Genomic DNA, 57,671 nt, shown 5'->3' on the forward strand with positions numbered 1-57,671 from the left:
CTGGCGCGCTGTGCGGTGGATCAAGGGCCGGCGACATGGGTGTCATGCGGCCCCTGAAACGCAAAAAGCCCAACCGGTGAAGGCTGGGCTTTTCGATACTGCTGATGTTCTGGCTCCCCGACCTGGACTCGAACCAGGGACCTGCGGATTAACAGTCCGTCGCTCTACCAACTGAGCTATCAGGGAAAAGAGGCCGCATTTTATAGGGCAAACTTTCAGATGTCCAGACTTCGCCAGCGAAAAGTGCATTTTTCCCTCGCTCGCCGGCGCGTTGCCGTTCAGCCGGGATTTTCCTGGGGGCTATAGTCAACGACCAGCACCCGTCCCAGCCATGGCTTGAGCAGCTCGACAAAGTCCAGGTGAGCCGCATGGGTCAGATAGACGTCGCGCGCGCCGGCCCCGGCAAAGGTGAGGGTAAAGCAATCGGTAAAACCATCGTCGAGGCCTTCCGGGCTGACGTTCGGCCCCCACTCGAATTGCAGGATGCCGGGAATGCGGTGTTTCAGCTGGGAAAATTCATACACAAGCTCGGCATGCTTGGCGGAAGTGATGCCGTCAAGGAAGTCGCACAGGACGATATGGCGCAAGGCGGAGGTACAAGTCATGGGAAAGTGCTCCTGAAGTGATGCATTCAGGATAGCGCAAAACGCGATCACGCACCGGCCAGTCCTGCTGGCAGGGGCGGAAAACAAAAAAGGCCATGTTTTTCAACATGGCCTTCCGAATTCTGGCTCCCCGACCTGGACTCGAACCAGGGACCTGCGGATTAACAGTCCGTCGCTCTACCAACTGAGCTATCAGGGAAAAGAGGCCGTATTATATAGGGCGAATCTTGCGCTGTCTACATTTCCATAGGGAAATTCCTATCCCGGCCATGGCGCCCAGGCCCGCGGCGCAAAACAAAAAAGGCCACGTTTTTCAACGTAGCCTTCCGAATTCTGGCTCCCCGACCTGGACTCGAACCAGGGACCTGCGGATTAACAGTCCGTCGCTCTACCAACTGAGCTATCAGGGAAAAGAGGCAATATTATATGTCACTTGTTCCATATTTGCAAGACTTATACTGCATCATCACAAACACGGCCATCGCCGACTTTCTACTGCCATCAGCGCCGCACTTGCATGCAGCGCCGAAGAAGCAAGATCTTAAAGCACTTTGGCGATCGCGTCAATAACGATGTCGATATTGCGCGAATTCAATGCTGCCACGCAGATACGGCCCGTGTCGACGGCGTAGATCGACTGCTCGCGCAGCGACGCCACCTGCTCCTTGGTGAGACCGGAGTACGAGAACATGCCGATTTGCTGGCGCACGAATTCGAAGTCGTGGCCTGGCGCCTTGGCTTTCAGTTTTTCCACGAAGGCATTGCGCATTTCGCGGATGCGCACGCGCATGCCGGCCAGCTCTTCTTCCCACAGCTGGCGCAGTTCCGGCGTGGCCAGGACGGTGGCGACCACCTTGCCGCCATGGACTGGCGGGTTCGAGTAGTTGGTGCGCACGACGCGCTTCAGTTGCGACAGCAAACGGGCCGCTTCATCGGCACTGGCGGCGACGACGCTCAGGGCGCCCACACGCGCTCGCCGTACAGCGAGAACGATTTCGAGAACGAGTTCGACACCAGCAGCGGGCCGCCCGCGTCGGCAAAGCGGCGCACCACGGCGCCATCTTCGGCGATGCCGTTGGCGAAGCCTTGATAAGCCATGTCCAGGAACGGCACCAGGCCGCGCGCGGTGACGACACTGATGATCTGGTCCCACTGGACCACGCTCAGGTCGGCGCCGGTCGGATTGTGGCAGCAGGCGTGCAGCACGACGATGGAGCCGGCTGGCATGGCGTTCAGGCTGGCCAGCATACCGTCAAAGTTCACGCCATGGGTGGCGGCATCGTAATACGTGTAGTTATTCACAACGAAACCGGCGTTTTCGAACAGCGCGCGGTGGTTTTCCCAGCTCGGGTCGCTGATGTAGACCTGGGCACCCGGCGCGAAGCGCTGCAGGAAGTCGGCACCGATCTTCAGTGCGCCCGTGCCGCCGATGGCTTGCACGGTGATGGCGCGGCGCTCTTGAATTACGGCGCTGTCGGCGCCAAATACCAGTTCTTGCACCGCCTTGTCGTAGGCAGCCAGGCCTTCGATCGGCAGATAGGTGCGTGGGGCAGCCTGTTCGATCAGGATGGCTTCCGCCTTGCGTACGCAAGCTAACAGAGGCACCTTGCCGTTGTCGTCATAATAGACGCCAACGCCCAGATTGATTTTGGCGGGATTCTGGTCCGCGTTAAATGCTTCGGTGATGCCCAGGATCGGGTCGCGTGGGGCCATCTCGATGGCGCTAAACAGACTGGCAGAAACAGTTGGGTTCGTCATGATAAGATTGGATTCGATTGGAAGCAGGTTCACAGCGGAGTTGTAGACAGCGCCCCAAAATACAACGCCAGGGCCGCCAGCAGAGCACTATTCTAACAAAGGTCTGATTCACATGCCCGAATTATCTACCGCCAGCGAGGCGGAAAGCGCAATTATCTCTTTCCCGGACTCCCCCTTCAAGCTGCACCAGCCCTTCCCTCCGGCCGGCGATCAGCCCACGGCAATCGACCAGCTGTCAGAGGGGATTGCCGACGGGCTGGCCTTCCAGACCCTGCTGGGCGTGACCGGTTCGGGCAAGACTTACACCATGGCCAACGTCATCGCGCGCATGGGCCGGCCCGCCATCGTCTTTGCACCGAACAAGACCCTGGCGGCGCAGCTGTACAGCGAGTTCCGCGACTTTTTCCCGCAAAACGCCGTCGAATACTTCGTCAGCTACTACGATTACTACCAGCCCGAAGCCTACGTGCCGCAGCGCGACCTGTTCATCGAAAAGGATTCGTCGATCAACGAACATATCGAGCAGATGCGCCTGTCGTGCACCAAGTCGCTGATGGAGCGGCGCGACGTCATCATCGTCGCCACCGTCTCGGCCATCTACGGTATCGGCAATCCGAACGAATACCACCAGATGATCCTGACCCTGCGCGTCAAGGATCGGGTTGCGCAGCGCGACGTCATCGCGCGCCTGATCCAGATGCAGTACACGCGCAACGAGGTCGATTTCGGCCGCGGCACCTTCCGCGTGCGCGGCGACACCATCGACATCTTCCCCGCCGAACATGCGGAGCTGGCCGTGCGCCTGGAAATGTTCGACGACGAGATCGAATCAATCCAGCTGTTCGACCCGCTGACGGGCCGCGTACGGCAGAAAATCCCCCGCTTCACCGTGTATCCGGGTTCGCACTACGTGACGCCCCGCTCCACCGTGCTGCGCGCCGTGGAAACCATCAAGGACGAGCTGCGCGAGCGCCTCGAGTTTTTCCGCAAGGAAAATAAACTGATCGAAGAGCAGCGGCTGGAGCAGCGCACGCGCTTCGACCTGGAAATGATGGCGGAAATCGGTTTCACCAAGGGTATCGAGAACTATTCGCGCCATTTGAGCGGCGCGCTGCCGGGCGAACCGCCGCCAACGCTGGTCGATTATCTGCCGCCCGACGCCCTGATGTTCCTCGACGAGTCGCACGTGCTGACGGGCCAGCTGAGCGCCATGTACAACGGCGACCGCTCGCGCAAGACGAACCTGGTCGACTACGGCTTCCGCCTGCCCGTCCGCGCTCGACAACCGGCCCTTGAAATTCGAGGAATTCGAGCAGAAGATGCGCCAGACCGTATTCGTCTCGGCCACCCCGGCAGACTACGAAAAGAACCACTCCGACCAGGTGGTCGAACAGGTGGTGCGCCCGACCGGCCTGGTCGACCCGCAAATCATCGTGCGCCCCGCCAGCAGCCAGGTGGACGACCTGATGTCGGAAATCGTCGAGCGCATCAAGAAGGACGAGCGCGTGCTGGTGACGACTTTGACCAAGCGCATGTCGGAGCAATTGACGGAATACCTGGGCGACCATGGCATCAAGGTGCGCTATCTGCACAGCGATATCGAGACGGTGGAGCGCGTGGAAATCCTGCGCGACCTTCGCCTGGGCACCTTCGACGTGCTGGTGGGGATCAACCTGCTGCGCGAGGGCCTGGACTTGCCCGGAAGTGTCGCTGGTCGCCATCCTCGACGCGGACAAGGAAGGCTTTTTGCGCTCCGAGCGCAGCCTGATCCAGACCATCGGCCGCGCCGCGCGCAACCTGAATGGCACGGCGATCCTGTACGGCGACCGCATCACGGACTCCATGCGCCGCGCCATCGATGAAACGGAACGCCGCCGCGCCAAGCAGATCGCCTTCAATACGGCCAACAACATCGTGCCGATCGGCGTGAAAAAATCGATCCGCGAAATGATCGACGGCGTCTACAGCCCGCAGGAAGCGCGCGAAACGCTGCAAGTGGCGCAGGAAGCGGCGAAGTTCGAAGCCATGAGCGAAAAGCAGGTGAGCAAGGAAATCAAGCGCCTGGAAAAGCTGATGGTAGACCACGCCAAGAACCTGGAGTTCGAAAAGGCGGCGCAGGTGCGCGACCAGCTGCATGTCCTCAAGCAGCAGCTGTTCGGCGCACCGGGCACCGACAACGTGGCGTCGATCCTGGGCAAATAAACGGCCGGGCGCTTCGCCCAGCACCAGCCAGCTGCCGACGCCATCCCACTGAGTCCCTGCAGCTCGACGATTTCGCGTGCGCCGGCATTCAAAGGACATGGGGCTTTCGTCCACGCGCCGCACTTCCTGTTGACGATGGCCTGAGGCCGGATAGGACAGCTTGACAAAATCACCGTCCGGGCGCGTTTTCCGGTACCTCGGGGAGCGCCGGCTGCATACTTTGCGAAAGCTGTTTACAGCACTGTTGCAAATTTGCATACTAGTGCCATCTTACTCCTGAGAAACATAAACAGATGAGCACCGTCCCTGCGCAGCACCGCCTGGCTTTCCGCCCGCGCCGTCAAGGCTGGGCCGTCGCAGCCGTTGCCGTCTTGCACCTGGCCTTGCTCTGGGCGGTCATGCGGCCAGTCCACAGGAGCGTGGAGCACGATGAGCGCGTCTGGCTGCAGCTGATGCCGCCATTGCCAGCGCCACGGGGATTCGTTGCGCCTGTCGAGCCTGAGCCTGCGCCGCCACGCCCGCAGGCGCTTCCTGCCGATCCGGCAATAGCCACATCGCCACCCAAGGCAACGCCTGCCACCACGCCGCCAGAACAGCTGCCAGACGCGGCCAAGGCTGGCGCCCTCACCCTGGCGCAACGGGCCCTGCAAGCGGCCGGCGCCATCGACCGCCAGCTGCGCGCCGAGCATCCGCAGGAATTTGTAGCGCCGCCCGATACGGCGCAGACGCGCCTGGCGAAAGGCTTTGCGGAAGCGCATGCGGCGGTCAAGCCGAAGTGGTTCGAAGCGGCCCGCATCGAATTGTGGAGCGCGCCGAACGACCCCAAGCGCATTTACCGCATCATCACGGCGACCGGAGAATATTGCATCTACATGCCGGACAAGGGCAACATGACGCTGAACCTCAGCGCACGGTCCGGCTATGCCGGTTTTGGCGAAGGGACTGCGGCACCTTGTCCGATACGGTTCTAGGGCGCAGGAAGCGAGGCGCCGTCCCGTCATGCCAAAATAACAGCCCCGGAACCTGGCGCCGCCAGCGGTGCCACTTGCGCTTCCAGAAACAGGCCGGCACTGCCTGGCAGCAGAGCGCAGACCGGCGTCAAGCAGCCTCAGCAACTATCCACATGAGACCGCATTTCACATCATTATCATGATGCAATAGTGCGTATTTAGCAACAAGTGTAAAAATATAGTTTTTGACGCAGTTGGCGCCACGGCGTAGTGTCGGTCGTCCCGACAACCACGTAATGAGGAGCCTCCCATGGCAAATCCACTGTGCTTAATGATGCCGGTACTACCCGGCACCAATCCGACCGCCATCGCCGCAACATTGGTGGAATACCAGGCGAAGATCAATGCCGCCCTCACCGATATCGGTACCGTGCACTTTGCCCGCTTCACCCTGTTCGACCGCTCCCAGCCCAATCTGCTGCCCAACCTTCAATCGACGGGTACTTCCGATACCCTGATCATCGGCGTGATCACCGAGTATGACGGCAGCTTCAACGACTACATCGAAGATTTCGTGGACCAGCTGGGCGACGTATTCGACGCATTGCTGCAGTTTGTCGTGGGTGGCAAGGCGCTGATGCCCGTTGCCACGCACGTGACCGCATTTGAAGCCTTCATCACGGCCAACGACGCCGCGCAGCACGTGCCCAACAATGGCCTGTATAGCGCCTATCCGCAGACCGTCCAGAAAATCCTCGCCTCGGTCTGAACCGAACACCACGCCGGGGCTGCGCAAGCGGCCCCACCACCCTGCCAGCCACCACCCCAGCCCCCCGGAGACAGCATGGCCGATCCCACCATCGATTACGACGACGTGCAAGGCACGATCCTGCGCGGCTACCGCGTCAACCTGGCGCGCCATTTCATCTTCAGCATCACGGATGCGGCGCAGGCACGGCGCACCATCACGGCCCTGCTCGACGGCAGCGACGGCCTGCCATCCATTACCACCGCGCGCCATATCCACCCCAAGCCGCCCTGCTTCCTGAACCTCAGCTTTACCGCTCCCGGCCTGTCGGCACTGGGCGTTGCCGCGACCGACCTGGCCACCTTTGACCAGGCATTTCAACGGGGCGCCGCCGACCCGGCCAGCGTGAAAGCCGTGGGCGACGTGGGCGACAGCGCCCCCGAACACTGGCTCGGCAACCTGGGGCCGGCTACCCAGCATAGCCAGGTGCATGCGCTGCTGAGCCTGTGGGTCAGCGAATCGGCGGAGGTGCTGCAGGCGACCTCGGTCAAGCTACGCCGCGCCTTTGCCGCCGGCTGGCGTGAACTGTATGCGCATGATGGCGTGGCCCTGCCAGGCAACCGCGTGCATTTCGGCTACCGCGACAGCATCGCCCAGCCGGACGTCGATGGCGCCCCGCAACGCAAGCGCGAGCATGACCCTGATCCGCTCAACAGCGTCATGACGGGGGAATTCCTGCTCGGCTATCAGAATGAGAACGGCGGCACCTACCAGGTGCAGCCGCCGCAACTGTCCACCAATGGCAGCTATGCCGCCTTCCGCATACTGGAGCAGGACGTGCCCCTGTTCGACAGCATCCTGAGCCAGGGCGCGGCCAGTTCCGGGCTCAGCACCGAAATGGTGGCCGCCAAGATGTGCGGGCGCTGGCGCAATGGCAATCCGCTCGTGCTCAGGCCGGACGAGGCCGGCCCCGTGCTGCCGGACGCCAGCCTGAACCGCTTTCACTATGTCGATGGGCAACCGGAACTGGATGACACGCTGGGCCTGAAATGCCCGATCGGCGCGCATATCCGCCGCAACAATCCGCGCGACGAAGCCGTCGTGGGCGCCTCCGCCCGCCACCACCGCATCGTGCGGCGCGCCATGCCCTACGGTAGCGAATATGATCCGGCCACCCCCATCGCAGAGCAGCGCGGCCTGGTCGGCTATTTCATCAATGCCAGCCTGCGCAATCAGTTCGAATTCCTGATGAAGCAATGGAACAATGATGATACTTTCGTCAAATCGGCCGTCGGTCCAGCCGGTCCCGAGGCGGGCAATGCCACGCTCAACATCAGCGGCCAGGACGTATTTCTGGGTGTCAACGACCCGGCCGTCAGTTCCTTCACCTTGCCCGGCGTGGGCCCCAAGGGCAGCGGCAACACGGAACTGCAGCATTTCTCGCGCAGCGTCATCACGCGTGGCGGCGTGTATTGCTTTTTCCCCAGCATCACGGGACTGCGCTATCTGGCGAGCCTGGGCTAAGGTGCGGCTGCAAGCGAAACGGCCGCGCGCGAACGGCCAGGTTCGCTTGCACTGATACGGTCATTGCACTATCGTTGCAGCACGCGCGTGTTGCCAACCTGAAAATGTGATGGACGCCGGGGATCGGACACGGGGAACGACAGCTTGCCGGCATTGCCGCCAGCGCCTTGCCCCCGGCGTGCCAGGTGCGCTCGCGCACGCAGCGCGACAATTGTATGGCGCAGCGCGCCACGCCTCGCTTATGATGGGCCAACTCAACCCCTATCATAGCGCTACCGCCCATGCAAACCCTCACGCTGCACCAGAAAGTGTTCCTGCTCCTCTTGAGCATCGTCACCATCGGCTTCGGCTGGATACTGGCGCCGTATGCGGGCGCCATCTTCTGGGGCGTCATCCTGGCGATCCTGTTCGCGCCCGTGTACCGCTGGCTGCTGGCCAAAACCAAGGGGCGCGCCGCCCTCGCGTCGCTGCTGACCTTGCTGCTGATCATCGTCATCGTGATCCTGCCGCTGTCGCTCATTTCCGTGTCGCTCGTGAACCAGGCAGCCAGCGTCGTGGAAATGGTACGTTCGGGCGAGATCACGGTCGGCATGTTCTTCAATAAAATCATGGCGGTGCTGCCGCAATGGCTGATCAACCTGCTCGACCGCTTCAACCTGACCAGCCTGGCCAGCCTGCAGGACAAGCTGGCCGAGGGCGCAACACAGGTGAGCCAGGTGGTGGCAGTAAAAGCCATCAATGTGGGCCTGTACACCTTCGAATTTCTGACCAGCCTGTGCATCATGCTGTATCTGCTGTTTTTCCTTATGCGCGATGGCTCCGCCCTGTCGGCCCGCATCAAGAACGCCGTACCGCTGAGCCGCAAGTACAAGCAGCGCCTGTTCACCAATTTCACCACGGTGATCCGCGCCACCGTGAAGGGCAACATCCTCGTGGCGATCGCCCAGGGCGCCCTCGGCGGCCTGGCGTTCTGGTTCCTCGACGTGCCCGCGCCCCTGCTGTGGGCCGTGCTGATGGCCTTCCTGTCGCTGCTGCCGGCCGTCGGCGCCGCCCTCGTCTGGGCGCCGGTGGCCGCCTACTTCCTGGCCACGGGCGCCATCTGGCAAGGCGCGGGCCTGGCCGCCTTCGGCGTCTTCGTCATCGGCCTGGTCGACAACGTGCTGCGCCCCATTTTAGTGGGCAAGGATACCAAGATGCCCGACTACGTGGTGCTGCTGTCGACCGTGGGCGGCATGGCCCTGTTCGGCCTGAACGGCTTTGTCATCGGCCCCGTGGTGGCGGCCCTGTTCATCGCCTCGTGGGACCTGTTCGTCTCGGCCAAAGAGTTCCAGGCCGAGGATTGAGGCCTGGCACTGGGGAGCGGGCAATGCCACGCCCGACATCAGCATGACCCGGGGCGCTTGCATTGATACGGTCATTGCACTATCGTTGCTGCACGCGCGTGTTGCCAACCCTTTCGCAATGACAGGAGATCCCATCGTGTCGCTGATCCTCTACGGCCATCCCTTTTCCTCGTACACGCAAAAGGTGCTCATCGCCCTGTACGAAAACGCCATACCTTTCGACTTCCGCTGCCTGGCGCCGAACATGCCCCGGCACCTTCAGGAATGGCTGGAGCGCTGGCCGCTGCGCAAGTTTCCCCTGCTGGTGGATGGCGAGCGCAACGTCGCCGAGACCAGCATCATCATCGAATACCTGCAACTGGCCCATCCCGGCCCGCTGCGCCTGCTGCCGGACGAGCCCATGCAGGCGCTGGACGTACGTTTTCTCGACCGCTATTTCGACCTGCACGTCATGACGCCCGTGCAGCATGCCGTCGGCGCCGCCCTGACCGGCGACCCGGCAAAGACCCGTGAAGGCCGCGCGTTTGCCGGCGAAAAGCTGGACCTCGCCTACGCCTGGCTGGAAAACCACCTGGCCGGCAGGACGTGGGCCGCCGGCGACCACTTCAGCCTGGCCGACTGCGCCGCTGCCCCATCGCTGTTCTATGCGGACTGGACGCAGCCGATTCCCGCCACCTTGCCCCTGCTGCGCGCCTACCGCGCCCGCCTGCTGGCCCGTCCATCGTTTGCCCGCGCGGTAGAAGAGGCACGCCCGTACCGCCACCTCTTCCCGCTGGGCGCGCCGCAGCGCGATTGAGGCAGATCAAGCAAACACAGGCCTGAAAAAACTGCGTTCATAGCTGACGATGCAGCGCGTCTCTTCTGCATAGCGGAAAGCGGCCTGGCATTCGGCGTCCTGCATCGAGTCGCTGCGGTACTGCTCGTACAGGGCCAGGCTGGGAAACGAGAACATGGCCAGCGCCACGTTGCTGGCCCCCTCGGATGGCAAAAAATAGCCGTGGTGCTGGCCGCCGAAGCGCTCGACCAGCGGTATCCACAGCTTGCCGTAGGCTTCGAATTCCCGCAATTTGTACGGGTCGATGATGTAGCGCAAATAACAGGTGATCATGCGGTTTCCTCGTGAATGTTCAACTCCATCAGCATGCCGGATTCCCAGGAGCCGATGGCGGCCAATGGCGAGCCGGGCAAAAAATCCAGCGCGCAGGGATACATCAAAGCGTGTTGTGTCAGCACGTCGAGGCCCGGCCAGCAATAAAACAGCAGCTTGCCCTTGCCGATGCGTCCCAGCGCGCTGCCGTCGGGTAGCCAGCGCAGGGCGTCGCCCGTGCCGCCGCCCGCCTCCACCGGCACAGTGGCCAGACAGCGGCCATCGGCCAGCGCATACATCGACAGATACTGCGTGCCGCCCGCGTGGTGCAGCACGGCCAGAAATTCGCCGTCCGGCGACGGCGCACATGACATCATGCCCGGCAGCGACAGCGCCACCGTCCCTCCTCCCGCCTGCAGGGGCCAGTCCCACACGCTGCAGTAGTCGGGCGGCTGCACCTGCCCTTCGTCCACCGACTTGACGCCGTGCTGAACCAGCAAACGCCGCCCGCCATCGATGGCGTCGATCGTGTGCATGGCGCGCAGCATCTGGCCCGGGTGCTCCTGCATGAAAAGCACCTCGCCCGTCTGCGCGTCGCGCACCCGCAGGCGGCCATCCCAGCCGCCGTCGGCAAGATACCGGCCGCACGGCGACCACGCGGGGCCGCAGCCTTCGCCATCCTTCTTGTTCTGGAAGTTCAGCAGCAACTGGCCCGCCTCGGCATCCACCACGGCCAGCTGGCCCGTCGTGCTCTTGATGGCCAGCCGGCCGCCGTCGGGCGAGAAGGCCATGCCCGACATGTGCGCGATGAATTTGCCGCGCCACAGTTTCTGGCGTGCCGCCACGTCCCACAGGACCAGGTCGCGCCCCAGCACGGCCAGGCGCGCGCCATCGGGCGAGAAATGCACGCCGTAGCTGCAGCCGAGCTTCAGGGGCTTGCGCGCTGCCGTCATGGGCGCGCCAGGCGGTACACCACGCTGTCGAGGTCGTAGTGGCGTTCCATGCCCACGTATTGCATGCCCAGGCGTGTCATGACCTTGATCGAGGCGGCGTTGTCCGGGTGCGCCACGGCCACTACTTCGGGCGCGCCGACCACATTGAAGGCATGCGCGACGATGGCGGCCGCCGCTTCGCTGGCGTAGCCCTGGCCCCAGCTGGTCCGCACCAGGCGCCAGCCGATTTCAAGGGGGTTGGCCCTGTCGCCGGAGAGGTGCTGCAGGCAGGCCATGCCCACCAGTTCACCGTCATCGAGGCGGATCAGCGCCCACCACGAATAGCCCCATTCGGCCCAGCGGCCCATGGTGCGCGCGATGGCCGCGCGCGTCACCTCTTCCGACTCGGGCTGGCCCGCGTTCAGGTAAGTCATCACCTCGGGATCGGTGTTGAGCGTGCGCATGCGCTCGTAGTGGCTCTCGTTGATCGGTTCCAGGCGCAGGCGCGCCGTCGTCAGTATGGTCATGGCATTTCCTTGGACGAAAAAAAAGACGATACACGATCGTCTTTTTTTTGCAAGCGCGCACGCAATTACTTGCCTGCTTCGCCCTTCTTGATCCACGCCGCCAGCTGGTGCGGACGCAGGCCGTCGTAGTCTTCGAACGGCTGATGGATCCACGGATTGTGCGGCAGTTCGTCGAGGAAGTAGTCGGGACGCACGACGGAGCAGCCTTTCAGCCAGATCACGGCCGATTTGACTTCGGTCACGTCAGGGAAGTTTTCCTTCAGGTGGCGCGTGACCTTGTCCAGCGTGACGCCCGAATCGGCCAGGTCGTCGACCAGCAGGATGCGGCCGGCCAGCGGGCCCTTGGTCATGGTCATGTACTTGGCGATATCGAGGGTCGCCGCGCACCGTGCCCGCGTCTTCGCGGTAGGAGCTGGTCGACAGGATGGCCAGCGGCAAATCGAAAATGCGCGAGAATACGTCGCCGGGACGCACGCCGCCGCGCGCCAGGCACAATACCTGGTCAAATTTCCAGCCCGATTCGTAGACCTTGAGCGCCAGGCGCTCGATCAGGCGGTGGTATTCTTCCCAGTTGACCCAGAGATGTTGATCGTTCGATTGTGGGGTAGTCATGATAGTGGAATCTTATTATTAGCGTGATTAAAAAAATCCGCCTTGCGGCGGATTGTGTCCAGCAGCTTACTCGAATGGGTGGCGCAGCACGATCGTTTCTTCACGATCCGGACCGGTCGAAACCATGTCCACCGGTACGCCGACCAGTTCTTCGATGCGCTTGATGTAGGCGCGCGCCGTTGCCGGCAGGGCCGCCAGCGATTTCGCGCCGACCGTGCTTTCCGTCCAGCCCGGCATCTCTTCGTACACCGGTACGCAACGGGCGGGCTTCTTCAGCACCCGATGGGAAGATGTCGGTGGCGACGCCGTCGATGGTGTAGCCGGTGCACAGTTTCAGCGTTTCGATACCGTCCAGCACGTCCAGCTTGGTCAGGCACATGCCCGTCACGCCGTTGATCTGCACGGAGCGGCGCAGCAAGGCGGCGTCGAACCAGCCGCAGCGGCGGGCACGGCCCGTCACGGTGCCGAATTCATGGCCGACTTGTGCCAGGTGGTGGCCGACGCCCGCATCCGTTGGCAGTTCCGAAGGGAACGGGCCGGAACCGACGCGCGTCGTGTAAGCCTTGGTGATGCCCATGATGTAGTGCAGCATGCCAGGACCGACACCCGAACCGGCGGCGGCATTGCCGGCCACGCAGTTCGACGAGGTGACGAACGGATAGGTGCCGTGGTCGACGTCGAGCAGGGAACCCTGCGCGCCTTCGAACAGCAGGTTCGCGCCGGCCTTGTGCGCCTTGTACAGCGCGCTCGATACGTCGGTGACCATCGGACGCAGACGCGGCACATAGGCCAGCGCGTCGTCGAGGGTCTTCTGATAGTCGACTTTCGGCGCCTTCAGGTAGTTTTCCAGCACGAAGTTGTGGTAATCGAGGTTTTCGGCCAGCTTTTCGGCAAAGCGCTTCTCGTTCAGCAGGTCGGCGATACGGATCGCGCGGCGCGCCACCTTGTCTTCGTAGGCCGGGCCGATGCCCTTGCCGGTGGTGCCGATCTTCGCATCGCCACGCTTGGCTTCACGCGCCAGGTCGATCGCGGTGTGGTAAGGCAGGATCACGGGCGCCGCGTCCGACACTTTCAGGCGCGAGGCGACCTCGACGCCGACCGCTTCGAGCTTGTCGATTTCGCGCAGCACGTCCGGCACGGAAACGACCACGCCGTTACCGATGTAGCAGGCAACGCCTGGACGCATGATGCCCGACGGGATCAGCTGCAGCGCGGTTTTAACGCCGCCGATGACCAGCGTGTGGCCTGCATTGTGGCCGCTGGAAGCGCACCACGCCTTGGGCGTGATCGGTCAACCAATCGACGATCTTGCCTTTACCTTCATCGCCCCATTGGGTGCCGATGACAACAACGTTCTTTGCCATAATTTTCTTTGACATCACTCAACCTAAGTTTTTAAGAATCCAGCTACTACCATTATCGGCAAGTACCAGCACGCGATCGCACTCGAACTCGTCTTGTTCATTACTGTGACCCGGCATGCTCTGGATCACGACCTCGCCCGCCTTGCGCAACTCGGCGATTTTTTCCTTCAATTCTGGCGCACTGCCCCACGGCGCGCGGATCGAATGCTTCCGTTCCGCGGTCGGCAACAGGCGCGCCAGTTCGCGCAAATCGAGCGAGAAGCCGGTCGCGGGACGTGCCCGGCCGAACGCTTCGCCGACGTGGTCATAACGGCCGCCGCGCGCAACCGCGTTCGGCAAGCCAGGTACATACAGCGCAAACATCGCGCCACTTTCATATTGGTAGCCGCGCAGGTCGGCCAGGTCGATCGCCACTTCGGCGCGGCCCAGGGCCGATCCTGCCAGCGCGGCCAGTTCGGCCAGCGCTTTCAGCACGCCCGGCAGCGGCGGCAGCACTTCGCGCGCACGCGCCAGCACGTCGATGTCGCCGTACAGGTTCGGCAAGGCCAGCAGCGCATCGCGCGTGACGGCATCGTAGGATGCGGTCAGGGCGCGCAGGCCAGGCGCATCTTTCGCGCGCAGCAAGGTGTACAGCGCAGCTTCGTCGCGCACGGCGGCGGCGTCTTGCGCAATGATAGCGCGCAACAGGCCGACGTGCGACAAATCCAGGCGCACGCTGTCGAAACCGGCCAGTGCCAGCGAAGCGAGCGCCAGTTCCTGGATCTCGGCATCCGCTTCCAGGCCGGCGTGGCCATAGATTTCGGCGCCGATCTGCAGCGGTTCGCGGGTGGCGTGCAGGCCCGACGGACGGGTATGCAGCACGCTGCCGGCATAGCACAGGCGGGTGACGGTGGCACGGTTGAGCAGGTGCGCGTCGATGCGCGCCACTTGCGTCGTCATGTCGGCGCGCAGGCCGAGCATGCGGCCCGACAGCTGGTCGACCAGTTTGAACGTGCGCAGGTCGGTATCCTTGCCAGCGCCGGTCATCAGCGATTCCAGATACTCGAGCAGCGGCGGCATCACCAGTTCATATCCGTACAGACGGAAATTATCCAGCATGAGGCGGCGCAGCTCTTCGATCTTGCGCGCTTCCGACGGCAGAACATCGGCAATATTTTCGGGCAAAAGCCAATTCGGCATGAGGGAGCGAGATACGGAAGAAAGTTGAAAAAATGCATCATGCGAGGCAGCGGCGGGCGCGCCAGGCAAGAGGCCGAACCTGATATTTTACGCGAAAACACGGGCCTTTAGGGATAAGTTGTCCGAATCGCTGCCGCACAGCCCTAAAAACACCGCATTTTACGCCTTCCCGCAACAGCTTGGCAGGCACAAAAAAAACGGGGCCGGCATCGATGCCGGCCCCGCTGCTGCCGCCCCCGTCCTTGCGGCCGGGTGCAGTGCGATGCTGCCTTACTTCTTGGACGGAGCGGCCGTGCCGTTACCCTTGAAGTACTTGAAGAATTCCGAGCTCGGATCGACCACCATCACGTCGCCCTTGTCCTTGAAGGTGGCGCGGTAGGCTTCCAGGCTGCGGTAGAACTTGTAGAACTCCGGATTCTTGCCAAACGCTTCCGCATAGATCTGCGACGCCTTGGCATCGCCCTCGCCGCGGATCTTCTCGGCTTCGCGGTAGGCTTCGGCCAGGATCACCGTGCGCTGCTTGTCGGCATCGGCGCGGATTTTCTCGGAGTCGGCCGAACCGGTCGAACGCAGTTCATTCGCCACACGCACGCGCTCGGACTTCATGCGCTCGTACACGGAGTTGTTGATCTGCTCGACATAGTCGACGCGTTTCAGGCGCACGTCGACGATGCCCACGCCGATGGCCTCGGCCTCGGCCGCCACCTTGGCCTTGATCGCCTGCATCACCTTGCCACGCTCGCCCGAGATCACTTCGCGCACCGTGCGCTTGGTGATTTCATCGTTCAGCGCGGCCTTGACGATTTGCGACATGCGGTTGCGGGCGCGGCTTTCATCGCCGCCGAAGCTGCGGAAATAGGTCTTCGGATTGACGATGCGCCACTTCACATACGCGTCGACGAGGATGTTCTTCTTCTCGGCCGTGATGAAGCGTTCCGGCTCCGGCGTGTCCAGGGTCAGGATGCGCTTGTCCAGGTAGATGACGTTCTGGAACGGCGGCGGCAGCTTGAAATACAGGCCCGGCGCGCTGATGACTTCCTTGACTTCACCGAGGGCGAAGACGACCGCGTATTTACGCTGATCGACGACGAACACGGTCGAGGACAAGAGCATGATCGCGATAAAGCCCGCGATCAGGGCGGCGACGATACGGTTCATTAGCGGCTCTCCCGTTCACGCGAAGAGCGGCTGTCGCGACGCGAATTGACTTCTACTGTCTGCATGGCTTCCTGTGGCATTACGGTATTGGCTGCGGGTGCGGCCGCTGCGGCGCGCGCTGCCGCGGCCGAGGCGTCCGACGCCGCCTGCTGGGCGATCAACTTGTCGAGCGGCAGGTACAGCAGATTGCTGCCCGTCTTCGCGTCGACCATGACCTTGCTGGCGCTGCTGAACACTTGCTGCATCGTTTCCAGGTACATGCGGTCGCGCGTGACGGCCGGCGCCTTCTGGTATTCGACCAGCACCTGCTTGAAGCGCGACGCATTACCTTCGGAGTTCTCAGTCACCATGGCCCGGTAGGCCTCGGCTTCCTGCAGCAGGCGGAATGCTGAGCCGCGTGCTTTTGGAATGACGTCATTGGCGTAGGCCTGGCCTTCATTCTTCTGGCGCTCACGGTCCTGGCCTGCCTTGACGGCATCGTCGAAGGCGGCTTGCACCTGCTCCGGCGGCTGCACGGCCTGCATCGTCACGTTGTTGATCAACACGCCAGCCTTATACACCATCAAGAATCTGCTGCATCAATTTCTGCGTGTCAAAGGCCACTTTTTCGCGACCTTCATACAGCACGAAGTCCATCTTGCTGCGGCCGACCACTTCGCGGATCGCCGTCTCGGCGACCTGGCGCAGGGTGTCTTCCTGGTCGCGCACGCTGAACAGCCATTCCACCGGATCTTTCAAGGTGTACTGCACCGCGAACTGGATGTCGATGATGTTTTCATCGTCCGTCAGCATCAGCGACTCGCTGGCCTGCTTGTTGCGCAGCGACTGGCGGTAACCCACTTCCACCGTGCGCACCTGCGACACGTTGACGGTTTCATCGGTCTGGAACGGATACGGCCAGCGCCAGTTGAGACCGGCCGGCGCCGTGCGCGTGTATTGGCCAAACGTCAGCACCACGCCGCTCTGGCCCTCTTGCACGATAAACGCGCCGCTGGCGAGCCAGATGAAGACGGCGATCACGCCGACCACGCCGGCGGTGATGCCGGCGCCCTTCATGTCGGGACGCGGGCCGCTGCCGCCACCGTTGTTATTGCCGCCGTTGTCGGGACGGTTCTTCTGTCCGAAAAACGCGTTCAGGCGCTGATTGAAATCGCGCCACAGCTGATCGAGGTCCGGCGGACCTTCGCCGGGCTTTTTGCCTTCTTGGGCTTTCTTGCCGTCGTCCTTGCGATTGCCCCAGCGGGGATCGTTCAGGGACAACTTCAAGCCTGTTTTTTTGAGTAGGGAGACAAGCATAACTATCGTGTTCCGACTTGGGAGTGGGTGGAAATCCTATCGTCCTCGCCAGGCTCTTCGTCCTGGTCCGGGGCGGCGCCATCGTGCTGGTCGTACTGACCGTCAAACTGATCTTCCTGTGCTTCATCGTTCTGGTACAGATGGGCCGAACCGGGCGCCTTCCTGGCCATCTCGACGATCGCATCGCGCAGCAGGTCGAGCCCGCTACCCTTCTGCGCACTGACGAACACGCGACTGATCGTAGCATATTCGTCGCGCTCCACCGAAGGCTCCAGCCCGGCCGCATCGATCTTGTTCCACACGAGGATTTGCGGAATATGATCGGCGCCGATCTCTTTCAAGACCAGGTTGACCTGCTCGATCTGCTCCATGCGCACCGGCGACGCGGCGTCGACGACGTGCAGCAGCAGATCGGCATGGATGGTTTCTTCGAGCGTGGCGCGGAAAGCAGCCACCAGCTGATGCGGCAATTCGCGCACGAAGCCGACCGTGTCGGAGATCACCACATTGCCCACTTCCTGGCCCAGGTAAACCCGGCGCGAGGTGGTGTCCAGGGTGGCGAACAGCTGGTCGGCGACGTACACGCCGGCCTTGGTCACGGCATTGAACAGGGTCGACTTGCCGGCATTGGTATAGCCGACGAGGGACACGGAGAATGTGTGATTGCGGCCGCGCGCGCGGCGCTGCGTTTCGCGCTGCTTGTGCAGCTTTTCCAGGCGCGCGCGCAAGGACTTGACGCGCTCGCCGATCAGCCGGCGTCGGTCTCGAGCTGCGTCTCGCCGGGACCGCGCAAGCCGATACCGCCCTTTTGCCGTTCCAGGTGGGTCCAGCCGCGGATCAGGCGCGTGGCCAGATGCTGCAGCTGGGCCAGCTCGACCTGCAGCTTGCCCTCGTGGCTCTTGGCGCGCTGCGCGAAGATGTCGAGGATCAGGCTGGTACGGTCGAGCACGCGCACATTCAGGCGCTTTTCCAGATTGCGCTGCTGGGCGGGCGAGAGGGCGTGATTGAAGATGACGATTTCCAGGCCATCGTTGACGACGGCGTCGCCAATTTCATCGGCCTTGCCGCTGCCGACGAAATACGCGGAATCGGGACTGGAACGCTTGGCCGTGATGGTGGAAATCGGATCCGCACCAGCCGAACGCGACAACAGCATAAGTTCCTCCATGCTGGCGGCGAAGTCGCTGTGACCGAAGTCAACCCCGACTAGTGCCGCGCGCATGATGGCATCTGATGAGTTGCGGCGGACGCCGACGCCGATGCAAACGCATCAGCGCCGCTGGCGCGGACGGGGGCGATGGAGGGTGAAAGGCGCTGGGCCGTCAAGCTCAACGCTTTACTCCGCTTCAGATTCAATATTGAGATTGACGGCACGGGCCGGCACCACTGTCGAGATGGCATGCTTGTACACCATCTGCGTGACCGTATTGCGCAGCAATACGACATATTGATCGAACGATTCGATATGGCCCTGCAATTTAATGCCATTGACCAGGTAGATCGAGACAGGAACATGCTCTTTGCGTAATGCATTGAGGAATGGGTCTTGTAACAGTTGCCCTTTGTTGCTCATAACAGCTCCGTTGTTTATGTTGTTGTGTAAGAATTGGAGGCGACTCGCTTGATTTCAAGTGCTCTCACACCTTTCAAAGAAAGAAAGATGCGTCATAGCTACTGTAACCTGTTTTCGCGATCGCTGTCGCGCATGGCGCATTAACACTTTATTATTTCCGTGCAAAAGCCATTGAATTGGCTGTCGGCGCGCCGCATTATCTCTGCGGCGCCTTAATATGCACTTAATTTTACTTGCTTGGCGTGCGTGCAAACGGATTTTTACCCGTACGCAGTTCGATGCGCAGCGGCGTGCCGACCAGGGCAAACGTATCGCGGAAATGCTTTTCCAGATAACGCTTGTACGGATCGCCAACGGCGTCGAGCGCATTGCCGTGAATAACGATCACAGGCGGGTTCATGCCGCCCTGGTGGGCATAGCGCAGCTTCGGACGGATCGAGCCCTTGCGGCGCGGTTCCTGCTTCTCCACGGCCTCGATCAGGGCGCGCGTCAGCTTCGGCGTCGACAGGTCGCACATGGCGGCCGCGTAGGCGGCGTTGAGCGATTTCATCAGTGGACCGATGTTGGTGCCCTTCAGCGCCGAAATGAAATGCATCTGCGCGAACGACAGGAAATCGAGCTTGCGGTCGATATCGATCTTGATTTCATCGCGCTGGTGCGATTGCAAGCCATCCCATTTGTTCACGGCCACGACCAGCGCGCGGCCCGATTCCAGGATGAAGCCGGCGATATGCGCATCCTGCTCGGAAATATCCTGCTGCGCGTCGAGCATCAGCACGACCACGTTGGCTTCGGAAATCGACTGCAGCGTTTTCACCACCGAGAATTTCTCGATCGCTTCAAACACCTTGCCGCGGCGGCGGATACCGGCCGTGTCGATCAAGGTGTATTGCTGGCCATCGCGCTCGAACGGAATCTCGATCGAGTCGCGCGTCGTGCCCGGCATGTCGAAGGCGATCACGCGCTCTTCGCCCAGCAAGGTGTTGATCAAGGTCGACTTGCCCACGTTCGGACGGCCGACGAGGGCGATCTTGATGCCGCGGTCGGTCTTTTCCAGCTCTTCGGGCTCGTCCGGACGCTGCGCGAACGCCAGGTCCAGCATCACTTCGACGAGGTCGTTGACGCCGTCGCCGTGCGCCGACGAGATCGCATACGGATCGCCCATGCCCAATTCATAGAATTCGGACACGACGGCCGTGTAGCGCATGCCTTCGCTTTTGTTGACCACCAGCAAGACCGGGCGACCGCTCTTGCGCAGGAAGTCGACGATGGTCTTGTCATGCGGGGTCAGGCCTTGGCGGCCATCCACGATGAACACCACCACGTCGGCCTCGGCCACGGCCTGCTTGGTCTGCAGTGCCATCTGGTGCATGATGCCTTCCTTGGCGACGGGTTCGAAACCACCCGTATCGATGACCAGGAAGGGACGTTCGCCGACACGGCCTTCGCCATAGTGACGATCGCGCGTCAACCCAGGCAAATCCGCCACCAGCGCATCGCGCGAGCGGGTCAGACGATTGAATAAAGTCGATTTCCCAACATTGGGTCGACCTACTAGTGCAATAACCGGCTTCATTGTATTACTCGACCGCGAGAGCGGTCACTGTCCCTGATTGGGTTTGAAAAATCAAATTCGAACCGGCAACAACAGGAGCCGAAACAATCGGGCTACCGTCGGTACTGACACGACCTATTAATGCGCCATCTTCCCGTGACAGGAAGTGGATATAACCTTGATAGTCGCCGACGGCGACGCTGCGGCCGTAGGAGGCCGGCGTCGACAGGCGGCGGCGCGCCAGCGCCTCATTCTTCCAGGCGCTCTGGCCGCCTTCGCGGCTGAACGCCACCACGGCGCCCTGGGCGTCGGCGACGAACACGAAACGCTGGTCGACGGCCACGCCCACATCGGACGAGACCGGCTTGGTCCAGCGCGGCACGCCCGTGGCGGCATCGAAGCAGCCCGCCTTGCCCTGGTAGGTGACGGCGCACACTTCGCCTTCGAACACCACCGGCGCGCCGGCGATATCGGAGACGCGCTCCAGCTCGGTAGCGCCGCGCGGTTCGCTGACGACGATCTCCCAGCGTACCACACCGGTGGCCGCCGTCAGTGCCAGCAGCTTGCCGCCCGGCTGGGCCACGTAGATATTCGCGCCGCCCAGCACCATGCCCGGCGCATTGCGCAAGGTCAATGCTGCTGGCGGCGCGCGCGCTGCACCGTCCACTTGCGTTCGCCCGTCTTGGCGTCGAAGCCGACGATGCGGTTGTCCACGCTGCGCACCACGACCACGCCCTGCCCCACGACGGGCGACGTCAATACTTCGCTGGAGGCCTGTGCCTTCCACAACTGCTTGCCATCGGCGTCAAACGCCAGCACGGCGCCCTTGGCGGCGCCCACGGCCACCACGCTGCCATCGCTGCCGGCGCTCGACGTGATGTCGCTGCCGGCCTTGATGCGCCACGTTTCACGGCCGCTGGCCGCATCCAGGCGCGCCAGCGCGCCATCGGCGTTGACCACGTACAGGCTGTTGCCGGCCAGCGCAGGCGTAAACGCGTACACGCCGGCCTTGCCGATCGAATACTTCCAGGCGTCGCGCACGGCAATGCTCGATTTTAACTCGACCAGCTTGGCCGGTTCGACTTTCGGATCTTTCGAGGCGAACGGATTCCAGGACGAGCAACCGGCCATCAGGGCCAACAGACTTGCAGCTACCAGCTTTTCAGTGACACGCATAAGTGTTATCCAACCTTTTTCTTGTACTTGTAAGGGCACGGCAGGCGGCGCACAACGCCGCGCGGCCGCACCATCAGTGTTCCTGTCAGGCGGCGGCCTTGTCAGCCTTGGCCTTGTCTTCCGGCACCGTACCGCCGATCGCTTCCAGTTTGACCTGGATCAATTGACGGCCTGGATTGTTCTTGTCCGTCGCGGCTATCGCGGCCAGGTAGGCCGTGCGCGCATCGGCCAGCTTGTTTTGCGCTACCAGAATGTCGCCCTTGCGGTCGGCCACGGCGCCGGCAAATTGCGCCACGGTGGCCGTCGCCAGCACTTTCAACGCTTCATCGTAGGCTTTTTCGTCCAGCAAGACACCGGCCAGGCGCAGCTTGGCGATGGCCTTGTACTCTTCCGTGCCGTGCTCGGCCACCCATTGCAGCTGGGTCTTCGCCGTTTTCAGGTCATTCGCGTCGAACGCCACCTTGGCCGCGGCCAGGGCGCTCATCTGCGCATATGCCGTGCCGCTGAAGCGCGATTGCATGTCGCCAGCCGCGCGCATCACCTTGGCCGTGTCCTTGGCGGCGATGGCGTTTTGCAGTTCGTCGTACAGCTGGCCCGCCTGCGCCGCCTGCGTGCGCTGGTAGTACTGCCAGCCAGCCCAGCCGCTGTAGCCGGCCAGCGCCACGATCAGGACCCAGGAGGTCAGATTGCCATTGCGCTGCCACCAGGCCTTGAGGGTTGCCAGTTGTTCTTGTTCTTCGTGATCGTATGCCATGGGTCGTCAGTTTGAATGAGTAGTTGATCGAGGGTAGTACGGTCTTGCTGCAAATTAATGGTGGTGATGCACGTGGCCGCCAGGACCATGGTCGTGGCCGCAATCGTGGTCGCCGATGATCTGGTCCACCACGTAATCGACGACATCGTCGAACGGCACCGTGTTCTGCTGCGCGCCCGCATCGGCTTCGCGCATGGCTTTCACCGTGGCAACATTGTTGGCGATTTCATCGTCGCCCAGGATCACGGCAAACGCCGCGCCACTGGCATCGGCTTTTTTCATTTGCGTCTTGAAGCTGCCGCCGCCGTTGCTCGCTGCGCAATGTAGCACAACGTCCAGGCCTGCATCGCGAATCCGCTCGGCCAGCACGAACGCTTGCAAGCCAGCCTGCTCGCCCTGGTGCACCAGATACACGTCGCACTGGGCCGGGGCTTCCGGCTCAGCCGCATCCTTCATCAGCAGCACCAGGCGTTCGACGCCCATGCCGAAACCGACGGCGGGCGTCGATTTGCCGCCGAACATTTCCACCATGCCGTCATAGCGGCCGCCGGCGCAGACCGTGCCTTGCGCGCCCAGCTTGTCGCTGACCCACTCGAACACCGTGCGGTTGTAGTAATCGAGGCCGCGCACCAGGCGTGGATTGATGGTGAACGGGATATTATTGTGGTTCAAGATCTTCTGCACGCCGTGGAAGTGGGCCAGCGATTCTTCGCCCAGGTAGTCCAGCAGCTTCGGCGCGCCATTGACCAGGTCCTGCATGGCAGGATTCTTGGTGTCGAGGATGCGCAGCGGATTGCTGTGCAGGCGGCGCTTGGCTTCTTCGTCGAGCAGCTCGCTGTGGCTTTCCAGGTAGGCGATCAGGTCGGCGCGGTGGCGCAGGCGCTCGGCCGCGTCGCCGATCGAGTTCAATTCCAGGCGGATGCCTTCCAGGCCCAGGTCATCCCACAGGCGGCGCGACAGCATGATGATCTCGGCGTCGATGTCCGGGCCCGTGAAACCGATGGCTTCCACGCCGAACTGGTGGAACTGGCGGTAGCGGCCCTTTTGCGGGCGCTCGTGGCGGAACATCTGGCCCTTGTACCACAGGCGTTTCGGGCCTTCGTACACGAGGTTGTGTTCGACCACGGCGCGCACCACGCCGGCCGTGCCTTCAGGACGCAGGGTCAGGTTGTCGCCGTTCATCGAATCGGTGAACGAATACATTTCCTTTTCCACGATATCGGTGACGGCGCCGATGGCGCGCGCGAACAGCTTCGTCTCTTCCACGATCGGCGTGCGGATCTGCTGGAAACCGTAGCTTTGCAGCACGGATTGCGCCGTGTTTTCAAACAATTCCCACAGCGGGGCGTCGGCGGGCAGCACGTCGTTCATGCCTTTCACCGCGGTAATTTTATCGAATTTCTTATTTTCGGACATAGTGTTCTTCTTTGCTTTTTTATCGGATCAGGCTCAGACGGCAACCGTGTTTCCATAGTGACTCTGTACATACTTCAAGACGATGTCCTGGAATTCCTCGACGATGCGTTCGCCGCGCAGGGTGACGACTTTTTCGCCGTCCACAAACACGGGGGCGGCCGGCGACTCGCCCGTGCCGGGCAGGCTGATGCCGATGTTCGCATGCTTCGATTCGCCGGGACCGTTGACGATGCAGCCCATCACGGCCACGTTCATCGCTTCCACGCCCGGATACGATTTTTTCCACTCCGGCGGCATCTGCTCGCGCAGATACGTCTGGATATTGTCGGCCAGTTCCTGGAAGGTGGTCGACGTCGTCCGCCCGCAGCCTGGGCAGGCGATCACCATGGGCGCGAACTTGCGCAAGCCCATGGTTTGCAGGATTTCCTGGCCGACGATGACTTCGCGCGTGCGGTCGCCGCCCGGTTCGGGCGTGAGCGAAATGCGGATGGTGTCGCCGATGCCCTCTTGCAGCAGCACGGCCAGGGCCGCAGTGGACGCCACGATGCCCTTGCTGCCCATGCCCGCTTCCGTCAGGCCCAGGTGCAGCGGATAGTCGCAGCGCTGCGCCAGTTCGCGGTACACGGCGATCAGATCTTGCACACCAGAAACTTTGCACGACAGGATGATCTTGTCGCGGCCCAGGCCCAGCTCTTCGGCGCGCACGGCGTTTTCAATCGCCGACGTCACCAGCGCCTCGTACATGACGGCTTGCGCCGGCCATGGCTCGGCGCGGCCCGCGTTTTCGTCCATGATGCGTGCCAGCAAGGCTTGATCCAGGCTGCCCCAGTTCACGCCGATGCGCACCGGCTTGTCGTACTTGCAAGCCGCTTCGATCATTTGCGCAAATTGCGTGTCGCGCTTGGCGCCCTTGCCCACGTTGCCCGGATTGATGCGGTACTTCGACAGCGCGCGCGCGCAATCGGGATAATCGTTGAGCAGGGTATGGCCGTTGTAGTGGAAATCGCCCACCAGCGGCACGTCGATGTCCATCTTGTCGAGCTGCTCGCGGATGTAGGGGACGGCCGCGGCCGCTTCCGGACGGTCCACCGTCAGGCGCACCAGTTCCGAACCGGCACGCGCCAGTTCCTTGATCTGGATCGCCGTGCCGATGGCGTCGGCCGTATCCGTGTTCGTCATCGACTGCACCACCACGGGGGCGTCGCCGCCCACCCAGATCTGGCGCTGGCCATGCGAGATCAGTACCTTGCGGCTGTCGCGGCGGCCGGAAGGGCCGGAGCCGATCACTGTTTTCGAGGTAGCCATAATATTATCTTGTGAGTTTGCTTATTTAAACTACTTGCTTAAACGACTGATTTCAATACCTGATTGATGCTTTTTTGATAATTATTTAATGCTCACACGCGAAATCGTGCCGCCCGCCACGGTCGGCAAGTCCAGCTTGGCGCCGCGCAAAGTTGCCTGCACGACACCCGGCTTGCCCACCACCAAGGTGGCTGGGCCCGTGATATCGAATGTTTCCGTGCTGCCCGCCTTGACCATGCGCGAAATCAGCGGCGAAGCGCCGGGACGGCGGATTTCGACCCAGGAATCCTGCTCCACCTTCAGCACCAGCGCATTCGCGCCCACGGCAGGGGCGGCGGCGGCAACGGGCGGCGTGACGGCGGCCGTCGCCGCTGGCGGCGTTGCCGGCGCAGTTGCTGGCGGCACGGCGGAGGCCGGCGCCGAAGCGGCGGCGGAGGCCGGTGCGCCCGTCTGCGTATCGTTGCCTGGCGGCGGCGGCACGGAAATCAGGGGCACGGATGGCGTCTGCACGGGCGTCAAATCCTGGCCCGGCTTGATCAGGGTCGTTTCCACGGGGCCCACGTCCGCATGCGCCGTTTCTTTCCCGGCCTGCGAGGACAGCAGGCTGGCCGGCACATAGCCGAGTTTATAGGCGCCAAAGGCGGCCGCCACGACGACGGCCACGGCGCCGGCGATCCAGAGGGGGGTCTGGTTCGACGAGCGCTGCGTCATCGACGGAAAGCGCGATTCGGAGAACGTGGCGGAAATCTCACGCCGCACGGGCGCGGCCGGGTCTTGCGCCGGCGCCGGGTGAACTTCGATCATGGCCACCAGCGGCGCCGCGTCGAGACGCACCACCTTGGCATAGGCGCGCACGAAACCGCGCACCACGGCCACGTTCGGCAAGGCCGCCATGTCGCCCTCTTCCAGCGCGATCACCTGGCGCGGCGCCAGCTTGAGCTGGTCGGCCACCTGTTCCACGGGCCAGCCCAGCGCTTCGCGCTGCGCCTTTAATTGTGCACCTGCCAACGCAAGATTGCCCTGGGGCTGCTGCTGAGGCGTTTCTGCCCACTCTGAATTCATTGGTATCCCTGTCTCACTCATCAAACGCCCCATTTTGATAAGCAGCATATTCGGGGGAGGCGGAATGGTGGTTGCGCAAATGCGCCCCCAGGCCAGCTTCCGCACCCGCATCCCCGAGCTTATGCTGCACCTTGATCCCGAGCCACAGCACATCGGCCGCCTGGCTCTCCATTGTCGCTACTTTACCGAGCCGCTCAAGGTAATGAGCCGCTTGCCGGTAATCCTGCTGTTGGTAATACACGCGCACCAGGCCGGCATAGGTCATTGCCGCGCCAGGTGCGATGCGCTCCGCCTTGAGCCAGTAGTTGGCGGCGCGCGGGTAATCTTTCATGAGCAGGCTGCACGCGGCCGCATTATGCAGCGCAAGTTCAGGCGTGCCATAGGCGGCATCTTGCAATGCGGCATCAAAATACGCCAGCGACTGCGCCGCGCGCCCGGTCTGGCACAGAAACAGGCCATAATTATTGCTCAACTCGGGATTGTGGGGCGCGAGGCGCAATGCGTAAAGAAAAATCTTTTTCAGCAGCCACAGGTTGACGCATGGCAGCAAAAATCAGGGCGCGCATGCCGCGCACCTGGGCATTGTCCGGCACCAGCTGCACCGCCTGCTCCGCTTCGGCCAACGCCACCGCAAACTGGTCTTGCATATAATAGGCGCTGGCCAGCTGCAAGCGCAAGGCGGCGCGCTGCTCGACAGAGGCAGCTTGCTCTTTGTCCGCGGTGGAAGCACAGCCGGCCAGCAGCACGCCCAGGCTGACAACAGCCGCGGCAAGTACGCCAGGATAAGCCATGCTTCCCCGCATCAGGAGCGGATCTCCACGATCTTGCCGAAGTTGGCGCCAAATTTCTGTTGATACTCAGTCATCTTTTCCATGCGTTCCTGCACCCGCGTGCGGTCCTTGACTTCGCCGGCCAGCTGGCCGCAGGCCGCATCGATATCGTCGCCGCGCGTCTTGCGCACGGTGGTGATGATGCCGCCGTCCATCAGTACCTGGGCAAAGGCCTTGATGCGCGGTTTTTCGAGCGGAACAGGCCCGACTCGGGGAAGGGATTGAACGGGATCAGGTTGAACTTGCAGTTCACGCCGAACTCGCGGTCTTGCACCAGCGCCAGCAGTTCGCGCGCGTGCTCGTCGCTGTCGTTGACGCCGTCGAGCATGCAGTATTCGAAGGTGATGAAATCGCGCGGGGCGAATTCCAGATAGCGTTTACAGGCCGCCATCAATTCCTTCAGCGGGTATTTCTTGTTCAGTGGAATCAGCCCGTCGCGCAAGGCATCGTTCGAGGCGTGCAGCGAGACGGCCAGGGCCACCGGCACTTCCTGCGACAGCTTGTCCATCATCGGCACCACGCCCGAGGTCGATAAGGTTACGCGGCGGCGCGACAGCCCGTAGGCGTTGTCGTCGAGCATCAATTTCAGGGCCGTGACGGTCGGCTCAAAGTTCAGCAGGGGCTCGCCCATGCCCATCATCACCACGTTGGTGATCTGGCGCTCGCCTTTCGGGCCCGGTTCGATGCCCTTGGTGCGGCGCAATTCGAATTCCGCCATCCACAGCTGGCCGATGATTTCGCCAACGCTGAGGTTGCGGTTGAAGCCTTGCTTGCCCGTCGAGCAGAAACGGCAGTTCACGGCGCAGCCGGCCTGGGTCGAGATGCACAGGGTGCCGCGGTTTTCTTCCGGGATGAACACGGTTTCCACGGCATTGCCATTGCCCACGTCAACCAGCCACTTGCGCGTGCCGTCCGTCGACGTATGGTCGCTGATGATGGCCGGGGCGCGCACTTCGGCGCGCGTGGCCAGCTTGTCGCGCAGCGACTTGGCCAGATCCGTCATGGCGTCGAAATCGGAAGCGCCGAACTGGTGTATCCAACGTTGCAATTGTTTCGCACGAAACGGTTTCTCTCCCAACTCGGCGCAGTAGCGATGAGTTGCGCGGGATCAAGGTCCAGCAAGTTGGTGAGGGTCGTCGTATTCATGATCTTGTCTATTCTAAAAATCCGTCCCCGCGCGCATCAGGGGCAAAGCACCACAGCGCAGCGGGAACAGGGGGTGATAAGTTATTTCACAGATAACGCCAGGAAATAACGTTATCTAAGGCAATTAAGCCTTCAGTTCTGGGAAGAAGTAAGCGATTTCCACTTTAGCAGCTTCGACAGCGTCGGAACCGTGTACGGCGTTGGCGTCGATCGAATCGGCGAAATCGGCGCGGATCGTGCCTTTTTCTGCTTTCTTCGGATCGGTCGCGCCCATCAAGTCACGGTGGGCCAGAACGGCGTTTTCGCCTTCCAGGGCTTGGATCATGACTGGACCGGAAACCATGAAGTCGACCAGATCTTTGAAGAAGCCGCGCTCTTTGTGCGCTGCGTAGAAACCTTCAGCTTGTTCGCGCGACAGTTGGGTCATGCGTGCTGCAACGATTTTTCAGGCCAGCGTTTTCAAAACGGGTGTAGATTTGACCGATTACGTTTTTTGCAACTGCGTCTGGTTTGATGATCGACAGGGTGCGTTCGATTGCCATGTGTGAAAACTCCAATAAAAAGAAAGGTTTAAAACGGTAAATTGATAACTCAATCAACCTTTGATTTTACCATACTCCACCCCATATCACCCAGACAGGCAGGGGGCATCCTTCCCTGCCGCTTGAGTTTAATGAAATCTTAAGCTGCTTTTTTGGCAAATTCCGGCCCTCATGCTATCCTTGGGCAAAGCAGTAATTTGAATTGACAACACGGAGGCACTATGAATCAGAACATGCAACGCACCTTTGACCTGTCGGGGGGCATGCAGCAAGTCCGCCATCAGGTCTTGCGCAACACTTACTGGCTGCTGGCACTGTCCATGATACCGACCGTGCTGGGCGCCTTCATCGGCGTGCAGATGCACTTGCCGATGCTGACCGGCGGCATGGGCTTCATCATCTTATGGCCGTCGCTTTCGGCTTCATGTACGCGATCGAGAAAACCAAGAACTCGGGCCTGGGCGTCGCCGTCCTGCTGGGCTTTACCTTCTTCATGGGCCTGATGCTCACGCCTATCCTGACGCGCACGCTCGGCTACTCGAACGGCGGCATGCTGATCATGACGGCATTCGGCGGCACGGCCACGATCCTGGCCGTGATGGCGACGATCGCCACAGTATCGAAGCGCGACTTCTCGGCCATGGGCAAATGGCTGTTCGCCGGCGTGATCGTGCTGATCCTGGCATCGGTGGCGAACATCTTCCTGGGCCTGTCGGCACTGTCGATCGTGATCTCCATGGTCGCCATCGCCATCTTCTCGGCCTACATCCTGTATGACGTGCAGCAAATCATCAACGGCGGCGAGACCAACTACATCTCGGCCACCCTGCGCATCTACCTGGACGTGTACAACATCTTCACCAGCCTGTTGTCGTTGCTGGGCTTCGCTGGCGGCAGCCGCGACTAAGCCTTGCGCTTAAACAAAAAGCCGACCCGCGGGTCGGCTTTTTTACGTCTGTTTAAACTACTTGATCTTCTCCGCCACCTCCAGCAGGCACGCGCGGGCGCGGTCCAGGGTCGGGTTGTCGCGCTGGGCCGCATACACGGCGTAGGCGGAATGCGAGAATTCGGGCGCGTCGCGCACGCGGTACAGCAAGCCCCCGTCGAGATACGGCTGCGCGCTGCCGATGCGAAAGTAGCTGGCACCGCCCACTTCCAGCAGGTAGACGAGGGCCAGCGGCCCCAGCGAGATCGACACGGGCGGGCTGCTCAACTCCGGATACGCCGCCTGGTGGTTGGCCGCAAAGCTGGGACCCCAGTCCACGTACACGTACTTATCGGCAAGCATCTGCCCGTCCGCGCGCGTGGTCACCATCACCAGTTTTTCCTCAGCCAGCAACTCGCTGACGAGGCCCGGACGCTGCGGCGGGTTGTACAGCACGGCCAGATCCAGCGAGCCGTCGTGCACGGCGTCGAGCAGGCGCGCGGGGCTGTCGACTTCGGCGCGCAAGGCGATCTCGGGGCAGTCGCGGCTCATGCGTATCAGCGTATCAGCCAGTCGCCGAGCAGCGGCTGCCACAGGCTCAGCTCGCAGCCGATGCTGACGGCGTCGTCGCGCCCCGGCGGCAAGGCCACCTGGTGGCGCGCCCGCTCCCACACCTGCACCATGGTGGCAGCATGGCGCATGAAGCGTTCGCCGGCTGGCGTCAGGCGCGCGCCCGCCTTGTTGCGCACGAATAGCTGGCGCCCCAGTTGCTGCTCCAGCGTGCGGATGCGGGCGCTGACGGCCGTCTGCGTCACGTGCATGCGTTCGGCCGCCATGATGAAACTGCCGCAGGAAGCCACTTCCAGGAAGGTACGCGCTTGATTGATATCCATCAATCCATCATATCAGGTGCCGCACATCTCAACTCACGCGCTCGTAGCCACCGAGCACGCCCTGCTTCGACAAGACCCATTGCCACAGCTGCAAGTCGCGCGCGCGGAAGGCGCCCGCGCACGACAGCAGATAATATGACCACATGCGGTGGAAACGCTCGCCCAGCTGGGCGGCAAAGCGCGGCCACGCCTGTTCAACATTCGCATGCCAGGCCATCAGGGTCTTGTCGTAGTCGGCGCCGAAGTTATGCAAGTCCTCGGCGACAAACAGATCGTCGATGGCGTCGCCGATCTGGCCGATGGACGGCAAGTCGCCATTCGGGAAGATGTATTTGTCGATCCACGGGTCGCACGTGGAATGGCGTTTATTTTTGCCGATCGTATGCAGCAGGAACAGGCCGTCGTCTTCCAGGCAGCGGTGCGCCACTTCCATGAAGGTGCGGTGGTTTTTATGACCTACATGTTCGAACATGCCGATGCTGACGATGCGGTCGAATTTTTCATCGGTGTCGCGGTAATCCTGCAGGCGGAAATCCAGCTTTTCGCCGCCCGGCATGCCGCGCGCATACGCAACCTGCTCTTGCGAAATCGTCACGCCCACGCACTGCACCCCGTATTTCTCCGCCGCATAGCGCATGAAACTGCCCCAGCCGCAGCCGATGTCGAGCACGCGCATGCCCGGCTCCAGCCGCAGCTTGCGGCAGACCAGATCGAGCTTGGCTTCCTGCGCCTCGGCCAGATTATTCGCATCCTTCCAGTAGCCGCACGTATACGTCATGCGCGGATCGAGCATGGCCGCATAGAAGGCGTTGCCCAGGTCATAATGCTCCTTGCCCACCATCCACGCGCGGCGCTCCGTCTGCAGGTTGAACAGGCGCGCATACAGCGCGTGGAAGGCCAGGCGCATGGGGCGCACGTCGTCGGCCACGCGGGCGCGCAGCAGATGGCAAAAGAATTCATCGAGCTGCTGCGCATCCCAGTCGCCATCCATGTAGGCTTCACCGAGGCCCAGGTTGCCGCTGGCAAAAGCCCGCTCGGGCACGCCCGGCTTGCGCAACTGCATGTCCCAGGCGGCGCGGCCATTCAGGTGGATGTCGGCGCGGGCCAGCAATTGCGCCGCTTCGCGGGTGAGGCGCGTGTCGCGCTGGAGTTCAGTATTACTTGCCGGTGCTTGCTGTAACTGTGTCATTTGCTGCGTGTTCATGCCCTGCCGCCTCCAGATGGTTGTCGGTGCCGGCGCGCGCCGGCAAGTCCACTCAGAGGCCCGGCGGCACACCAGCCATCAAATTATCCGCCCGCCATGACCATCTGGATAATGAAACATCATGGCCATTCATATCAAAATAATTGCTGTAAAATGATTTCAATCAATTATTTTATGGAAATATCTTATACAAGAAGCGCACCGTAGCATGAAAAAAGCCGCCTGTTCGGCGGCCGTTCCCTGCGTGTTCGCGGCAATCCGGATGCCGATCAAAAGTCGTGATTCGGCGGATACTTGCTGTAAAAATCGTTATCCCATTTGAAGTTGGTGAACGCCACCGTCATCGATACATCGAGCGCTTCGACGAAATGCCAGCAGCCGACGGGCAGGAACAGGATCTCGCCCGGCGCCAGCACGCATTCGCGCACCTGCACGTCGGCCATCAGCGGATAGCGCCGCACGTCGATGTCGCGTCCGTCGACGGGCGTAAAACAGTGGCGCTGGTTGTACACGCGCGCCACTTCGCAGGCAGCCATGATGCGCAGGCGCTTGCGCCCCTTGACTTGCGCCATGAAATTGTTCGTCAGGTCGTGGTGGAACGGCGTCACCGTGCCGGCCGGGCCAAACCATAAAAAACCCGTCGGGCCGCCACTCTGCTCCAGATACTCGGGCAACTGGCCGATATCGTCCCACAGCTCGCGCAAGGCTTGCCGGTTCTGCGAATTGTTATTCGCCGTCATATAGAAATCATTGGTCACGCCGCTGCTCTCGACCAGGCTGGTGTACTCGCCGAACGCCATCTTGCGCTTGTGCGCCACGCTGTTCATTTCATACTGGGCATCAGCTTCGCGGCCGAACTGCACTTCCACTTCGCGCTGCGCGTAATGTTCGCGGAAGTAGGCCGGGCTCCACTTGGCCATGGCGGGCCAGTCGTCCAGCATGCCCGTGATGATGACGGGCTGGTTGGTCGAATAGTATTCGTCCAGGAATTCCTGCGCGGAAAGCCTCTCGCGGCGGGGAATCTCGGGCGGGCGCAGCTGGTTCAGCTTGCGCTGGATGTCGATCACCCAGTCGCGCTTGGCCAGGCGGTTCGACAGGCGCACGGCGCCGGCCAGGTAGGGACTCTGCAGCGCCAGCTCCACTTCGCGGCGCGCCAGGGGCTCGGCGATGCCAGCCTGCTGCAGCACCGGCATCAGCGCCGACGGGTGGCTGCCCAGCATGAGGTTTTCCGCGATCCAGCCGCGCCACTCGCGGCTCAGTTCCTGTTCCTGCTGCAGCTCGTGCTGCTTGACTCCGAATGCCGATACCGCCGCCATCGCCCGCCTCCTGTGTTGTGTGTGACCAAACGCGACTAAACGGCCGGACAGCATGGCTATCCGGCCGCGTCTTACGCTACATCAACATTACCGCACTTTCCACACCTCGGTCGCCAGCACGCCATTCGCGTCGCCATCGAGTTCCCACGAGAACGCGCCGCGCAAGCCCTGGTCCTTGACGTATTTCACCTTGGTGCCGATGACGGTCGGATCGTCATAGCTCCACCACTGGCCGCCTGCACCCGTGTACAGGTACAGCTGCTTGGTCACGGGGTGGTAGTAGCGCGTACCGGACTTGGCGACGAGGATTTTATAGTCCTCGATGCCCGACTCGTAGGTGCCCGGCGCCGTGCCCGTGGCCGCCTGATACAGGCCATCGCCATTCGGACCCGGCGCCACGCCCGTCCAGCCGCGGCCATAGAACGGTATGCCCAGCAGCAGCTTGTCGCGCGGCACGCCGGCGGCAATCATGTACTGCACCGCCTTGTCGCCCACGTATTCGCGCGCCATGCCCGTCGACGGATCGGCAGGGTCGGCATACAGCTGGGCGTTGAAGTTGGTGCTGTTTTCCCAGCCGCCGTGGAAGTCGTACGTCATCAGATTGATCCAATCCATGTACTGCGAGTACAGGGCCGGTTCCGTGTTGTCGATCTTGTCCTTGCCGGCGCCGACGGCGGCCGTCAACAGATAGCGCTTGCCGTTGGCGGCGCCCAGCGCATCGAGCTGGCTGCGGAATTCCGCCATCAGCAAGGTGAAGTTGCGCTTGTCGTTGGGGCTGACCGTGTTGTACGGCTGACCGCCGCCGACCGGGTATTCCCAGTCGATGTCGATACCGTCAAAGATGTTGGCCGCCGCACCCGCGCCGCCGCGACCGCCCTGCACCGGCAAATTGCCCTTGATGTAGATGTCGATGCACGAGCGCACCATCTGCTTGCGCAGCGCATCGGTGGCAGAACCGACGGAGAAGTTCTTCGACCAGCTCCAGCCGCCCAGCGAGATGAACAATTTCAGGTTCGGGTGCGCCGCCTTGAGCTTTTTCAACTGCAGGAAGTTGCCCGACAATGGAGCATCCCACGGAATGGCCTGGCCATCGACGGTGCGCTTCGGCGTGCGGATGTAGTCGGCTTCGGCATCGCCGCCCGTGCCCGCGTCCGGCGAATTCGGATTCGTCGCGCCCGGCTCCGTCTTGGTGATCATGCCGCATTCGTAGCCGCCGTTTTTCGGATAGATATTACCGAAGGCATAGTTGATGAAGGTCAACTTATCGGCCACGCCGCTGGAATGCACGTTCGCCACTTCGTAATCGCGGCCATACACGCCCCATTGGGCGAAATAGGAACCGACTTCGCGACCGTTCGGCGTTGGCGTTGGCGTTGGCGTTGGTGTCGGGGTAGGTGTCGGCGTCGGTGTTGGAGTAGGCGTTGGCGTTGGGGTAGGTGTCGGCGTTGGAGTAGGCGTCGGCGTGGTGCTGCAGATCTCCAGGCTGGTCCATGGCTTGCCCGTGCCGGCGGCACCGCTGCTGGTCGACGGGTTGTCGCCCTGCGTCCAGTAGTTGGCGCGGTAATTCGTGCCCGCATAGCTGACGGTGGCGCCCGCGCTGTAGGCCGTGCCGGCCACCCACGCCAGTGCGCACGTGCCGCCGGTTGGCGTCGGCGTCGGAGTAGGCGTCGGGTTCGGCGTTGGCGCCGGTGTCGGGGTTGGTGTGGGAGTCGGGGTTGGCGTCGGAGTAGGTGTCGGCGTGGTGCCGCCGTCGCAGGTGCCGCCGGCACTCCACAGGCTCGGCGTGGCAACGGGATTCCAGCCCGAGCCCACGTGATCGGTCTGCGTCACCAGGGCCGTGTAGTTGGCGCCCAGGTAAGTGACTACCGTGCCGGCGTTATACGTGCCGCCCTCCTGCCACGGCACGCAAGCGACCACCGTGCTGGCCGCCAGCAATTGCGAGCCAGCCGGTGCGCTGGCGTCGCCGCCACCGCCGCAAGCCGCCAGCACGCCACCGCTGGCCAGACATACCATCATGTTCCTGATCGTTTTTTTGAGTATTAAATTTTCCACGCGGTCTCCTGTTCAGGTTTGCGGAAATACCACTCTGCTTCGATAAAAAGCTACCCTGTGATCTTGTTTTTTTGCAGTTGCAAGAACAGCATGCTGCTGAAAAAATAGGCGGTCAAGTGGTTTTGAAGTGGCCTCAAAGTGAGCAATACCACTTTGTGCAGAAAGCGCAGCGGCTTATGCGAACGGCGTGTTGTCCTACTGGACAATGAAAAAAACGGCAGAGCGAGGATGAAAAAAGACGCTGGATCGGGAAAAGACAGACCAGTTTTTTAATACACTGTAAGTGGTATTGCGCTTGCTTGCTTGCTACGCCGTTGAATACGGCAGCGGCGGGTGCCTGCCTGGCCACCCGCCGCGTCAGACAGACTTACTGAGGTAAATCAAATACCGCCATCGACTCGACGTGCGACGTATGCGGGAACATGTTCACCACGCCCGCCTTGCTCAGCACATAACCCGCTTCCAGCGCCAGGATGCCGGCGTCGCGCGCCAGGGTGGACGGGCTGCACGACACGTACACGATGCGCTTGGGCAGCAGGTCGGGACGCACTTGCGACAGGCCGACCAGCGCCTGACACAGGGCCATGGCGCCATCGCGCGGCGGGTCGACGAGGATACGGTCGAACTTGCCCAGCGCGATCAGGTCATCCGTCGTGACTTCGAACAGGTTGCGCGTCGAGAACGAGGTTTTTTCCGCCAGGCCATTGGCCAGCGCGTTTTCCAGCGCCCGCTCCGTCAGGGTGGTGCTGCCTTCGATGCCCACCACTGCGCTGCCTTGCGTGGCCAGCGGCAAAGTAAAATTGCCCAGGCCGCAGAACAGGTCGGCTACGCGGTCCGTCGGCTGCACTTCCAGCAGGCGCAGGGCTTTAGATACGAGCACGCGGTTGATGTGGTGGTTCACTTGCGTAAAATCAACAGGCTTGAACGGCATCTTGACGCCGAATTCCGGCAGCAGGTAGTGCAATTGCTTGTCCAGCGGATAGAACGGCACGGCCGTTTCCGGCCTTTCACCTGCAGCCACCATTGCACGCCGTACTCGTCGGCAAAAGCCTTCAGTTTCGTTTCGTCATCCGCCGTCAACGGCGCCATGATGCGCAAGACCATGGCCGTGACGTCTTCGCCCACGGCCAGCTCGATCTGCGGCATCTGGTCGAAGATGGACAGCGAAGCAATCAAGCCGCGCAGCGGCAGCAGCATGGCGGAGATGTGCGGCGGCAAGATTTCGCAGCTATCCATGTCGGCAACAAACGCCGATTTCTTTTCATGGAAGCCCACCAGCACGGCATCCTTCTTCTTGACGTGGCGCACGGACAGGCGCGCGCGGTAGCGGTAGCCCCACGTCGGGCCATACATGGGGCGCATGATGCTTTGCGGACGTACCTTGCCGATATGCCACAGGTTGTCTTCCAGCACGCGCTGCTTGATGGCCACCTGGGCCGACGGCTCCAGGTGCTGCATGGAGCAGCCGCCGCAGTTGTCGAAATGCTTGCACTTGGGCGTCACGCGCATCGATGACTCGCGGTGCAGCGCCGTCATGCGGGCCATTTCCCAGTTTTTCTTCTTCTTGAACGTCACAAAGCTGACGCGCTCGCCCGGCAGCGCGCCTTCGACAAACACGACCTTGCCCGGCGAGCCGTCTTCGTTCTCGATATGGCCAACGCCACGGGCGTCCATGTCGAGCGATTTGATTTCGATGATATTTTCTTGCATAGCGATCAATAGGTAAGAGTGAGCCAGGACGCAGGGCCGCGCTGGAACTGGAAAGAATGGGGGAAAGTCAGGCGCCGCGAGCGGGGCGTATGATAGCAGATGCGGCCCCGGAAATACCGGGACCGGGCGTCCTAGAGCAGAGAGTCGCGCACGACGCCGCGTGCCGCCATGGCGCGCTTCAGTTTAATCAGCGCTTCCTGCTGGATCTGGCGCACGCGCTCGCGCGTCACGCCCATTTCCTCGGCCAGGGTTTCCAGGGTGGCGGGATCGTCGTTGTCGAGGCCGAAACGGCGCATGATCACCACGCGCTGCTTGTCCGGCAGCTTGGTCAGCCAGTCGCGCACCAGCACCGTCATTTCATGGTGTTCCGCGCGCGCGTCGGGGCTGTCTTCGCTGGCGCCCGGCAGCATGTCCATCAAGGACGATTGCGGGTCGTTGTCGAGCGGCGCGTCGAGCGAGGTGGCGTGTTCGGACAGGGCCAGGATATCCTGCACCTCTTCCACGGGACGGCCCACCAGGTGGGCGATGTCTTCCGCGGTGGCATCCTTGCCATCGTGGTGCTGGGCTTCCAGGTGGTACTTGCCGCGCAGAATTTGATTCAGTTCGCGCACCATGTGCACGGGCAGGCGCACCGTGCGCGCCTGGTTCATGATGGCGCGCTCGATGCTCTGGCGTATCCACCAGGTCGCATAGGTAGAGAAACGGAAACCGCGCTCGGGCTCGAACTTGTCGATGGCGCGCATCAGGCCGATGTTGCCCTCCTCGATCATGTCGAGCAAGACCACGCCGCGGTTGATGTAATGCTTGGCGATCGACACGACGAGGCGCAGGTTGTGCTCGATCATGGTTTGCCGGGCTTCGAAGTTGCCCTGCTTGGCCAGGGTGGCGTAATGCACCTCTTGCGCCGCCGTCAGCAGGGGGCGCGTGCCGATCTGGTTCAGATAGTGCTGCGTGGTATCGGTCGACAGCTCGGCCGCCAGCACTTTTTTCAGTTCATCGACACTTTCGACCAGCACGCTGACGCTGGCCACTTCGCCGCCCTCGCCCGCGTCGACGGCGTCAATGCCGTCGAGTTCGCCGGCATCGTCCGTCACGACTTCGTCTGCCCCGTCTTCCGGCAGTTCCGGGTCATCGTCCAGCTGGTCGTGCGGCGCGTGTGTCATTGCTTTACCTAACGGTTAGGCAGGAATTTCGAAGGGTCGACAGGCTTGCCCTGCTGGCGGATTTCAAAGTGCAGCTTCACGCGGTCGGCATCGGAATCGCCCATTTCGGCGATGGCCTGGCCTTTGTTGACGTTCTGCCCTTCCTTCACCAGAATGCTGCGGTTATGCGCATACGCCGACAATAAACTATTACTGTGCTTCACGATGACAAGATTACCATAACCACGGATTCCGCTCCCGGCATACATGACTTTTCCCGCGCCGGCGGCCACCACTTGCTGGCCCGCCTTGCCGGCGATATCGACGCCCTTGTTCTTGCCTTCGTCGAAAGTGCCGATGACCTTGCCTTCGGAAGGCCACATCCAGCTGATCTTCTCGTCGCCGGGCGCCGATGCCGCAGGGGCTGCCGCGGCGGCCGGTGCGGTGGTGACGGCCGGGGCCGGCGCTGGCGCGGGTTTGACGTCGCCGTTGCCGCCATCGGCGCGCAGCTCGGCCAGGGTGGCGTCGGAATACGCGCGTTTCTCGCCGCGCGGGCCCGTTTTCTTCGGCACGGCAGGTGCGGCCGGCTTGACTTCCGTCACCGGCGGCATGACGATGGCCGACGTCTGCGCGCCGCCCGTATCGCCATTCGGCGGCAGCACGCGCAGCACCTGGTCGACCTTGATGTCGTTCGGGTTGCTCAAGTCATTCCAGGCCACCAGGTCGCGGTAATTCTGGCCATGTTCGAGGGCAATGCGCAACAGGGTGTCGCCGCGCTTGACCGTGTAATAGGCCGGGTCGCGGTCGCGCGGATCGCTGGCGGCGGCGCTGCTGCCCGACGGATGGCGCTCGACGACGGGCGCCTGGACGCCCGTCGTGCCGCAGCCGCTCAACAGCGCGGCCAAGGTGATGCTACATAGAAGTATGTTACTTTTCTTAATCATTCGCATGTAATTGTATGTCCTGCTTGCTAGCTGATCCGGGGATCATATGGTGCCCGGGCGCAAAGGCACGAAATGGCAATCTTCCAGGGTTTGGCTAGTCCATTCCATTTTCCCCACCCGGGTAATGAGTTGTAAGTGTTGCAATTTAGCCCCCACCGGCGCAACCAGACGCCCGCCGGGCGCCAGCTGTTCCAGCAGGGCTTGCGGGACTTCCAGGCCGGCTGCGGCAAGGATGATCCCGTCGAAGGGCGCCGCCTGCGGCAGGCCAAGCATACCATCTCCGTACTGCAAGCGCAGATTCGACACGCGCAGCGGGCGCAGATTGGCCTTCGCCAGCTCGTGCAGGGGCCGGATGCGCTCGATCGAATACACCTCTTTCGCCACCAGCGACAGCACCGCCGCCTGGTAGCCGCAGCCCGTGCCGATTTCCAGCACGCGCTGCAAGCTGCCGCCCTGGCGCATCACTTCGATCATGCGCGCCACGATGTACGGCTGCGAAATGGTCTGGTGGTGGCCGATGGGCAAGGAGGCGTCGATATACGCCTGCGACGCCAGCGCCTCGTCCATGAACATGTGGCGCGGCACGGCCTGCATGGCGTCGAGCACCAGCTGATCCTTGACGCCCTGTTTCGCGATGCGCGCCACCATGGCACGGCGCACGGCCTCCGAGACGAGGGGATTTTGCCGCGGCGGCGGCACCACCGCCGCTGCGCCCGCTCATTGGCGATGGCTTGCGCGCGCGACGGCGCGATGGGCGCCGTTGCGCCATGGTGCGGCGCCCCGCCCCGCGCCGCGTTCTGAGCCGCATTCTGCGTGGCCGTCTGCGGCGTGGCAATGCGCGACTGGGCCAGCGACTGGCCCCCGCCCTGCCTGGCGGGCTTGCCGGCCAGCGAATCGAGGGTAAGGGGGAAGGTACGCGGCTTGTCAGTCATAGTGGGCGGTCATGCCAGGCCTTTTGCCAGTGCATCGAGTTGGGTGGTATGGGTCAGGTCGATCTGCAGCGGCGTGATCGATACTTGTCCATGTTCAACGGCGTAAAAGTCCGTGCCGGGACCGCCTTCCTTGGCAGCGCCGGCGGGGCCGATCCAGAAGATTTCACGGCCACGGGGATCGAGCGCGCGGATCACGGGTTCGGCCGAGTGACGCTTGCCCAGGCGCGTGGCCGCCATGCCTTGCAACTGCTCGTAAGGGATAGCGGGTATGTTCACATTCAGCAAATACGGTTTCTGCAGGGCGTCGAACTGGCGCTCGACGATTTCCCTGGCCACGCGGGCGGCCGCGTCCAGGTTGGCCCAGCCAAACTGCGACTGGGAAAAGGCGATGGCGGGAATGCCGAACAGATAGCCTTCCGTGGCGGCGGCCACCGTGCCCGAATACAGGGTGTCGTCGCCCATGTTGGGGCCGTTGTTGATGCCGGACACCACCAGGTCGGGACGCTCGATGAGCATGCCCGTCAGCGCCACGTGCACGCAGTCGGTGGGCGTGCCATTGACAAAATAAAAACCGTTGGCGGCCTTGTGCACGGACAAGGGCCGGTCCAGCGACAGCGAATTGGATGCGCCCGAGCGGTTGCTGTCGGGCGCCACCACGACGATCTCCGCAATGGGTGCGAGCGCGTCAGCCAGTGCCGCCAGGCCTGGCGCCAGGTAACCGTCGTCGTTACTGATAAGAATTCTCATAACGAGATTTTACCTGAAGCAATGCCAACACTGCGCGTGCCGCACGCCGATAGACAGCATTATTTATGCCGCCGCGCTGACATGGCGCAAGGCGTCAGCGCTGATCGGTGCGCGCCTCGGACAGCGCCCCCTCCAGCGCCTGCACTTCATCCTCTTGCAAGGCCAGCAAGGCATTCAAATCTCCTTGCAATTTGTACATTCTTTTCAGCTGCGCCATGCCGCGCCTGCGCAGCTTGCCCGGCACGCCCGGGCGAAGCAGGCAAGACTTCAAATGTTCGGCCAGTTCGCCCGCCTGCGCATACTGTTCACGCTCTATCATGCCTTGCAACATCGCGATCATGCTGGCCAGCGTATCCGGCTCGGCCCCTTCGTGCCCGTTGGCACGGCCGGCCAGGATGGTTTCCTGCAAATGCCGCGCGCCGTCGAGCACGCTATCCGCATGCCCCGTGACGGGGGCGTTCAACAGCCGGTCGCTGCCGCTGAGCACGGCGTCTTCCAGCAGGCGCGCCGCCTCGCTGTCGCCCTGCTGCTGCAAGGTGCCGGCCAGTTGCGTCTTGCTGTGCAAGGTATCGAGGTGGTCTTCGCCCAGCAGGCGCGCGTGCACTTCCAGCACCTGTTCCTGCACGCTGCGCGCCGCATCGAGTTCGCCGCGCCGCAGCAGCGCTTCGGCCAGCTTGCGCTGGCTCATCAGGGTTTCCGGATGGTCGAGTCCATGCGTGCGCTCGCGCGCCGCCACCTGGTCTTCGTGCAACTGGCGCGCGCCGGCCCAGTCGCCCTGCCCCGCCACGATATCGGCCAGCAAGTCGCGCGTGGCCAGGGTGGCCGCATGGTCGCTGCCCAGGCGCCGCTCCTGCGCCTGCAGGACGGCAGCGAGCAGGCGCCGCGCGCCGTCCAGGTCGCCTTCGCGCCCCAGCGCCTGCGCCAGGGCCAGCTTGCTGCGCAAGGTATCGCCATGCTCGGCGCCAAACAGGCGCTCGCGCGCCGCCACCACCGTGGCCAGCACTTGCCGCGCCTGCGCCAGCCGGCCCATGCGCAGCAAGGTGGCGGCGCGCCCATTCATCGCTTCCAGGGTCAGCGGATGCTCGCCGCCCAACTGGCGCGCGTAGGCGGCCAGCACGGCATCCTGCAGCAGCAGCGCCGTCGCCAGCTCGCCCTGCAGCAACAGGGTTTGCGCCAGGCAAGCTCTGGCTGCCAGGGTATCGGGATGTTCGCCGCCCAGCACGCGCTCGCGCACGTCGACCACGTCTTCTTCCAGGAAACGGGCTTCCTCGAGCTTGCCCAGCTGGCGCAGCAGGCGCGCCATGCCGCTCTTGCACGCCAGGCTGTCGGGATGCTCCTCGCCCAGCAGGCGCACGCGGATCTCGACGCTCTGGCGAAAGGCCTCGAGCGCCTGCGCGCTGCGGCCATCTTTGCGATACAGTTCGCCCAGGCGCGCCAGGTCGCGTGCCAGCGGCAGCGCCACGGCGCGGCCCGGCTCGGCCAGCAAGGCCTGGCGCGCTTCGCCGATGGCGCCCAGCAAGGCGATTTCGCGGCCCGATTGCCACGGAAAGTAGCCGCCCGTCATCCAGTGCAGGAAGGCTTCGAAGGTGCGCGTGAGGGAAAAGCGGTCGCCGCCCTGGTCGATGCGCACGGCCAGCTGCTCGCCATAGGCAAAGGTTTTCGTCTGCTGCAGCTGGACTTCGTCAAAATAGCTGTCAAGGGAGATTTGCGGCAAGCCGTAGGAAGTGCGCAGCAGGCGCTCGAACATGGGCTGGAAGCCGGCGATGCCCTTGTGCGCGTCGCCGCGGCGCCACTCGGCCCGCTGCGCGCCGTCGCCCATTTCTATGCGCGAGGGCAATGGATACACGAGTAGCGGACGCTGTTCGTCCTCATGGCTGCGGCGGTATTCGATGGCCCGCGTGACGAGCGCATCGACGCCTTCCAGGCTTTGCCGGTTCGGCGTGAAGACCACCACCAGCTTTTTCGGCAGCAAGGTGGTGCAGATGCCGGCGCTGTCCGTGCGCCCCGTGCGCGAATCGACCAGCACGTAGCGGAAATGCTGGGCCAGGGTATCGGCAAAGCAGCGGAACAGGGCCGGGCAGGTATCGAACAGCTGGTCCCAGCGCATCTGCGCCAGGCGCTCGCTGTAGCTGGCGTCGAAGCGCCCCGCGCGCATCAGGTACAGGGGACTGCCCTGGTCGACGCGCACCACGTACTGCTGCCAGTCGATGGCGTCGAGCACGCGCTGGGCCAGCGCCGCATCGTCGCGGCCCGCGCCCTGCCCGCCGCCTTCCAGGCTGAAGCGTTCTAGCTGCTGGCGGCAGGCCTCGAAGAATTCCAGTACGCCCGGACGCTCCTCGTGCTGCTCGAAATAATGGTGCAGGCCCGGCGCCTCCATGTCCCAGTCCAGCATCAGCACGGGCACGCTGGCGTTTTCGCGGCGCGCCAGCAAAACGGCGATGTTCGACAGGGCCATGGTGCGGCCGGTACCGCCCTTGTAGGAATAGAAGGTGACGACTTCGCCAGGGGCGCTCAAAGGTGGCAGGGAGAGGCGCGTTGGCATTCCATGACTGTACCTTTTACGTGATTAACGTGGAAAGTGGGGAGGCGGAATGGTGCGCCATTCCGGTGGAATGGCGGGCAACACGAAACGGCTGCAATCGTGGCCGGGCGGTGTTGACCGCTTGAGCAAGTGGTAATGCGTGGCGATGCGCTGCACGATGCGTTCGATGTCGGGCAGGTATTGCGGATTCGATTTCAGGTCGCCGCTGGCCAGGGTGTAGCCGGAGAAATCGACGTACAGCCCCGACTCCGTGATTTGCGGCGGCAAACCGTCCGGATGGCGTGTCATGATGATGGGGATGATCAGGTGGCTGGGCAGCTCATACCAGGCGCGCCGCTCCTGCTCGATCAGTTGCATGGCGGCAAATTCGCGCCGCGTGTAGCCGTGCGCTTCATATTTCGGCGTGTACAGCACGATCATGCAGACGCTCTGGCACATGGCGCGCGCCACGCGCAGGTCGATATCGTCGCCGCCGCCCAGTTGCTCGCTGTCGATGAACAACACTTCCTCGCGATCGAGGTGCGGCTCCAGATAGCACGCCAGCGCCTCGATCAGGTCATTCTTGAACTTGTTCATGAACGCATATTGGCCGTGTGCATAGCTCAAGAAACAGCCGTAGCGGATCTCCATGGCATCCCCCTGTTCCCCGTGCGGCTCTGCCATCGCCGCGCCTCCATCCTGCAAGGCATGAGTTCACTGTAGACCGCCCGGCAACAACCCTGTTTGCGCTGGCGCAAAGATGTGTCTGGCGTCCTGGACATGAAGGAAAAAGCCAGAAACTGGCGCGATCGCGCCCATTCCTGGCATGCCAGGCGCGCAGGCAGGCGCCGCGCGAAAAACGCGACTCGCCTGATAACAAAGGGAAATATGCCGACGCGCGGATGGCGCCGGCTGGGCGGACTAGATGCCCTTGGCGGGCAGGTTGCGGAAGAACTCGACCACTTCGGCGGTATCGCGCGTGCGCTTGAACGGCGGCAGGCTTTGCCAGATGCGCTTGCCGTACGGCTTGGAAATGAGACGCGGATCGCAGATCATCAGCACGCCGCGGTCGCCCTCGTCACGGATCAGCCGGCCGGCGCCCTGCTTCAGGTTGATGATGGCTTCCGGCAGCGAGTGGTGCATGAAGCCGTTCTTGCCCTGCTTTTCCATCACTTCGATGCGCGCGGCCAATACCGGATCGTCGGGCGGCGCGAACGGCAGCTTGTCGATGATGACGAGGGACAGCGCATCGCCGCGCACGTCGACGCCTTCCCAGAAGCTCTGGCTGCCGATCAGCACGCCGTTGCCGGCGGCGCGGAACTGGTCGAGCAATTCCGTGCGGCCCTTTTCTCCCTGCACGAACAGGGGGAAGTTCAGGCCGCGCTGCCTGAATTCGTCGGCCAGGCGCTCCGCCGCCCGCTTGACGGCGCGCAAGGTGGTGCACAGGAAGAAGGTGCGCCCGCCCGCCGCCTCGATGATGGGCAGGGCGCAATCGATGACGGCGTCCGTGTAGCCCAGCGAGTTTGGCTGCGGCAGGTTTTGCGGCACGAACAGCAAGCCCTGCTGGCCATAGTCGAACGGGCTCGGCCACGTGTGCGACGGTTCGCCAGTCAAGCCCATCTGTTCAGAAAAATGCTTGAAGTCGTTTTTCACGGCCAGGGTGGCGGACGTGAAGATCCAGCTGCGCGGCGTGCCTTCGCGCTGGTTGTTGAAGATCGGCGCGATCGACAATGGCGTTTTATGCAATTGCAGGGAGCTGGAAAACGCTTCCACCCAGAACACGGCTTCTTCGCCGGCCGCCACTTTGGCTTTCGGATCGAACTTCCAGCCGCTCAGCTGCTGCGCCAGTTCGACGCCGCGCACGCGGCACTGCTCCAGGGTTTCCGCCCGCTCCGCCTGGGTTTCCAAGACGGCCACCATGCCGTCGAGCTCATCCTTGAGGGTGTCGAGCGCGGGGAAGAAATCGCTGGACGGGGCGATCTGCGGCAAGGACAGGCGTACGATATCCTGCGGGAACGTCAGGCGCAGGTCGCGCGCCGCCTTTTCCACCACCGTGACTGTCTTGGCCCAGTCGATGCCGCGCGCATGCGCGAGGCCCTCGGCCAGCACGTCGCGGCACAGTTCCAGGATTTGCGAGGTGGACACTGTGTTGCCAAAGAACAAGGTGGCCGTATCGGGCAGCTGGTGCGCCTCATCGAAGATGATGGTATTGGCCGACGGCAGCAATTCCGCCACGCCCGTGTCCTTCAGGGCCACGTCGGCAAAGAATAAATGATGGTTGACCACCACCACGTCGGCCTGCTGGGCTTCCTTGCGGGCCTTCATCACAAAGCAATCCTGGTAATACTGGCATTCGGCGCCCATGCAGGTGTCGCGCGTGGACGTCACCAGATTCCAGATCATGGCGTTTTCCGGCACCTTGGCCAGTTCCGCCTTGTCGCCCGAGCTCGTCATCTTGATGAAGCGCGAGATTTCGCGCAGGTGGCCCACGTCGTCGCGCGACGTCATGTCATGCGGCCGTTCTGCAGGGTGCGTTCCAGGTGATAGTGGCAAACGTAGTTCGAGCGGCCTTTCAGCAAGGCGACGGAGACAGGCGCCTGCAACGCGGCGCGCACGGTGGGGATATCGCGCAGGAACAATTGATCCTGCAAGTTCTTCGTGCCGGTGGAAACAATGGTCTTGCCGCCCCACATCAGGGCCGGCACCAGGTAGGCAAAGGTCTTGCCTGTGCCCGTGCCCGCCTCGGCGATCAGGGTCGTCTGGCTGTCGATGGCGCTGGCGATGGCCTTGGCCATCTCCGTTTGCGAACGGCGCGGCTTGTAGCTGCCCACGGCCGGACCGAGCGGGCCGCCGGCGCCGAACAGGCGCTCGATATCGGCATCGTGCTTGCCAGGCGCCGCCTGCGGTTCGGCTGGCAGACTGGCTTGCGGATCGGCAGGCTGGCCATCTGGGTTTACTGGCAATAAATTGTGATCGGTCAAAATATACTTAGGTGAAGACTGGACTGGACGCTACTGGCGCCCCTCAGGCGGGAACGTCGGGCACCAACTGCATTTTCAGCAAGGTGATGTGATCCTTCAATTGCAATTTGCGCTTTTTCAGGCGGCGCAGTTGCAGCTCGTCATGGTGGCCATCGAGTATCAGCAACTCGATGACGGCATCGAGGTCGCGGTGTTCCACGTTGAGTTCAATCAGGCGCCGCTCTATTTGCTGTGCATCGCTCATGTGTTGCGTTCCAGGCAGTGTTGGTAACAGTGTTGGGAAACCGGCGCGCGCAGCGTACGCAGGCAGCCATGGTGCATAGTTTAACCTGCCGCGCGCGTTAGGGCACGCCATTTCCGGCATGCCCCCTGCGCGGCCGTCTTATTTGGCCGGCGGCACGGGCACTGGAACAGGGACAGCAGCGGCCGGCGTGCCGGCAGCCTCCGCGGCCGCCTTGGCAGCCTTGGCCTGCGCTTCGGCCTGGCGCTCGGCCAGGCGTTGCGCCACTCTTTGCTGGCGTGCCACGGCGTCAGCCTGTTTTTTCGCATACGCCGCTTCGCGGGCCGCGCGGCGCGGCGCGTCGGCGGCATCGGCGGCAGCCTGTTTCGCCACCTTCGCCGCTTGCGCAGCTTCGCGCTCGGCAACGCTCTTGCCTTCCGGCTTGGGCGGCGCCGGCTCGGGCGTGACCACTTTCACGGGCTTGGGCGGAGCCGCGGCCCGCTGCTCGGCGTCCAGGCGCGCATCTTCCTGGGTCCGGGCCAGGTCGATATCGCGCAGGCGCACGGATTCGGCGCGCTTGAAGTAATTCGCTTCCGCTTCGACGGCGCGCAGGCGCACGAGGATCAGGCGGCGCTTTTCCTTGGCCTTGTCGAGGCAATTGTTCACGAAGAACTTGTCGTAGCACTCCAGTTCGCGCGCGGCGAACTCGTTTTCCGCAGCCTCGCGCTCGCTGGCGACCTGCTTCAGCTTGGCGTCCGCTTCGTCCACCGACAAGGTGGCGGGCACCTGCGGTACACCGACCTCATCCAACGCGGACCGCCCTGGTGCGCGCAGCCGGACAATGCCAGGACCAGGCCCAGCGCCGCACCCAGCTTGTATAGTGTATTTGCCATCATCTTCATTATCCCTGCCTCAAACGATCGCGTCGGCCGCGCCGCGCTGTTCTTTTTCCATGTATTCGCGCGATTGCATCTCGATGATACGCGAAACGGTGCGGTGAAACTCGTTGGCCAGCGTGCCGTTCGTGTACAGCTGCTCGGGCGCCACTTCGGCCGACATGATCAGCTTGACTTTCTGATCATAAAACACGTCGATCAGCCAGGTAAAGCGGCGCGCCTCGGACGACTGCGCCGCCGACATGGCCGGTATCCCCGACAATATCACCGTATGGAAGCGGCTGGCGATTTCCAGGTAATCATTTTGCGAACGGGGGCCGCCGCACAGGGTGGCGAAATCGAACCAGATGATGCCGCCGGCGCGGCGCAGGCAATGGATTTCGCGGCTCTCGATGCGGATGCGCGCATCTTCGTCGGCCGTCTCGGCGATGCGCGTGTAGGCGTCGCGCAGGGAGCGGTCCGTGTCCGCACCGAGCGGGGTATAGTAACTTTCCACCTGTTCCAGGGCGCGGCCGCGGTAATCGACGCCGGCGTCGACGTTCATCACGTCGAGCTTGTCCTTCAGCAGCGCGATGGTCGGCAGCATGCGGTCGCGGTGCAGGCCGTCCGGATACAGCAGGTCGGGGTCGTAATTCGAGGTCATGATGAAGGACACGCCATTGGCGAACAGGGCCGACAGCAGGTTGTACAGGATCATCGCGTCGGCGATGTCGGAGACGTGGAATTCATCGAAACAGATGAGGCGGTATTTCTTGGCGATGCGCTTGGCCACCTCGTCGAGCGGGTCGGCCACGCCTTTCAATTCGTCGAGCTGCTGGTGCACGCCGCGCATGAATTCGTGGAAGTGCAATCGCGTCTTGCGCACCAGGGGCACGACCGAATAAAAGCTGTCCATCAGGAACGATTTGCCGCGCCCTACCCCACCCCACATGTACACGCCTTTCGGCACGGCGGGACGGTTGATCAGGCGCTTGAAGGTGCTCGAACGCTGGCCCTTGTAAGCCACCCACTCGTCATAGCACAGCTGCAGGCGGTCGACCGCGCGCCGCTGGGCGGCGTCGGCCTTGAAATCACGCTTCTGCAGCGCGTGCTGGTAAAACTCTTCTACGTTCATGGGATTCGCTTTAACGCACAAGGGCGCCGGCGGAAAAAATCCGCGAGCGCCCCTGCTGGACTAACTACAATTAAAAGTTCAACGTACGCTTGTCAACCGCCAGTGCCGCTTCCTTGGTCGCTTCCGACAGGGATGGGTGAGCGTGGCAGATGCGCGCGATGTCTTCGGCCGAGGCCTTGAATTCCATCGCCACGACGGCTTCGGAAATCAGTTCGGAGGCCATCGGGCCGACGATGTGCACGCCGAGGATTTCATCGGTGGTCGCATCGGCCAGGAATTTCACCATGCCCGAGGTGTCGCCCAGCGCGCGCGCACGGCCGTTGGCCATGAACGGGAAGGTACCGGCCTTGTAGGCGATGCCTTCGGCCTTCAGGGTTTGCTCGGTCTTGCCGACCCACGCGATTTCCGGCGAGGTGTAGATCACCCAAGGAATCGTGTTGAAGTTGGTGTGACCGTGCTGGCCGGCGATACGCTCGGCCACGGCAACGCCTTCTTCTTCGGCCTTGTGCGCCAGCATCGGGCCGCGCACGACGTCGCCCACTGCCCAGACGTTCGGCAGGTTGGTCTTGCAGTCGCCGTCGACGGCGATGAAGCCGCGTTCGTCCAGCTGCAGGCCGACCTTGTCGGCACCCAGGCCATTCGTGTTCGGCGTGCGGCCGATCGAGATGATCAGCTTGTCGAACACGGCTTTTTGCGCTTCGCCCTTGGCGTCCACGAATTCCACGGTGACGTCTTTCTTGCCTGGCGTGATCGCACCGATCTTGCAACCGAGGTTGATCTTCAAGCCTTGCTTGGTGAACAGCTTCGACGCTTCCTTGGCGATCTGCTCGTCGACGGCGCCCAGGAAGACCGGCAGGCCTTCCAGCACGGTGACGTCGGAACCCAGGCGGCGCCAGACGCTGCCCATTTCCAGGCCGATCACGCCGGCACCGATGACGCCCAGCTTGGCGGGTACGGCGTCGATGGCCAGTGCGCCCGTGTTCGACAGGATCAGTTTCTCGTCGAAAGGTGCGCCCGGCAGTTCGCGCGCGTTCGAACCCGTGGCGATGACCACGTGCTTGGCGCTCAGGGTTTCGTTGGCTTCGCCCGTCACGCTGATGTCATACGTGCCAGCGGCGGCGGCAGCGAAAGCGGCGCGGCCGTGGAAGAAGGCGATCTTGTTCTTCTTGAACAGGTACAGGATGCCGTCGTTGTTTTGCTTGACGACGGTGTCCTTGCGCTTGAGCATCTGGCCCAGGTTCAGCTTCAGGCCGGCGACGTCGATGCCGTGCTCGGCGAAGCTGTGGCCCGCGTGTTCGAAATGCTCGGACGATTGCAGCAGCGCTTTCGACGGGATGCAGCCGACGTTGGTGCAGGTTCCGCCAGGCGCGGCGCCGCCCTTGGCGTTCGACCACTCGTCGACGCAAGCGACGGAAAAGCCCAGCTGCGCTGCGCGGATGGCGGCGATGTAGCCGCCAGGGCCCGCACCGATGACAACTACGTCAAATTGTTTAGTACTCATGTTTTGTTATTCCAATCTCTTCGTCTGGTACGAAAATCCACAATAGAAGGTAAATCACCACGCCGAAGCCGAAGGTCAATGTAAACAGGACGAAGACGAGGCGCCAGATCCACGCTTCCATGCCGGAAGCGCGGCCCAGGCCGCCGCACACGCCACCGAACCAGCGGTCGTTGCGCGAACGGCGCAGGCGGTTGAATTCCTGCACCAGGTCGTTCGCCGGGCCGGAGCCGGCAGCGGCGCCGGACGCATTGTCCGGCTTGTCCAGGTTGATATTGCTCAAGAGCTTGGCTTTCGCTTGCGCGAATTCCGCGTCGCTCAGCTCAGGGCGCCCGCCAGGTGCAACTCGTGCAGACGCTTGATTTCTTCAGAGACGTTCATGGGAATCCTCTTTCATTGAGATCAGCCAGCTGCGTCTTCTGGCAAGGGGTATCAGCTACATTGCCCCGGCGGCTACGCCGGGGGACTACAGTGCTTACAGGTCCAGCAGCAGGCGTGCAGGATCTTCCAGCGCTTCTTTCATCGCCACCAGGCCCAGGACGGCTTCGCGGCCGTCGATGATGCGGTGGTCGTAGGACATGGCCAGGTAGTTCATCGGACGCACCACGATCTGGCCGTTTTCGACGACGGCGCGGTCCTTGGTCGCATGCACGCCCAGGATGGCCGATTGCGGCGGGTTGATGATCGGGGTCGACAGCATGGAGCCGAAGGTACCGCCGTTCGAGATCGAGAACGTACCGCCCGTCAGGTCGTCCAGGGTCAGCTTGCCTTCCTTGGCTTTCGCGCCGAATTCACCGATTTTTTTCTCGATGTCGGCGATCGACAGCTGGTCCGCGTTGCGGATGATAGGCACGACCAGGCCGCGCGGCGAACCGACGGCGATACCGATGTCGAAGTAGCCGTGGTAGACGATATCGTTGCCGTCAACGGAGGCATTGATGATCGGGTACTTTTTCAGGGCGGCGACGGCGGCCTTGACGAAGAAGGACATGAAGCCCAGCTTGACGCCGTGCTCTTTCTCGAACTTGTCCTTGTACTTGTTGCGCAGGTCGATGACCGGCTGCATGTTCACTTCGTTGAACGTGGTCAGGATGGCGTTCGTCGATTGCGATTGCAGCAGGCGCTCGGCGATACGTGCGCGCAGGCGGCTCATCGGCACGCGCTCTTCAGGGCGGTCGCCCAGGCTGGCGGCCGACGGCGTGGCAACTTGCTGCAGCGCTGGCTTGGCAGCGGCTGGCGCCAGTGGCGCGACAGCTGGCTTGGCGGAGGCGGCCAGGGCGTCGCCCTTGGTCACGCGGCCGTCTTTGCCCGAACCGGCGACGTCGCCAGCGGACAGGCCTTTTTCGGACAGGATCTTGGCGGCGGCAGGCATGGCGACATCGCCTTTGGTCGCAGCGGCTGGCGCGGACGCGGTAGCGGCGTCTTGTGCGGCGGCAGCCAGGGCTGGCGCAGGCACGGCGGACACCTCCATCGGGCTGACCTTGGCCGAGCCGTCGGTGTCGATGATGGCGATGACTTCGCCGGCGACGACGGTGGCGCCGTCAGCCTTGATGATTTGAACGATCACGCCGGCGGCGGGCGCCGGCAGTTCCAGCACTACTTTGTCGGTTTCGATATCGATCATGTTTTCGTCGCGCGCAACTGCTTCGCCGACTTTCTTGTGCCATGCCAGCAGGGTCGCTTCCGCAACCGATTCCGACAACTGGGGAACTTTGACTTCGATTTGTGCCATGTAAAACTCCGTTTATTTTGTTATTGCGGCGCCGCCCCTGCGTAGCAAGGACGGCGCTCCGTCATCATCTTGATCAGGCGCAATGCGCATCGCACGGCGCCCGTTATCCTTACTTGGTCAGGATAAAACCCTTCAGCTTCGAGAATGCCGTTTCCAGCAGGTCTTTTTGCTGGGCGTAGTGCTTGTCATAGTAACCGACAGCAGGCGACGCCGAAGCAGGACGGCCGGCGTAGGCCAGACGCTGACCCGATTCCAGGCCTTCGAAGATGTTGTGCTGGATCTGGAACCAGGCACCCTGGTTTTGCGGCTCGTCCTGTGCCCAGACGACTTCGACCAGGTTCGGGAACTTCTTCAGTTCAGCAGCGAACGACTTGTGCGGGAACGGATACAGCTGTTCCAGGCGCACGATGGCCGTATCGGTCTGGCCGCGGGTCTTGCGTGCGTTGACCAGGTCGTAGTAGACCTTGCCCGAGCAGGCGACCACGCGCTTGACTTTCTTGGCGTCGATTTTGTCGTCGACTTCGCCGATGACGGTCTGGAAACCGCCCTTGGCCAGGTCGGTCAGCGGCGAACCGGCATCCTTGTTGCGCAGCAGCGACTTCGGCGTCAGGATGACCAGCGGCTTGCGGAACTGGCGCACCATCTGGCGGCGCAGCAAATGGAAGATCTGCGAAGCCGTCGTCGGCTGCACCACTTGCATGTTGTTGTCTGCGCACAGCTGCAGGAAACGCTCGGGACGCGCGGACGAGTGCTCAGGACCCTGGCCTTCGTAACCGTGCGGCAGCATCATGACCAGGCCCGAAGCGCGGCCCCACTTCACTTCGCCGGAGCTGATGAATTGGTCGATCACCACTTGCGCGCCGTTGGCGAAGTCGCCGAACTGGGCTTCCCAGATCGTCAGCGTGTTCGGTTCAGCGGTCGAGTAGCCGTATTCGAAGGCCAGTACGGCTTCTTCGGACAGCACCGAGTCGATGACGGTGAACGGCGCCTGGTTTTCCGACACGTTTTGCAGCGGAATGTAGGTACCGGCATCCCAGCGCTCGCGGTTCTGGTCATGCAGCACGGCGTGGCGGTGCACGAAGGGTGCCGCGGCCAGCATCCTGGCCCGTCAGGCGGATGGCGTAGCCGGACGATACCAGCGAAGCGTAGGCCAGATGTTCGCCCATGCCCCAGTCCAGGTTCATTTCGCCGCGGCCCATGGTGGCGCGGTCGCCCAGGACTTTCTCGACCAGCGAGTGGACCTTGAACTGCTCCGGCACGGTGGTGATGCGCGCGGCCAGGCGTTTCAGTTCCGTCATCGGCACGGCCGTGTCGGCCGAGTCGGTCCATTTCTTGTTCAGGAACGGCAGCCAGTCGACGGCGTACTTGTTCTTGAAGTTCGAGATGACCGGATCGACGGTGTGCTTGCCGGCGTCCATGGCGTCGCGGAAGGCGGCCACCATTTTGTCGCCGCCATCAGCAGGGATCACGCCTTGCGCAACCAGCTTGTCCGCGTACAGCTTGCGGGTGCCTGGATGCTGGCCGATGCGCTTGTACATCAGCGGCTGCGTCAGCGCTGGCGTATCCTGCTCGTTGTGGCCCAGCTTGCGGTAGCAGATGATGTCGAGGACGATGTCCTTCTTGAATTCCATGCGGTAGTCGAGCGCGATCTGCGTCGCCAGCACCACGGCTTCCGGATCATCGGCGTTGATGTGCAGGACCGGTGCCTCGATCATCTTGACGACGTCCGAGCAGTACAGGGTCGAGCGCGAGTCGCGCGGGTCCGAGGTGGTGAAACCGATCTGGTTGTTGATCACGATATGCACCGTGCCGCCCGTGCCGTAGCCGCGGGTCTGCGCCAGGTTCAGGGTTTCCATGACCACGCCCTGGCCGGCGAAAGCGGCATCGCCGTGCACCAGGATAGGCAGCACTTGCGCGCCGTGCACGTCGCCGCGGCGATCCATGCGGGCCTTGACGGAACCTTCGACCACAGGGTTGACGATTTCCAGGTGCGACGGGTTGAACGCCAGCGACAGGTGGACCGGGCCGCCCGCGGTGGAGATGTCCGACGAGAAGCCTTGATGGTACTTCACGTCGCCGGCAGGCAGGTCGTCGCCATGCTTGCCTTCGAATTCTTCGAACAGTTCCTGCGGCGCCTTGCCCAGGGTGTTCACCAGTACGTTCAGACGGCCGCGGTGGGCCATGCCGATGACGATTTCCTGCACGCCTTTTTCGCCGGCGCGCTGGATGGTTTCATCCATCGAGGCGATGAACGTTTCGCCGCCTTCCAGGGAGAAGCGCTTCTGGCCCACGTAGCGGGTATGCAGATAGCGTTCCAGGCCTTCAGCCGCGGTCAGGCGGTCGAGGATGTGGATTTTTTTCTCTGGGGTGAAATTCGGGGTGGAGCGGATCGATTCCAGTTTCTCTTGCAGCCAGCGCTTTTCGGCCGGGTCGGAGATGTACATGAATTCGGCGCCGATCGAACGCGTGTAGGTATCGCGCAGATAGTTCAGCAGATCGCGCAGGGTGGCGGTCTCGGGGCCAAAATAGGTATTGCTGATGTTGAACACGGTGTCCATGTCCGCGTCGGTGAAACCGTAGAAGCTCGGCTCCAGTTCCGGGATCATCGGACGTTCCTGGCGTTGCAGCGGGTCCAGATTGGCCCAATGCGAACCGAGGTAGCGGTAAGCGGCGATCAGTTGCGTGGCGGCGACGCGCTTGCGGCCCATTTCAGCATCGAAGGAAGCGGTCACTGTGCGGATCGGACCTGCTTTTGCGCGCTCGGCGAACGAGGCGACGACGGAGGCATGCGCCACGTCAGGCTTGTTGGTGCCGTCGACGGCAGGCACGTGCTGCATGGCGTCGAAGTAGGAACGCCAGTTATCGGGTACCGAGCCTGGATTGTTCAGATACGCCTCGTACAGGTCTTCCACGTACGGAGCATTCCCACCGAACAGGTAGGAGTTGGTCGTTAATTGCTGCATATATTGCTCACCTTTCTTCGCGCTTCGCGAGGAATTAGCGGGTTAATCTAACCTTCCGCGACACGGCCTGACCGGTTAGCGGATTGCACATCAAGTTGTGGGGAAGGGCTTTTTTATTGCACCAGCATTCTGCATACCGTCATTTAGAATAGCACGCGGTATTGTAACGCAACAACTGCAAGTTGAATTTTATTTGGCAAGCAAATGTAAGCTGTGTTGTTGATTTTCCCGGGCTTGCAAGCCTGTCACTGTTATGCTTACAACACATCGGCGGCCCTGCCGGCGTGCCGCCTGCGACCAACTGGTCTGCCTGGCAACGGCGGCGCGATGGCTGCCAGCCAATCGGCATCGCCGGCAAACCACTCCACCAGGAAGTCGAGCATGGTGCGCAGCAGCGGCGACATATGCTGGCGCGAGGTATAGACACCGTAGATGCCCATGTCCTGCGGCTGGTAGGCGGGCAGCAGTTCCACCAGCTGGCCGCTGGCGATCAGCGGCGCGGCCGAATAGCGCGGCTGCATGGCGATGCCCGCCCCCGCCACCGTGGCCACCAGCAGCACCAGCGACTCATTCGCCGACAGGCGGCCGCTGACGGGCACAGTGAGCGCTTCCCCATGGTGAGTGAACTGCCACAGGCTCTTGCCGAAATACGTGTACGTCAGGCAGTTGTGCAGGGCCAGGTCTTCCGCCCGGCGCGGCGTGCCGTGCGCGGCCAGATACGATGGTGCGGCGCACACCACCGAGGCGCAACTGGCCAGCTGGCGCGCGATCAGGTTCGGTTCGAGCGCGTTCGTGATGCGGATCGCCAGGTCGATGCGCTGCTCCACCAGATTGACGGCGCGGTTCTCCATCTGCAGGTCGACGGCGGCGCGCGGGTAGCGCCGCAGGTAAGCGGTCACTGCGCCAGCGAGCGCCGTCTGCGCCAGCGATTGCGAACAGGTGATGCGCAGCAAGCCGTGCGGCGTGTCAAGACCCTCGGGCGACGTGACGGCCATGGCGCCGGCCACTTCCAGCATCTGCCGGCAGCGCGCCAGCGTCGCGTCGCCCGCATCCGTCAGACTCAAACGCCGCGTGGTGCGGTGCAACAGGCGCGCCCCCGCCCACTGCTCCATCTCGGCCAGGTAGCGCGTCACCATGGCGCGCGACATGTCGAGCGCCTCGCTGGCGGCCACCATGCTGCCCCGCTCGGCGATGGCGACGAATACTTGTGCGGCGGTGATACGGTCCATCTGCAACCCTCCCTTGATTCATCCGATCCATGCAACTAAGTATTGCAATCTACCCTATTTGTCGCGCCTGGTCGAAAGGATAATATGCGACAAGAGTATCTAATATCGAAAGAATAATATGCTTCCATGCGCCGCCCGCCTCTCCCGCACCCTGGAAACCTTCCGCCTCGATGTGCTGGGCCGCGCACCGTCCACTTCGTTGCTGCTGAGCGGCGCGGCCGATGCCATCCTCGTCAATGCCCAGTTCCTGCGCGACGATGCGGCGCAGTTAGCGCACACCATCGCCGCCAGCGGCAAGCGCCTGACCACCATCTATATCAGCGCGGCCGAGCCGCAAGCGTATTTCGGCCTGGGCGTGCTGCGGCAAGCCTTTCCGCAAGCCCGCATCCTCGCCAGCAGCGGCGCGACGGTCGAGGCGATCCGTCGCCAGGCCGGCGCCAGGGTTGCCCACTGGGGCGGCATCCTCAAGCACAATGCGCCGCGCTGCATCGTCCTGCCGCACATTCACGATGGCGCCAGCCTGCAACTCGAAGGCGGCAGCGTTTGCCTGCAGTCGCTGCTGGCGGCGCTCGACTGAGTCATGCCTCTTCCGCGCGCATAAAAAAACGGGCCGAAGCCCGTTTTTTGTTTGCTCAATACCGCTCTGGATTAACGCTTGTCCAGTGGCAGTACTTCACGCGTGGTCGAACCGACGAACAGCTGGCGCGGACGGCCGATTTTTTGCTCTGGGTCGGCGATCATTTCGTTCCACTGGGCGATCCAGCCGATCGTACGGGCCATAGCGAAGATACCGGTGAACAGCGACACAGGGATGCCCAGCGCCGATTGCACGATGCCCGAATAGAAGTCGACGTTCGGGTACAGTTTGCGCGACACGAAGTACTCGTCGTTCAGTGCAATCTTTTCCAGTTCCATCGCCAGCTTGAACAGCGGATCGTCTTGCAGACCCAGTTCTTGCAGCACTTCGTAGCAGGTTTCACGCATCAGCTTGGGCGCGTGGGTCGAAGTTCTTGTACACGCGGTGGCCAAAGCCCATCAGCTTGACGCCCGAGTTCTTGTCCTTGACTTGCGCGATGAAGGCAGGGATGTTCTCGACGGTGCCGATTTCCTTCAGCATGTTGAGTGCCGCTTCGTTGGCGCCGCCGTGGGCAGGACCCCACAGGCAGGCGATACCGGCAGCGATACAGGCGAACGGGTTGGCGCCCGACGAACCGGCCAGACGGACGGTCGAAGTCGATGCGTTCTGCTCGTGGTCCGCGTGCAGGATCAGGATGCGGTCCAGGGCGCGCACCAGCACGTCGTTGACCTTGTACTCTTCGCACGGGTTGGCGAACATCATGTGCATGAAGTTGGCGCTGTACGACAGGTCGTTGCGCGGGTACACGAACGGCTGGCCGACCGAGTACTTGTAGGTCATGGCGACCAGGGTTGGCATCTTCGCGATCAGGCGGATGGCCGACACTTCGCGGTGACGCGGGTCGTTGATGTCCAGCGAGTCATGGTAGAACGATGCCAGCGCGCCGACGGTGCCCACCAGGACCGACATCGGATGCGCGTCGCGGCGGAAGCCACGGAAGAAGAATTGCATCTGTTCGTGCACCATCGTGTGCTTGGTGACGGTGTCGACGAACTTGGCTTTCTGCGCCGCGTTCGGCAGTTCGCCGTTCAGCAGCAGGTAGCACGATTCCATGAAGTCGGCGTTGACGGCCAACTGTTCGATCGGGTAACCACGGTACAGCAGCTCGCCCTTGTCGCCGTCGATGTAGGTGATCGACGAGTTGCAGGCGGCCGTCGACATAAAGCCTGGGTCGTAGGTGAACTTGCCGCTACCGGCGTACAGTTTGCGGATGTCGATGACGTCCGGGCCAACCGTGCCTTTGTAGATTGGAAATTCAAGCGATGGGCTGCCATCGGAGAACGACAGGGTAGCTTTTGTGTCAGAGATATTCATGGGCTCTTCCTTCTCGGGAGTGAGTCGAAATTAAAATCAAAAATTCTGGCTGCAATT

36 protein-coding genes, 3 tRNA genes and 16 pseudogenes are annotated in these 57,671 nt (G+C 62.5%); 8 read left to right on the top strand and 47 right to left on the bottom strand.

Going from position 1 to position 57,671, the window contains the following annotated elements; translation table 11 throughout:
* Window positions 1–110: 110 nt before the first annotated feature.
* The 5 genes and pseudogenes from ACQVLG_RS29435 to ACQVLG_RS29455 form a co-directional block, all read right to left on the bottom strand.
* A tRNA-Asn gene (locus ACQVLG_RS29435) sits at window positions 111–186 on the bottom strand.
* 92 nt (window positions 187–278) lie between these two features.
* The gene (locus ACQVLG_RS29440) at window positions 279–605 is read right to left on the bottom strand and encodes a Dabb family protein (protein ID WP_474292125.1); all 327 of its coding nucleotides are present in this window, start codon (window positions 603–605) and stop codon (window positions 279–281) included.
* 123 nt (window positions 606–728) lie between these two features.
* Window positions 729–804, bottom strand: a tRNA-Asn gene (locus ACQVLG_RS29445).
* A gap of 135 nt (window positions 805–939) precedes the next feature.
* Window positions 940–1,015: transfer RNA gene (locus ACQVLG_RS29450), tRNA-Asn, on the bottom strand.
* Between the two features lie 131 nt (window positions 1,016–1,146).
* Window positions 1,147–2,363, bottom strand: a pseudogene (locus tag ACQVLG_RS29455) (amino acid aminotransferase).
* Window positions 2,364–2,475: 112 nt separating this feature from the next.
* Between ACQVLG_RS29455 and uvrB the strand changes: the two are divergent.
* The 6 genes and pseudogenes from uvrB to ACQVLG_RS29485 all read left to right on the top strand — a co-directional run bounded on the left by uvrB (window position 2,476) and on the right by ACQVLG_RS29485 (window position 9,926).
* Window positions 2,476–4,565 (top strand): annotated as a pseudogene (gene uvrB / locus ACQVLG_RS29460) (excinuclease ABC subunit UvrB).
* A gap of 293 nt (window positions 4,566–4,858) precedes the next feature.
* Window positions 4,859–5,536 carry a hypothetical protein gene (locus ACQVLG_RS29465; RefSeq protein ID WP_474292126.1) on the top strand — a complete coding sequence of 226 codons (678 nt, stop codon included), beginning with the start codon at window positions 4,859–4,861 and terminating at the stop codon, window positions 5,534–5,536.
* Window positions 5,537–5,825: 289 nt separating this feature from the next.
* Complete coding sequence (locus tag ACQVLG_RS29470; protein ID WP_474292127.1) at window positions 5,826–6,284, top strand: hypothetical protein; 459 nt, start codon at window positions 5,826–5,828, stop codon at window positions 6,282–6,284.
* Window positions 6,285–6,359: 75 nt separating this feature from the next.
* On the top strand, window positions 6,360–7,787 hold the full coding sequence (locus ACQVLG_RS29475) for a Dyp-type peroxidase (RefSeq protein WP_474292128.1): 1,428 nt from the start codon (window positions 6,360–6,362) through the stop codon (window positions 7,785–7,787).
* Between the two features lie 281 nt (window positions 7,788–8,068).
* Window positions 8,069–9,130, top strand: a complete 1,062-nt coding sequence (locus ACQVLG_RS29480) for an AI-2E family transporter (RefSeq protein WP_230542150.1) — start codon at window positions 8,069–8,071, stop codon at window positions 9,128–9,130.
* Between the two features lie 136 nt (window positions 9,131–9,266).
* Window positions 9,267–9,926 carry a glutathione S-transferase family protein gene (locus tag ACQVLG_RS29485; protein ID WP_474292129.1) on the top strand — a complete coding sequence of 220 codons (660 nt, stop codon included), beginning with the start codon at window positions 9,267–9,269 and terminating at the stop codon, window positions 9,924–9,926.
* Window positions 9,927–9,932: 6 nt separating this feature from the next.
* Here the strand turns inward: ACQVLG_RS29485 and ACQVLG_RS29490 are convergent, their stop codons facing one another.
* The 20 genes and pseudogenes from ACQVLG_RS29490 to ndk all read right to left on the bottom strand — a co-directional run bounded on the left by ACQVLG_RS29490 (window position 9,933) and on the right by ndk (window position 28,644).
* Window positions 9,933–10,238: an NIPSNAP family protein gene (locus tag ACQVLG_RS29490; RefSeq protein WP_034752016.1), complete on the bottom strand. Its 306-nt coding sequence runs from the start codon at window positions 10,236–10,238 to the stop codon at window positions 9,933–9,935.
* Window positions 10,235–11,170: a WD40 repeat domain-containing protein gene (locus ACQVLG_RS29495; protein WP_474292130.1), complete on the bottom strand. Its 936-nt coding sequence runs from the start codon at window positions 11,168–11,170 to the stop codon at window positions 10,235–10,237. Before ACQVLG_RS29495 ends, ACQVLG_RS29490 begins: the two co-directional genes overlap by 4 nt.
* Window positions 11,167–11,676: a GNAT family N-acetyltransferase gene (locus ACQVLG_RS29500; RefSeq protein WP_474292131.1), complete on the bottom strand. Its 510-nt coding sequence runs from the start codon at window positions 11,674–11,676 to the stop codon at window positions 11,167–11,169. The genes ACQVLG_RS29495 and ACQVLG_RS29500 overlap by 4 nt, the downstream gene beginning before the upstream one ends.
* A 65-nt stretch (window positions 11,677–11,741) precedes the next feature.
* Window positions 11,742–12,288 (bottom strand): annotated as a pseudogene (locus ACQVLG_RS29505) (phosphoribosyltransferase).
* A gap of 66 nt (window positions 12,289–12,354) precedes the next feature.
* Window positions 12,355–13,667, bottom strand: a pseudogene (locus ACQVLG_RS29510) (adenylosuccinate synthase).
* A 3-nt stretch (window positions 13,668–13,670) separates the two neighbouring features.
* Complete coding sequence (locus ACQVLG_RS29515) at window positions 13,671–14,831, bottom strand: ATP phosphoribosyltransferase regulatory subunit (protein ID WP_035820702.1); 1,161 nt, start codon at window positions 14,829–14,831, stop codon at window positions 13,671–13,673.
* A gap of 270 nt (window positions 14,832–15,101) precedes the next feature.
* Window positions 15,102–15,989, bottom strand: a complete 888-nt coding sequence (gene hflC, locus ACQVLG_RS29520; RefSeq protein WP_230542155.1) for a protease modulator HflC — start codon at window positions 15,987–15,989, stop codon at window positions 15,102–15,104.
* A pseudogene (hflK, locus tag ACQVLG_RS29525) lies at window positions 15,989–17,285 on the bottom strand (FtsH protease activity modulator HflK). Before hflK ends, hflC begins: the two are co-directional and overlap by 1 nt.
* Before the next feature lie 2 nt (window positions 17,286–17,287).
* Window positions 17,288–18,507: pseudogene (hflX, locus tag ACQVLG_RS29530) on the bottom strand (GTPase HflX).
* A gap of 114 nt (window positions 18,508–18,621) precedes the next feature.
* Entirely contained in the window at window positions 18,622–18,858 is a 237-nt protein-coding gene (gene hfq / locus ACQVLG_RS29535; RefSeq protein WP_008450615.1) for an RNA chaperone Hfq, read from the bottom strand.
* A gap of 229 nt (window positions 18,859–19,087) precedes the next feature.
* A complete protein-coding gene (gene der / locus ACQVLG_RS29540; RefSeq protein WP_070221915.1) occupies window positions 19,088–20,434 on the bottom strand; it encodes a ribosome biogenesis GTPase Der in 1,347 nt (448 codons plus the stop codon).
* A 4-nt stretch (window positions 20,435–20,438) separates the two neighbouring features.
* Window positions 20,439–21,589, bottom strand: a pseudogene (gene bamB, locus ACQVLG_RS29545) (outer membrane protein assembly factor BamB).
* A gap of 85 nt (window positions 21,590–21,674) precedes the next feature.
* Window positions 21,675–22,343: a tetratricopeptide repeat protein gene (locus tag ACQVLG_RS29550; protein ID WP_326459252.1), complete on the bottom strand. Its 669-nt coding sequence runs from the start codon at window positions 22,341–22,343 to the stop codon at window positions 21,675–21,677.
* Between the two features lie 54 nt (window positions 22,344–22,397).
* Entirely contained in the window at window positions 22,398–23,759 is a 1,362-nt protein-coding gene (gene hisS, locus ACQVLG_RS29555) for a histidine--tRNA ligase (RefSeq protein ID WP_077407312.1), read from the bottom strand.
* 33 nt (window positions 23,760–23,792) lie between these two features.
* Window positions 23,793–25,064 carry a flavodoxin-dependent (E)-4-hydroxy-3-methylbut-2-enyl-diphosphate synthase gene (ispG, locus tag ACQVLG_RS29560; protein ID WP_474292132.1) on the bottom strand — a complete coding sequence of 424 codons (1,272 nt, stop codon included), beginning with the start codon at window positions 25,062–25,064 and terminating at the stop codon, window positions 23,793–23,795.
* A gap of 81 nt (window positions 25,065–25,145) precedes the next feature.
* Complete coding sequence (locus tag ACQVLG_RS29565) at window positions 25,146–26,072, bottom strand: helix-turn-helix domain-containing protein (protein ID WP_474292133.1); 927 nt, start codon at window positions 26,070–26,072, stop codon at window positions 25,146–25,148.
* A gap of 67 nt (window positions 26,073–26,139) precedes the next feature.
* On the bottom strand, window positions 26,140–26,598 hold the full coding sequence (locus tag ACQVLG_RS29570; RefSeq protein WP_474292134.1) for a hypothetical protein: 459 nt from the start codon (window positions 26,596–26,598) through the stop codon (window positions 26,140–26,142).
* Window positions 26,588–26,917: a hypothetical protein gene (locus tag ACQVLG_RS29575; RefSeq protein WP_474292135.1), complete on the bottom strand. Its 330-nt coding sequence runs from the start codon at window positions 26,915–26,917 to the stop codon at window positions 26,588–26,590. The genes ACQVLG_RS29570 and ACQVLG_RS29575 overlap by 11 nt, the downstream gene beginning before the upstream one ends.
* An 11-nt stretch (window positions 26,918–26,928) precedes the next feature.
* A pseudogene (gene rlmN / locus ACQVLG_RS29580) lies at window positions 26,929–28,102 on the bottom strand (dual-specificity RNA methyltransferase RlmN).
* 124 nt (window positions 28,103–28,226) lie between these two features.
* A pseudogene (gene ndk, locus ACQVLG_RS29585) lies at window positions 28,227–28,644 on the bottom strand (nucleoside-diphosphate kinase).
* A 221-nt stretch (window positions 28,645–28,865) separates the two neighbouring features.
* Here ndk and ACQVLG_RS29590 point away from each other — a divergent pair.
* Window positions 28,866–29,551 (top strand): annotated as a pseudogene (locus tag ACQVLG_RS29590) (Bax inhibitor-1/YccA family protein).
* A 57-nt stretch (window positions 29,552–29,608) separates the two neighbouring features.
* Here ACQVLG_RS29590 and ACQVLG_RS29595 read toward each other — a convergent pair.
* From ACQVLG_RS29595 to ACQVLG_RS29695, 21 genes and pseudogenes are all read right to left on the bottom strand, one after another.
* Window positions 29,609–30,121, bottom strand: a complete 513-nt coding sequence (locus ACQVLG_RS29595) for a LysR substrate-binding domain-containing protein (protein ID WP_474292136.1) — start codon at window positions 30,119–30,121, stop codon at window positions 29,609–29,611.
* A gap of 5 nt (window positions 30,122–30,126) precedes the next feature.
* On the bottom strand, window positions 30,127–30,462 hold the full coding sequence (locus tag ACQVLG_RS29600) for a LysR family transcriptional regulator (RefSeq protein WP_474292137.1): 336 nt from the start codon (window positions 30,460–30,462) through the stop codon (window positions 30,127–30,129).
* Window positions 30,463–30,490: 28 nt separating this feature from the next.
* On the bottom strand, window positions 30,491–31,651 hold the full coding sequence (cfa, locus tag ACQVLG_RS29605) for a cyclopropane fatty acyl phospholipid synthase (protein WP_474295844.1): 1,161 nt from the start codon (window positions 31,649–31,651) through the stop codon (window positions 30,491–30,493).
* Between the two features lie 284 nt (window positions 31,652–31,935).
* Complete coding sequence (locus ACQVLG_RS29610; RefSeq protein ID WP_474292138.1) at window positions 31,936–32,982, bottom strand: cupin-like domain-containing protein; 1,047 nt, start codon at window positions 32,980–32,982, stop codon at window positions 31,936–31,938.
* Between the two features lie 87 nt (window positions 32,983–33,069).
* The gene (locus tag ACQVLG_RS29615) at window positions 33,070–34,998 is read right to left on the bottom strand and encodes a glycosyl hydrolase family 18 protein (RefSeq protein ID WP_474292139.1); all 1,929 of its coding nucleotides are present in this window, start codon (window positions 34,996–34,998) and stop codon (window positions 33,070–33,072) included.
* Window positions 34,999–35,401: 403 nt separating this feature from the next.
* Window positions 35,402–36,744 (bottom strand): annotated as a pseudogene (gene rlmD / locus ACQVLG_RS29620) (23S rRNA (uracil(1939)-C(5))-methyltransferase RlmD).
* 131 nt (window positions 36,745–36,875) lie between these two features.
* Window positions 36,876–37,907, bottom strand: a complete 1,032-nt coding sequence (rpoS, locus tag ACQVLG_RS29625) for an RNA polymerase sigma factor RpoS (protein WP_077407335.1) — start codon at window positions 37,905–37,907, stop codon at window positions 36,876–36,878.
* Between the two features lie 8 nt (window positions 37,908–37,915).
* Window positions 37,916–38,830, bottom strand: a complete 915-nt coding sequence (locus tag ACQVLG_RS29630) for a peptidoglycan DD-metalloendopeptidase family protein (RefSeq protein ID WP_230542208.1) — start codon at window positions 38,828–38,830, stop codon at window positions 37,916–37,918.
* 42 nt (window positions 38,831–38,872) lie between these two features.
* Window positions 38,873–39,762, bottom strand: a pseudogene (locus ACQVLG_RS29635) (protein-L-isoaspartate(D-aspartate) O-methyltransferase).
* A 9-nt stretch (window positions 39,763–39,771) separates the two neighbouring features.
* Window positions 39,772–40,509, bottom strand: a complete 738-nt coding sequence (surE, locus tag ACQVLG_RS29640; protein ID WP_099762953.1) for a 5'/3'-nucleotidase SurE — start codon at window positions 40,507–40,509, stop codon at window positions 39,772–39,774.
* Between the two features lie 94 nt (window positions 40,510–40,603).
* A complete protein-coding gene (locus tag ACQVLG_RS29645) occupies window positions 40,604–43,024 on the bottom strand; it encodes a tetratricopeptide repeat protein (protein WP_474292140.1) in 2,421 nt (806 codons plus the stop codon).
* A 51-nt stretch (window positions 43,025–43,075) separates the two neighbouring features.
* Complete coding sequence (locus tag ACQVLG_RS29650) at window positions 43,076–43,681, bottom strand: toll/interleukin-1 receptor domain-containing protein (protein ID WP_230542169.1); 606 nt, start codon at window positions 43,679–43,681, stop codon at window positions 43,076–43,078.
* 270 nt (window positions 43,682–43,951) lie between these two features.
* A pseudogene (locus ACQVLG_RS29655) lies at window positions 43,952–45,993 on the bottom strand (ATP-dependent DNA helicase).
* Between the two features lie 61 nt (window positions 45,994–46,054).
* The gene (locus tag ACQVLG_RS29660) at window positions 46,055–46,255 is read right to left on the bottom strand and encodes a YdcH family protein (RefSeq protein WP_034752051.1); all 201 of its coding nucleotides are present in this window, start codon (window positions 46,253–46,255) and stop codon (window positions 46,055–46,057) included.
* 138 nt (window positions 46,256–46,393) lie between these two features.
* Window positions 46,394–47,041 (bottom strand): hypothetical protein, encoded by a 648-nt coding sequence (locus ACQVLG_RS29665; RefSeq protein WP_474292141.1) that lies wholly within the window; start codon window positions 47,039–47,041, stop codon window positions 46,394–46,396.
* Window positions 47,042–47,143: 102 nt separating this feature from the next.
* Complete coding sequence (gene zapE / locus ACQVLG_RS29670; RefSeq protein ID WP_230542171.1) at window positions 47,144–48,241, bottom strand: cell division protein ZapE; 1,098 nt, start codon at window positions 48,239–48,241, stop codon at window positions 47,144–47,146.
* Between the two features lie 70 nt (window positions 48,242–48,311).
* A complete protein-coding gene (lpdA, locus tag ACQVLG_RS29675) occupies window positions 48,312–49,742 on the bottom strand; it encodes a dihydrolipoyl dehydrogenase (protein ID WP_230542172.1) in 1,431 nt (476 codons plus the stop codon).
* Window positions 49,732–50,120: pseudogene (locus tag ACQVLG_RS29680) on the bottom strand (PspC domain-containing protein). The gene lpdA and the pseudogene ACQVLG_RS29680 overlap by 11 nt, the downstream one beginning before the upstream one ends.
* Before the next feature lie 94 nt (window positions 50,121–50,214).
* Window positions 50,215–51,471, bottom strand: a complete 1,257-nt coding sequence (gene odhB, locus ACQVLG_RS29685) for a 2-oxoglutarate dehydrogenase complex dihydrolipoyllysine-residue succinyltransferase (protein ID WP_230542174.1) — start codon at window positions 51,469–51,471, stop codon at window positions 50,215–50,217.
* A 109-nt stretch (window positions 51,472–51,580) separates the two neighbouring features.
* Window positions 51,581–54,434, bottom strand: a pseudogene (locus tag ACQVLG_RS29690) (2-oxoglutarate dehydrogenase E1 component).
* A 257-nt stretch (window positions 54,435–54,691) separates the two neighbouring features.
* The gene (locus ACQVLG_RS29695) at window positions 54,692–55,663 is read right to left on the bottom strand and encodes a LysR family transcriptional regulator (protein ID WP_474292142.1); all 972 of its coding nucleotides are present in this window, start codon (window positions 55,661–55,663) and stop codon (window positions 54,692–54,694) included.
* Window positions 55,664–55,781: 118 nt separating this feature from the next.
* Here ACQVLG_RS29695 and ACQVLG_RS29700 point away from each other — a divergent pair, with 118 nt between their 5' ends.
* Window positions 55,782–56,240: an MBL fold metallo-hydrolase gene (locus ACQVLG_RS29700; protein ID WP_474292143.1), complete on the top strand. Its 459-nt coding sequence runs from the start codon at window positions 55,782–55,784 to the stop codon at window positions 56,238–56,240.
* Between the two features lie 71 nt (window positions 56,241–56,311).
* On the opposite strand, the pseudogene gltA reads toward ACQVLG_RS29700, so the two are convergent.
* A pseudogene (gene gltA, locus ACQVLG_RS29705) lies at window positions 56,312–57,614 on the bottom strand (citrate synthase).
* Window positions 57,615–57,671 lie beyond the last annotated feature (57 nt).

This window comes from Janthinobacterium sp. TPC_1 (assembly GCF_056037845.1).

Excerpts from the sequence above, each read along its gene's own strand:
- ACQVLG_RS29440 (WP_474292125.1), bottom strand. The coding sequence starts at position 605 with ATGACTTGTACCTCCGCCTTGCGCCATATCGTCCTGTGCGACTTCCTT.
- ACQVLG_RS29465 (WP_474292126.1), top strand. The coding sequence starts at position 4,859 with ATGAGCACCGTCCCTGCGCAGCACCGCCTGGCTTTCCGCCCGCGCCGT.
- ACQVLG_RS29470 (WP_474292127.1), top strand. The coding sequence starts at position 5,826 with ATGGCAAATCCACTGTGCTTAATGATGCCGGTACTACCCGGCACCAAT.
- ACQVLG_RS29475 (WP_474292128.1), top strand. The coding sequence starts at position 6,360 with ATGGCCGATCCCACCATCGATTACGACGACGTGCAAGGCACGATCCTG.
- ACQVLG_RS29480 (WP_230542150.1), top strand. The coding sequence starts at position 8,069 with ATGCAAACCCTCACGCTGCACCAGAAAGTGTTCCTGCTCCTCTTGAGC.
- ACQVLG_RS29490 (WP_034752016.1), bottom strand. The coding sequence starts at position 10,238 with ATGATCACCTGTTATTTGCGCTACATCATCGACCCGTACAAATTGCGG.
- ACQVLG_RS29495 (WP_474292130.1), bottom strand. The coding sequence starts at position 11,170 with ATGACGGCAGCGCGCAAGCCCCTGAAGCTCGGCTGCAGCTACGGCGTG.
- ACQVLG_RS29500 (WP_474292131.1), bottom strand. The coding sequence starts at position 11,676 with ATGACCATACTGACGACGGCGCGCCTGCGCCTGGAACCGATCAACGAG.
- ACQVLG_RS29515 (WP_035820702.1), bottom strand. The coding sequence starts at position 14,831 with ATGCCGAATTGGCTTTTGCCCGAAAATATTGCCGATGTTCTGCCGTCG.
- hflC (WP_230542155.1), bottom strand. The coding sequence starts at position 15,989 with ATGAACCGTATCGTCGCCGCCCTGATCGCGGGCTTTATCGCGATCATG.
- hfq (WP_008450615.1), bottom strand. The coding sequence starts at position 18,858 with ATGAGCAACAAAGGGCAACTGTTACAAGACCCATTCCTCAATGCATTA.
- der (WP_070221915.1), bottom strand. The coding sequence starts at position 20,434 with ATGAAGCCGGTTATTGCACTAGTAGGTCGACCCAATGTTGGGAAATCG.
- ACQVLG_RS29550 (WP_326459252.1), bottom strand. The coding sequence starts at position 22,343 with ATGGCATACGATCACGAAGAACAAGAACAACTGGCAACCCTCAAGGCC.
- hisS (WP_077407312.1), bottom strand. The coding sequence starts at position 23,759 with ATGTCCGAAAATAAGAAATTCGATAAAATTACCGCGGTGAAAGGCATG.
- ispG (WP_474292132.1), bottom strand. The coding sequence starts at position 25,064 with ATGGCTACCTCGAAAACAGTGATCGGCTCCGGCCCTTCCGGCCGCCGC.
- ACQVLG_RS29575 (WP_474292135.1), bottom strand. The coding sequence starts at position 26,917 with ATGGCTTATCCTGGCGTACTTGCCGCGGCTGTTGTCAGCCTGGGCGTG.
- ACQVLG_RS29595 (WP_474292136.1), bottom strand. The coding sequence starts at position 30,121 with ATGAGCCGCGACTGCCCCGAGATCGCCTTGCGCGCCGAAGTCGACAGC.
- ACQVLG_RS29600 (WP_474292137.1), bottom strand. The coding sequence starts at position 30,462 with ATGGATATCAATCAAGCGCGTACCTTCCTGGAAGTGGCTTCCTGCGGC.
- cfa (WP_474295844.1), bottom strand. The coding sequence starts at position 31,651 with ATGACACAGTTACAGCAAGCACCGGCAAGTAATACTGAACTCCAGCGC.
- ACQVLG_RS29610 (WP_474292138.1), bottom strand. The coding sequence starts at position 32,982 with ATGGCGGCGGTATCGGCATTCGGAGTCAAGCAGCACGAGCTGCAGCAG.
- ACQVLG_RS29615 (WP_474292139.1), bottom strand. The coding sequence starts at position 34,998 with ATGATGGTATGTCTGGCCAGCGGTGGCGTGCTGGCGGCTTGCGGCGGT.
- rpoS (WP_077407335.1), bottom strand. The coding sequence starts at position 37,907 with ATGACACACGCGCCGCACGACCAGCTGGACGATGACCCGGAACTGCCG.
- ACQVLG_RS29630 (WP_230542208.1), bottom strand. The coding sequence starts at position 38,830 with ATGATTAAGAAAAGTAACATACTTCTATGTAGCATCACCTTGGCCGCG.
- surE (WP_099762953.1), bottom strand. The coding sequence starts at position 40,509 with ATGAGAATTCTTATCAGTAACGACGACGGTTACCTGGCGCCAGGCCTG.
- ACQVLG_RS29650 (WP_230542169.1), bottom strand. The coding sequence starts at position 43,681 with ATGGAGATCCGCTACGGCTGTTTCTTGAGCTATGCACACGGCCAATAT.
- ACQVLG_RS29660 (WP_034752051.1), bottom strand. The coding sequence starts at position 46,255 with ATGAGCGATGCACAGCAAATAGAGCGGCGCCTGATTGAACTCAACGTG.
- zapE (WP_230542171.1), bottom strand. The coding sequence starts at position 48,241 with ATGAACGTAGAAGAGTTTTACCAGCACGCGCTGCAGAAGCGTGATTTC.
- lpdA (WP_230542172.1), bottom strand. The coding sequence starts at position 49,742 with ATGAGTACTAAACAATTTGACGTAGTTGTCATCGGTGCGGGCCCTGGC.
- odhB (WP_230542174.1), bottom strand. The coding sequence starts at position 51,471 with ATGGCACAAATCGAAGTCAAAGTTCCCCAGTTGTCGGAATCGGTTGCG.
- ACQVLG_RS29695 (WP_474292142.1), bottom strand. The coding sequence starts at position 55,663 with ATGGACCGTATCACCGCCGCACAAGTATTCGTCGCCATCGCCGAGCGG.
- ACQVLG_RS29700 (WP_474292143.1), top strand. The coding sequence starts at position 55,782 with ATGCTTCCATGCGCCGCCCGCCTCTCCCGCACCCTGGAAACCTTCCGC.